Source organism: Mycobacterium sp. 4D054 (genome assembly GCF_052245755.1).
Lineage (GTDB): Bacteria > Actinomycetota > Actinomycetes > Mycobacteriales > Mycobacteriaceae > Mycobacterium.
In genome coordinates, this window is sequence record NZ_JBQQCF010000026.1 from 1 (window position 1) to 56,080 (window position 56,080).

The 56,080-nt window shown below is 68.6% G+C and carries 52 protein-coding genes and 3 pseudogenes (1 of these 55 cut by a window edge); 25 read left to right on the top strand and 30 right to left on the bottom strand.

The features are described from left to right. Positions 1 to 114 precede the first annotated feature (114 nt). The 3 genes and pseudogenes from ACTWP6_RS18585 to ACTWP6_RS18595 all read left to right on the top strand — a co-directional run. Positions 115 to 702 (top strand): annotated as a pseudogene (locus ACTWP6_RS18585) (alpha/beta fold hydrolase); the annotation flags it as partial. Between the two features lie 274 nt (positions 703 to 976). Further along, a pseudogene (locus ACTWP6_RS18590) lies at positions 977 to 1,870 on the top strand (HAD family hydrolase). Positions 1,871 to 1,883: 13 nt separating this feature from the next. Then, positions 1,884 to 2,750 (top strand): formylglycine-generating enzyme family protein, encoded by an 867-nt coding sequence (locus ACTWP6_RS18595; RefSeq protein ID WP_443188494.1) that lies wholly within the window; start codon positions 1,884 to 1,886, stop codon positions 2,748 to 2,750. 10 nt (positions 2,751 to 2,760) lie between these two features. Here the strand turns inward: ACTWP6_RS18595 and ACTWP6_RS18600 are convergent. Both ACTWP6_RS18600 and ACTWP6_RS18605 read right to left on the bottom strand, forming a co-directional pair. Then, positions 2,761 to 4,703 (bottom strand): annotated as a pseudogene (locus tag ACTWP6_RS18600) (putative bifunctional diguanylate cyclase/phosphodiesterase). A 546-nt stretch (positions 4,704 to 5,249) separates the two neighbouring features. Further along, positions 5,250 to 5,714, bottom strand: a complete 465-nt coding sequence (locus ACTWP6_RS18605; RefSeq protein WP_260754868.1) for an SRPBCC family protein — start codon at positions 5,712 to 5,714, stop codon at positions 5,250 to 5,252. Positions 5,715 to 5,810: 96 nt separating this feature from the next. Between ACTWP6_RS18605 and ACTWP6_RS18610 the strand changes: the two genes are divergently transcribed. From ACTWP6_RS18610 to ACTWP6_RS18620, 3 genes are read left to right on the top strand one after another with little or no spacing between them, the layout of a single operon-like run. Beyond that, the gene (locus tag ACTWP6_RS18610) at positions 5,811 to 6,605 is read left to right on the top strand and encodes an SDR family NAD(P)-dependent oxidoreductase (protein WP_260754869.1); all 795 of its coding nucleotides are present in this window, start codon (positions 5,811 to 5,813) and stop codon (positions 6,603 to 6,605) included. An 8-nt stretch (positions 6,606 to 6,613) separates the two neighbouring features. Continuing rightward, positions 6,614 to 7,456 (top strand): SDR family oxidoreductase, encoded by an 843-nt coding sequence (locus ACTWP6_RS18615; protein ID WP_260758249.1) that lies wholly within the window; start codon positions 6,614 to 6,616, stop codon positions 7,454 to 7,456. A 43-nt stretch (positions 7,457 to 7,499) separates the two neighbouring features. Beyond that, positions 7,500 to 8,684, top strand: coding sequence for an AI-2E family transporter (locus ACTWP6_RS18620; protein WP_260754870.1), 1,185 nt, complete (start codon positions 7,500 to 7,502; stop codon positions 8,682 to 8,684). On the opposite strand, the gene ACTWP6_RS18625 is transcribed toward ACTWP6_RS18620, so the two are convergent. Next, complete coding sequence (locus ACTWP6_RS18625) at positions 8,665 to 9,462, bottom strand: dienelactone hydrolase family protein (protein ID WP_260754871.1); 798 nt, start codon at positions 9,460 to 9,462, stop codon at positions 8,665 to 8,667. The genes ACTWP6_RS18620 and ACTWP6_RS18625 overlap by 20 nt on opposite strands. 13 nt (positions 9,463 to 9,475) lie before the next feature. Beyond that, positions 9,476 to 10,189, bottom strand: coding sequence for a DUF4245 domain-containing protein (locus ACTWP6_RS18630; RefSeq protein ID WP_260754872.1), 714 nt, complete (start codon positions 10,187 to 10,189; stop codon positions 9,476 to 9,478). A 54-nt stretch (positions 10,190 to 10,243) separates the two neighbouring features. Between ACTWP6_RS18630 and glpX the strand changes: the two genes are divergently transcribed. The 3 genes from glpX (at position 10,244) to ACTWP6_RS18645 (ending at position 13,171) form a co-directional block, all read left to right on the top strand. Beyond that, entirely contained in the window at positions 10,244 to 11,305 is a 1,062-nt protein-coding gene (glpX, locus tag ACTWP6_RS18635; protein ID WP_260754873.1) for a class II fructose-bisphosphatase, read from the top strand. A gap of 42 nt (positions 11,306 to 11,347) precedes the next feature. After that, the gene (locus ACTWP6_RS18640) at positions 11,348 to 12,775 is read left to right on the top strand and encodes a class II fumarate hydratase (protein ID WP_260754874.1); all 1,428 of its coding nucleotides are present in this window, start codon (positions 11,348 to 11,350) and stop codon (positions 12,773 to 12,775) included. A gap of 171 nt (positions 12,776 to 12,946) precedes the next feature. Beyond that, positions 12,947 to 13,171 (top strand): hypothetical protein, encoded by a 225-nt coding sequence (locus ACTWP6_RS18645; protein WP_260754875.1) that lies wholly within the window; start codon positions 12,947 to 12,949, stop codon positions 13,169 to 13,171. Positions 13,172 to 13,178: 7 nt separating this feature from the next. Here ACTWP6_RS18645 and ACTWP6_RS18650 read toward each other — a convergent pair whose 3' ends face one another. The 5 genes from ACTWP6_RS18650 to ACTWP6_RS18670 form a co-directional block, all read right to left on the bottom strand. Next, positions 13,179 to 13,964 (bottom strand): polysaccharide deacetylase family protein, encoded by a 786-nt coding sequence (locus ACTWP6_RS18650; protein ID WP_443188471.1) that lies wholly within the window; start codon positions 13,962 to 13,964, stop codon positions 13,179 to 13,181. Between the two features lie 16 nt (positions 13,965 to 13,980). Beyond that, on the bottom strand, positions 13,981 to 15,318 hold the full coding sequence (locus tag ACTWP6_RS18655; protein WP_260754877.1) for a PhoH family protein: 1,338 nt from the start codon (positions 15,316 to 15,318) through the stop codon (positions 13,981 to 13,983). 202 nt (positions 15,319 to 15,520) lie between these two features. Further along, positions 15,521 to 16,348, bottom strand: a complete 828-nt coding sequence (locus ACTWP6_RS18660; protein WP_260754878.1) for an acyl-ACP desaturase — start codon at positions 16,346 to 16,348, stop codon at positions 15,521 to 15,523. A gap of 131 nt (positions 16,349 to 16,479) precedes the next feature. Then, the gene (locus ACTWP6_RS18665; protein WP_443188472.1) at positions 16,480 to 17,943 is read right to left on the bottom strand and encodes a glycine hydroxymethyltransferase; all 1,464 of its coding nucleotides are present in this window, start codon (positions 17,941 to 17,943) and stop codon (positions 16,480 to 16,482) included. An 18-nt stretch (positions 17,944 to 17,961) separates the two neighbouring features. Beyond that, positions 17,962 to 19,179, bottom strand: coding sequence for a DUF885 domain-containing protein (locus tag ACTWP6_RS18670; protein WP_260754880.1), 1,218 nt, complete (start codon positions 19,177 to 19,179; stop codon positions 17,962 to 17,964). 31 nt (positions 19,180 to 19,210) lie between these two features. Between ACTWP6_RS18670 and coaA the strand changes: the two genes are divergently transcribed. Continuing rightward, complete coding sequence (gene coaA / locus ACTWP6_RS18675) at positions 19,211 to 20,149, top strand: type I pantothenate kinase (RefSeq protein ID WP_260754881.1); 939 nt, start codon at positions 19,211 to 19,213, stop codon at positions 20,147 to 20,149. On the opposite strand, the gene ACTWP6_RS18680 is transcribed toward coaA, so the two are convergent. From ACTWP6_RS18680 to ACTWP6_RS18700, 5 genes are all read right to left on the bottom strand, one after another. Further along, positions 20,121 to 21,632: an FAD-dependent oxidoreductase gene (locus ACTWP6_RS18680; RefSeq protein ID WP_443188473.1), complete on the bottom strand. Its 1,512-nt coding sequence runs from the start codon at positions 21,630 to 21,632 to the stop codon at positions 20,121 to 20,123. The two genes, coaA and ACTWP6_RS18680, sit on opposite strands and share 29 nt — an antisense overlap. A 68-nt stretch (positions 21,633 to 21,700) precedes the next feature. Further along, a complete protein-coding gene (locus ACTWP6_RS18685) occupies positions 21,701 to 22,111 on the bottom strand; it encodes a hypothetical protein (protein ID WP_260754882.1) in 411 nt (136 codons plus the stop codon). A 110-nt stretch (positions 22,112 to 22,221) separates the two neighbouring features. Next, positions 22,222 to 22,635 (bottom strand): hypothetical protein, encoded by a 414-nt coding sequence (locus ACTWP6_RS18690; protein WP_443188474.1) that lies wholly within the window; start codon positions 22,633 to 22,635, stop codon positions 22,222 to 22,224. Positions 22,636 to 22,723: 88 nt separating this feature from the next. Continuing rightward, on the bottom strand, positions 22,724 to 24,073 hold the full coding sequence (locus ACTWP6_RS18695; RefSeq protein WP_443188475.1) for a hypothetical protein: 1,350 nt from the start codon (positions 24,071 to 24,073) through the stop codon (positions 22,724 to 22,726). A 1-nt stretch (position 24,074) separates the two neighbouring features. Further along, the gene (locus ACTWP6_RS18700) at positions 24,075 to 24,866 is read right to left on the bottom strand and encodes a (2Z,6E)-farnesyl diphosphate synthase (RefSeq protein ID WP_443188476.1); all 792 of its coding nucleotides are present in this window, start codon (positions 24,864 to 24,866) and stop codon (positions 24,075 to 24,077) included. A 56-nt stretch (positions 24,867 to 24,922) separates the two neighbouring features. On the opposite strand from ACTWP6_RS18700, the gene trhA reads away from it, so the two are divergent. Further along, entirely contained in the window at positions 24,923 to 25,663 is a 741-nt protein-coding gene (gene trhA / locus ACTWP6_RS18705) for a PAQR family membrane homeostasis protein TrhA (RefSeq protein ID WP_443188477.1), read from the top strand. A gap of 402 nt (positions 25,664 to 26,065) precedes the next feature. Here trhA and ACTWP6_RS18710 read toward each other — a convergent pair whose 3' ends face one another. Genes ACTWP6_RS18710 through mca form a run of 4 tightly spaced genes read right to left on the bottom strand, consistent with a single transcriptional unit; the run spans position 26,066 to position 29,621 of the window. Then, positions 26,066 to 26,437 (bottom strand): nuclear transport factor 2 family protein, encoded by a 372-nt coding sequence (locus ACTWP6_RS18710; RefSeq protein ID WP_260754887.1) that lies wholly within the window; start codon positions 26,435 to 26,437, stop codon positions 26,066 to 26,068. A 10-nt stretch (positions 26,438 to 26,447) separates the two neighbouring features. After that, positions 26,448 to 28,460 (bottom strand): thioredoxin domain-containing protein, encoded by a 2,013-nt coding sequence (locus tag ACTWP6_RS18715; RefSeq protein WP_443188478.1) that lies wholly within the window; start codon positions 28,458 to 28,460, stop codon positions 26,448 to 26,450. After that, positions 28,447 to 28,752 carry a hypothetical protein gene (locus ACTWP6_RS18720; protein ID WP_260754889.1) on the bottom strand — a complete coding sequence of 102 codons (306 nt, stop codon included), beginning with the start codon at positions 28,750 to 28,752 and terminating at the stop codon, positions 28,447 to 28,449. Before ACTWP6_RS18720 ends, ACTWP6_RS18715 begins: the two co-directional genes overlap by 14 nt. Beyond that, the gene (gene mca, locus ACTWP6_RS18725) at positions 28,752 to 29,621 is read right to left on the bottom strand and encodes a mycothiol conjugate amidase Mca (protein ID WP_260754890.1); all 870 of its coding nucleotides are present in this window, start codon (positions 29,619 to 29,621) and stop codon (positions 28,752 to 28,754) included. The genes ACTWP6_RS18720 and mca overlap by 1 nt, the downstream gene beginning before the upstream one ends. 117 nt (positions 29,622 to 29,738) lie before the next feature. Here mca and ACTWP6_RS18730 point away from each other — a divergent pair, with 117 nt between their 5' ends. The 3 genes from ACTWP6_RS18730 (at position 29,739) to ACTWP6_RS18740 (ending at position 31,612) form a co-directional block, all read left to right on the top strand. Then, positions 29,739 to 30,161, top strand: a complete 423-nt coding sequence (locus tag ACTWP6_RS18730; RefSeq protein ID WP_260754891.1) for a DUF4307 domain-containing protein — start codon at positions 29,739 to 29,741, stop codon at positions 30,159 to 30,161. Positions 30,162 to 30,384: 223 nt separating this feature from the next. Further along, the gene (greA, locus tag ACTWP6_RS18735) at positions 30,385 to 30,879 is read left to right on the top strand and encodes a transcription elongation factor GreA (protein WP_260754892.1); all 495 of its coding nucleotides are present in this window, start codon (positions 30,385 to 30,387) and stop codon (positions 30,877 to 30,879) included. A 61-nt stretch (positions 30,880 to 30,940) separates the two neighbouring features. Beyond that, a complete protein-coding gene (locus ACTWP6_RS18740) occupies positions 30,941 to 31,612 on the top strand; it encodes a GOLPH3/VPS74 family protein (RefSeq protein ID WP_260754893.1) in 672 nt (223 codons plus the stop codon). Positions 31,613 to 31,639: 27 nt separating this feature from the next. On the opposite strand, the gene ACTWP6_RS18745 is transcribed toward ACTWP6_RS18740, so the two are convergent. The 5 genes from ACTWP6_RS18745 to ACTWP6_RS18765 all read right to left on the bottom strand — a co-directional run bounded on the left by ACTWP6_RS18745 (position 31,640) and on the right by ACTWP6_RS18765 (position 37,467). Next, positions 31,640 to 32,821, bottom strand: coding sequence for a cystathionine gamma-synthase (locus ACTWP6_RS18745; RefSeq protein ID WP_260754894.1), 1,182 nt, complete (start codon positions 32,819 to 32,821; stop codon positions 31,640 to 31,642). A gap of 268 nt (positions 32,822 to 33,089) precedes the next feature. Then, positions 33,090 to 33,587, bottom strand: a complete 498-nt coding sequence (locus tag ACTWP6_RS18750) for an RDD family protein (RefSeq protein WP_260754895.1) — start codon at positions 33,585 to 33,587, stop codon at positions 33,090 to 33,092. Positions 33,588 to 33,677: 90 nt separating this feature from the next. Next, the gene (locus ACTWP6_RS18755; protein ID WP_260754896.1) at positions 33,678 to 34,622 is read right to left on the bottom strand and encodes a hypothetical protein; all 945 of its coding nucleotides are present in this window, start codon (positions 34,620 to 34,622) and stop codon (positions 33,678 to 33,680) included. Between the two features lie 326 nt (positions 34,623 to 34,948). Beyond that, positions 34,949 to 36,343, bottom strand: coding sequence for a cystathionine beta-synthase (locus tag ACTWP6_RS18760; protein ID WP_260754897.1), 1,395 nt, complete (start codon positions 36,341 to 36,343; stop codon positions 34,949 to 34,951). Positions 36,344 to 36,396: 53 nt separating this feature from the next. Next, a complete protein-coding gene (locus ACTWP6_RS18765) occupies positions 36,397 to 37,467 on the bottom strand; it encodes an alpha/beta hydrolase (RefSeq protein WP_260754898.1) in 1,071 nt (356 codons plus the stop codon). Between the two features lie 192 nt (positions 37,468 to 37,659). Here ACTWP6_RS18765 and ACTWP6_RS18770 point away from each other — a divergent pair, with 192 nt between their 5' ends. From ACTWP6_RS18770 to purT, 3 genes are read left to right on the top strand one after another with little or no spacing between them, the layout of a single operon-like run. Continuing rightward, positions 37,660 to 38,646: an SGNH/GDSL hydrolase family protein gene (locus ACTWP6_RS18770; protein ID WP_260754899.1), complete on the top strand. Its 987-nt coding sequence runs from the start codon at positions 37,660 to 37,662 to the stop codon at positions 38,644 to 38,646. Positions 38,647 to 38,692: 46 nt separating this feature from the next. Continuing rightward, positions 38,693 to 39,910, top strand: coding sequence for an acetyl-CoA C-acetyltransferase (locus tag ACTWP6_RS18775; RefSeq protein WP_260754900.1), 1,218 nt, complete (start codon positions 38,693 to 38,695; stop codon positions 39,908 to 39,910). A 22-nt stretch (positions 39,911 to 39,932) separates the two neighbouring features. Further along, positions 39,933 to 41,135 (top strand): formate-dependent phosphoribosylglycinamide formyltransferase, encoded by a 1,203-nt coding sequence (purT, locus tag ACTWP6_RS18780; RefSeq protein ID WP_443188479.1) that lies wholly within the window; start codon positions 39,933 to 39,935, stop codon positions 41,133 to 41,135. Here purT and ACTWP6_RS18785 read toward each other — a convergent pair. Together ACTWP6_RS18785 and ACTWP6_RS18790 are read right to left on the bottom strand one after the other, a co-directional pair. Continuing rightward, on the bottom strand, positions 41,116 to 42,063 hold the full coding sequence (locus tag ACTWP6_RS18785) for a hypothetical protein (RefSeq protein ID WP_260754902.1): 948 nt from the start codon (positions 42,061 to 42,063) through the stop codon (positions 41,116 to 41,118). The genes purT and ACTWP6_RS18785 overlap by 20 nt on opposite strands. Before the next feature lie 213 nt (positions 42,064 to 42,276). Then, complete coding sequence (locus ACTWP6_RS18790; protein WP_260754903.1) at positions 42,277 to 43,128, bottom strand: Bax inhibitor-1/YccA family protein; 852 nt, start codon at positions 43,126 to 43,128, stop codon at positions 42,277 to 42,279. Between the two features lie 169 nt (positions 43,129 to 43,297). Here ACTWP6_RS18790 and ACTWP6_RS18795 point away from each other — a divergent pair, with 169 nt between their 5' ends. From ACTWP6_RS18795 to ACTWP6_RS18805, 3 genes are read left to right on the top strand one after another with little or no spacing between them, the layout of a single operon-like run. Continuing rightward, positions 43,298 to 44,341 (top strand): enoyl-CoA hydratase/isomerase family protein, encoded by a 1,044-nt coding sequence (locus ACTWP6_RS18795; protein ID WP_260754904.1) that lies wholly within the window; start codon positions 43,298 to 43,300, stop codon positions 44,339 to 44,341. After that, positions 44,338 to 45,111 carry an enoyl-CoA hydratase gene (locus ACTWP6_RS18800; RefSeq protein ID WP_260754905.1) on the top strand — a complete coding sequence of 258 codons (774 nt, stop codon included), beginning with the start codon at positions 44,338 to 44,340 and terminating at the stop codon, positions 45,109 to 45,111. The genes ACTWP6_RS18795 and ACTWP6_RS18800 overlap by 4 nt, the downstream gene beginning before the upstream one ends. A gap of 9 nt (positions 45,112 to 45,120) precedes the next feature. Beyond that, on the top strand, positions 45,121 to 46,833 hold the full coding sequence (locus tag ACTWP6_RS18805) for an alpha/beta hydrolase (RefSeq protein ID WP_260754906.1): 1,713 nt from the start codon (positions 45,121 to 45,123) through the stop codon (positions 46,831 to 46,833). Here the strand turns inward: ACTWP6_RS18805 and ACTWP6_RS18810 are convergent. Both ACTWP6_RS18810 and ACTWP6_RS18815 read right to left on the bottom strand, forming a co-directional pair. Beyond that, positions 46,830 to 47,198: a rhodanese-like domain-containing protein gene (locus tag ACTWP6_RS18810; RefSeq protein ID WP_260754907.1), complete on the bottom strand. Its 369-nt coding sequence runs from the start codon at positions 47,196 to 47,198 to the stop codon at positions 46,830 to 46,832. The two genes, ACTWP6_RS18805 and ACTWP6_RS18810, sit on opposite strands and share 4 nt — an antisense overlap. After that, positions 47,198 to 47,719 (bottom strand): cysteine dioxygenase, encoded by a 522-nt coding sequence (locus ACTWP6_RS18815; protein WP_260754908.1) that lies wholly within the window; start codon positions 47,717 to 47,719, stop codon positions 47,198 to 47,200. The genes ACTWP6_RS18810 and ACTWP6_RS18815 overlap by 1 nt, the downstream gene beginning before the upstream one ends. Before the next feature lie 263 nt (positions 47,720 to 47,982). On the opposite strand from ACTWP6_RS18815, the gene lpqV reads away from it, so the two are divergent. Then, positions 47,983 to 48,429 carry a lipoprotein LpqV gene (gene lpqV, locus ACTWP6_RS18820; protein WP_443188480.1) on the top strand — a complete coding sequence of 149 codons (447 nt, stop codon included), beginning with the start codon at positions 47,983 to 47,985 and terminating at the stop codon, positions 48,427 to 48,429. 78 nt (positions 48,430 to 48,507) lie between these two features. Beyond that, entirely contained in the window at positions 48,508 to 49,497 is a 990-nt protein-coding gene (locus tag ACTWP6_RS18825; RefSeq protein WP_260754910.1) for a patatin-like phospholipase family protein, read from the top strand. Here the strand turns inward: ACTWP6_RS18825 and ACTWP6_RS18830 are convergent. Further along, positions 49,486 to 50,364, bottom strand: a complete 879-nt coding sequence (locus ACTWP6_RS18830) for a patatin-like phospholipase family protein (RefSeq protein ID WP_260754911.1) — start codon at positions 50,362 to 50,364, stop codon at positions 49,486 to 49,488. The genes ACTWP6_RS18825 and ACTWP6_RS18830 overlap by 12 nt on opposite strands. Next, on the bottom strand, positions 50,364 to 51,413 hold the full coding sequence (locus ACTWP6_RS18835) for an NAD(P)H-dependent amine dehydrogenase family protein (protein ID WP_443188481.1): 1,050 nt from the start codon (positions 51,411 to 51,413) through the stop codon (positions 50,364 to 50,366). Before ACTWP6_RS18835 ends, ACTWP6_RS18830 begins: the two co-directional genes overlap by 1 nt. 170 nt (positions 51,414 to 51,583) lie before the next feature. On the opposite strand from ACTWP6_RS18835, the gene ACTWP6_RS18840 reads away from it, so the two are divergent. The 3 genes from ACTWP6_RS18840 to ACTWP6_RS18850 all read left to right on the top strand — a co-directional run bounded on the left by ACTWP6_RS18840 (position 51,584) and on the right by ACTWP6_RS18850 (position 54,945). After that, a complete protein-coding gene (locus ACTWP6_RS18840) occupies positions 51,584 to 53,230 on the top strand; it encodes a serine/threonine-protein kinase (RefSeq protein ID WP_443188482.1) in 1,647 nt (548 codons plus the stop codon). A 49-nt stretch (positions 53,231 to 53,279) separates the two neighbouring features. Then, the gene (locus ACTWP6_RS18845; RefSeq protein WP_443188483.1) at positions 53,280 to 54,467 is read left to right on the top strand and encodes a lipid-transfer protein; all 1,188 of its coding nucleotides are present in this window, start codon (positions 53,280 to 53,282) and stop codon (positions 54,465 to 54,467) included. A gap of 172 nt (positions 54,468 to 54,639) precedes the next feature. Continuing rightward, positions 54,640 to 54,945 carry a hypothetical protein gene (locus ACTWP6_RS18850; RefSeq protein WP_443188484.1) on the top strand — a complete coding sequence of 102 codons (306 nt, stop codon included), beginning with the start codon at positions 54,640 to 54,642 and terminating at the stop codon, positions 54,943 to 54,945. A gap of 132 nt (positions 54,946 to 55,077) precedes the next feature. Here the strand turns inward: ACTWP6_RS18850 and ACTWP6_RS18855 are convergent, their stop codons facing one another. Further along, positions 55,078 to 56,080 carry the 3' portion of a cation:dicarboxylate symporter family transporter gene (locus ACTWP6_RS18855; RefSeq protein ID WP_443188485.1) on the bottom strand. It continues 383 nt past the right edge of the window, so 1,003 of the gene's 1,386 nt are visible here — the last part of the coding sequence; its start codon lies off the right edge, out of view; the stop codon is at positions 55,078 to 55,080.

Genomic DNA, 56,080 nt, shown 5'->3' on the forward strand with positions numbered 1-56,080 from the left:
GGATCGTCGCCGCGCCCACCCCTCCAACTCGGCCCGCTCGTCAGTGGTCAAGACAATCTTCGCGGCATGAGGTGTCGGCACAACCCAGTCTAACAACTAGATCGCAATTAATGACTCAGGACACTAGGCCGGCGCTGCGTGGTGGTCGAGCTACGTGGGCACGGCCAAAGTGATTCTCCGGCAACCGGTTACGATTCCGTGACGCTGAGCCGTGACGTCGGCGCGGTGGTCGACGACATCACCGACGGTCCGGTGCATTTGATGACGTTCTCGCGGGGAACGCCGTACGCGCTGGTCTGGGCGCTCGCCGATTCCGCACGCGTGCGTTCGGTGTCGATCGGCGATTACGTGCCCGAGGAGATCGTGCTCACCGAGGAGATCATGCTCGGTCTGCTCGGCGGTCGCTGGCGTGGGACACCGGTGCACCAGCGCGTCGACCGCGACGCCGGAATCGCCGTGGTGCGATCGGCGCGCCCTCAGTCGTTCTGGGAACCACTGTCGGTCTGGCAGCCGCCACTGCTCGCGGTACGCGCCATGAACAGCCCCCTGATCGACGACGCGACATGGGCGCGCTACCGGGACCTTTTCCCCACTGCGACGCTGCACGAGTTCGCCGATTCACCGCACGATATCTTCCGCCCCGACCGTGGCCGGTACCCGAGGCTGGTCCGAAAACACATCGACACCGTCGACGCCCGCTGATTCCTCGCCGAAACCCCTACCCGGCCCCAGCGATCAGCCTATGGTCGACGAAGGAGTCGATCGGCGGAGGAGTCGCCATGCCGAACGGAAAACCGAACATTCTCGTCATCTGGGGCGACGACATCGGCATCACCAATCTCAGCTGCTACAGCGACGGTCTGATGGGTTACCGCACCCCGAACATCGACCGCTTCGCCGCCGAGGGCATCCGCCGGCGAGCTTCACGATCGACCAGGCGCTCGAGAAGCTGCAGGAATTCCTGGCGAAGGACTAGATGCTCGAAACCTGGAACGAGGGCCCCGCCAAGGCCGCGATCATCGCGTTCGCCGAAGACGCCGCCCGGTAGGTCGACCCGCAGGAGCGAGTCGCCGTCTTCGACAACGACGGCACCCTGTGGTGTGAGAAACCGGCATACATCCAACTGGACTTCCTGATCCGCCGGCTGGCCGCCCAGGCCGCTGCGGACCCGTCGCTGACCGCGCGTCAGCCGTACCGCGCAGCGGCCGAGGGTGATCTGGCTTGGTTCGGCGACGCGGTGAGCAGGCACTACCAGGGGGACGACTCCGATCTCAAAACCCTTGCCGCAGCGATTCTCTCGGCCAATGTGTCGATCACCGTCGAGGATCACGCGGCGCGGGTGAACGCGTTCTTCGCCGATACCCGGCATCCGACGCTCGACCGGCCGTACACCGCGTGCGGCTACGCGCCGATGATCGAGTTGCTGCGCTTCCTGGAGTCACACGGCTTCACCAACTACATCGTCTCCGGCGGCGGACGCGATTTCATGCGCGCGGTGACGGGACAGATGTACGGCATCCCGCCCGAACGCGTGATCGGCAGCTCCGTCGGGCTGATCTATCAGAACGGCAGTCTGATCACCACCTCGCAACCGGAGTTCTTCGACGACGGTCCGGTCAAGCCGGTCCGCATCTGGGCCAGGATCGGCCGACGTCCGATCTTCGCGGCGGGAAACTCCAACGGCGACATCGAGATGCTGCAGTTCACCGGCGCGGGCGCCGGCCCGTCGATGTCGGTGCTCGTGCGCCACGACGACGCCGACCGCGAATTCGACTACAGCGCGGGCGCCGAGAAGGCGCTTGACCTGGCGGGTCCGCACGGCTGGGTGGTGGCCAGCATGCGCAGCGATTGGACCAGGATCTTTGCCTGAGCCCGGTGTCGGCATGGTGTGGATCCCGGAACAGACCTGCGTGCTCGGATCCGACGCGCACTACCCCGAGGAAAGGCCCGCGCGGGCCGTCGCCGTCGCCGGGTTCTGGATCCAGCCCAAGCAGGTGACCAATGCCCAGTTCGCCGAATTCGTCGCTGCGACAGGCTATCTCACGGTCGCCGAGCGCCCGCTCAACCCTGACGACTACCCGGGCGCGCCGACGGAGAACCTGCAGCCCGGTTCGATGGTGTTCACCAGAACCGCGGGCCCGGTGAATCTGCGCCATCTCAACCTGTGGTGGACGTGGACACCGGGCGCATGCTGGCGCCACCCGGCGGGCCCGTCGTCGTCGATCGAACGGCGGGCCGACCATCCCGTGGTGCACGTCGCATTCGAGGACGCCGCAGCCTACGCCGCATGGGCAGGGCTGGGGCTGCCCACCGAGGCACAGTGGGAGACCGCGGCCCGCGGCGGGCTGTCCGGTGCGACGTACACATGGGGCGACGATCCCGAACGGCCTGGGCAGCGGCTGGCGAACTACTGGCACGGTGAGTTCCCGTGGCGGCCCGACCGCGGCTACGGGCGCACCCGCCCGGTCGGCAGTTTCCCACCGAACGGCTACGGGTTGTTCGACATGGCGGGCAACGTCTGGGAGTGGACCACCGATTGGTACTCTGACCGCCCGGGTACGCGATCCTGTTGTGAGGCAGAAAGTTACGATCCTCATCAGCCACAGTTCAAGGTGCCGCGCAGGGTCGTCAAGGGTGGTTCGTTCCTGTGCGCCGACAGCTATTGCATGCGGTATCGCCCTGCGGCGCGCAGGCCGCAGCCGGTGGACACCGGCATGAGCCACATCGGATTCCGCTGCACGGCGCGGTGACTCGGGCCGATCAGGTGAGCTGGCCGGCCAATCGGACCAGATCCGGCACGGCGGAGGCGTCGATCGGCCTGCCGAAGTAGAAGCCCTGGCCGCCATCGCAACCGCTGTCACGCAGCCACTCCGCGGTGACATAATTCTCGATACCCTCGGCCACGACCGTCATCCCCAGCCCGTGGGTGAGCTCGATGACCGCACGCACCACGGTGGCCGCCCGGTGGTCGGTGGTCACCGAAGCGATGAAGTGGCGGTCCAGTTTGATCTCGTCGATCACCAGATCCCGCAGGTAGGACAAGGCCGAGTACCCACTACGAAGTCGTCGATGGCGACCCGAATTCCATGCCCGCGAAGCTGCTGGAGCACGACGGTGACCAGGTCGAGATCCTTGATGACGAGATCCTCGGTGATTTCGACGGTCAACAGCTCGGCGTCCAGGTTCCGGTCGTGCAGCGCCTGGGCCAGCCTCTCCGGCAACCCGGTGTCGCGCAGATAGGGGGCGAACAGGTTCACCGCGACGGGCATCTGCGTGCCGGCCGCCACCCACCGCGCCGCGTCGTCGAGCACCTTGTCGATCACCAGGTCGGTCACCGGGCGCATTAGGCCGTGCTCACGGACCAGCTGCATGAAGGCACCGGGGTGCAACAACCCCAACTCCGGATGCGGCCACCGCAACAGCGCTTCGACGCCGGCGACGCGGGCGGTGCGCAGGTCCACCTTGGGCTGATAGGCAAGGTCCAGTTCGCCGTTGTCGACGGCAGCGCGCAGCTCACCCAGCAGGCGGACCCTGGCCGCGCCGCCGCCCGAGACCCGATCGGTGTCGTCGGCGGGCTGCCAGGTCGCCATGCCGACATGGAAGAAGCGGACGTGCGAGGAACGCGAGTCCTTCGCGGCGCGCACCGCAATGGCGGCGCGTTCCAGCAAGGTGTCGGGGGTGAGATCCCGGTCGTGCGGTGACGCTACGGCCACTCCGACCCGGCATCGGATCGACACTTGCTGCCCGTCGACGGTGAACGGCTCGTCGAAGGTCTCGACAGCCCAACGCAGGATCCGGCGGGAGTCGTCGACGTCGCCCTCCAGCAGCAACACGAATTCGTCGCCGCCGCGGCGGCCGACTGTGTCGCCGGGCCGCAGGCAGGCCGCGATCCGGCGGCCGGCGTGCACCAGCAGCCGGTCTGCCGCCGGATGTCCCAGGTTCTCGTTGACGAACGAGAAATCGTCGAGATCCAGCATGGCCACGACCACCACCCGGTCGTCACGGGACTGCATCGTCAACGCGTGGGTCAGCCGGTCGTGGAACAGCGCCGTGTTGGCCAAACCGGTCAAAGGATCTCGGAAGGCTTGATCGGCCACGGCGCTCAACAATTGCCGGTTCTCCCAGGCTGACACCGCTTGTCTGCAGCACACCGCGACGGCAACCATCGGAACGACGAAGGACTCCATGCCCGACATGATCAGCGGCGGGGCCACCGTCCCGGCCAACAGTAGCGGCACGTACGGCGCCCACAGCGAGGTGTTGGACGGAACCGAGACCGTCTGCGCGCGGGGCGGCGGCGTCTTGCGAGCCAGCGCAGCGGCGGCACAGACCGCCACAAGAGGCAGGGCCCAACCGATGACGAGGTAACCACCTGTCTGGTAGCTGCCCACTGCGACGGCGTAGGCGAACGCGCTGTCGGTGATCGTCATCAGCGCAAAACCCCCGGCGAGCAGTACCAGCACCGCGCGGTGCCGGACGTCGACACGGGCGAGCACCGCGACCGTCACCGCCAGGATCACGATGTCGGCCGCGGGGTAGAAGAAGGCCAGCCCCAGCGCCAATCGGTCTTCGCGGTAGGTGTCGTACACGCTCGTCAGCGCAAAGATCCAGGCCAAGAAGAACGTGCACAGCGCGATCGTGACGCCGTCGAGCGCGATGCGCAGCCTGGCCGCTTGCCGGGACCAGTGGTCCGACGGCGCCATCGCCAGCACGGCCGGGACGGCCAGCACACGCCAGGTAGAAGAAGTCCGCCGGTGACGGGAAGGGCTCGACGTGGAACACAAACTCGGAGGCGAACCAGATCATGTCCGCGAGCGCCCACGCGGCCAGCGCCGCCGCCATCATCAACCACGCGGCACGCATCCGCCCCTGCAGCGATCGAGCCGCGAGGATGGCGCACCCGGTGGTGTAGGTCGACAGCCCCAGGATGACGAGGTCGTCGATCAGCGGCGGCACCGCACCGCCTCCGTCGACCACGATCAGGATTGCCAGCCCGACCGTCATACCGATCGGAGCCGCCATGCCGCCCACGCCGAAGGCCGGACACGGCCCGCCCCCGCAGCGTTCACCCGCCTTACCACTGCTCGTTGCCCCGCTTCGTTCCGGCACGCCTACGCCGGTGTGTCACCAGACGCTAACGCAAAAACTCGTTCCGAACGCAAATTTGCTGGAGATCCGTTCCGGTCCGAGGGCCGACCGGTGCCGCTGACTACGACGGCGCGAGGACGGACCTGCGGCGGTGAGCGCCGTCAGGCATTCTCGGCGGTCTGCTTGATCGCCGCGAGCGTGGCAGGGATCCCGCTGCGGGCCGCCTCGCTGCGCGTGCGGATCTCTGCCTCGGTGGTGTCACCGAAACGTTCGTGGAATCCGCTCACCCCTTTGGGCAAGAGTTCCCACGACTCGGTGAGGAGGGTGCCGCCGTTCTCGTCGGCCATCTCGTAGCCCCAGTACACCCAGCCGTTGTTGACCTCCCAGGCGAACTTGCGGCCGGGGTCGGCGGCGACGACCGCAGACCTCGTCTCCCACGTCCGCTCCGGGGTCTCGTTGCGCCCGGTGAACCATGACCCGACCGACGGTCCGGCCCCCTCGTCCCACCAACAGGCCTTGCAGATCGGAGCCCAGTCACCCATTCGGGTGATGTCGGACACCAGCGCGTAAACCTCATCGGGTGAGGCGGCCACGAAGATCGACTCGGACATCTTCAACTCGGTCACCCGCCAGAGTCTGCCAGTCACACCATGGCTATTGCGCTTTCGGGTTCGGGGTGTGACTTTAGAACGCGTCAATTCCGTCGTCGAAAGGCCAACCGGATGAGCAACGGCAGCGTGCGGACCGCCGGTGGGGACCGCAGGGCGGTCGTCGTCGGCGGCGCGTCCGGTATCGGCTGGGCGACCGCGACGGCGCTTGCAGGCCGGGGATGCCAGGTGACGGTCGCGGACCGCAACCACGAGGCGGCCCGCGAGCGCGCCGCCGAGCTTGGCGATCCGCACGACGCGGCGTACGTCGACGTGACCGACGAGGACTCGGTGGAGCGGCTGTTCGACTGCGTCGGGCCACTCGACATCGCGGTGAACTGCGCGGGGTTCAGCAACGTCGGACTGATCACCGACATGCCCGCGGCGGACTTCCGTGCGGTCATCGACGTCTGCCTCAACGGGGCGTTCATCGTGACCAAACACGCCGGCAGGCATCTGCGCGAAGGTGGCTCGCTGGTGCAGATCAGCTCGCTCAACGGCCGCCAGCCGGCGGCCGGGATGAGCGCCTACTGCGCGGCCAAGGCTGGGCTGTCGATGCTCACCCAGGTCGCCGCCCTGGAGATGGGGCCGCGCGGCATCCGCGTCAACGCGGTCGCGCCCGGTTTCGTGCACACACCGCTGACCGCCGCCGCCGCATCGGTGCCCGGTGTGGTCGAGGACTATGTCGACAACACCGCGCTCGGCCGCGCCGGCACGCCCGAGGACATCGCGAATGCCGTTGTCTACCTGTGTGACCCGGGCTCGGCCTGGTTGACCGGCGAGGTGCTCGACATCAACGGTGGCGCTCACCTGAAGCGCTACCCCGACGTCATGGGCCACGTGATGAAGCTGGTGGAACAGTCCTCGTGAGACAGGCAGTGCGGACGCGAGGAGCAAGACACGCAGTAGTCACGGGCGGCGGGTCCGGGATCGGTGCCGCGCTGTGCCGGGCCCTCGATCGGGCCGGGGACCACGTCGTGTGCACCGACATCGATCTCGCGGCGGCCGAGGCGGTGGTGTCGACACTGAGCCCGCGGGCCCGGGCGGTAGGCCTGGACGTCACCGGCGCCGCCGCGGTGCAGGCCGTCGTCGACGAGGTGGTGGCGCGGGAGGGCCGACTGGACCTGATGTTCAACAACGCCGGCATCGTGTGGGGCGGCGACACCGAGCTGCTGACCCTGGACCAGTGGAACGCGATCATCGACGTGAACCTGCGCGGCGTCGTGCACGGGGTGGCGGGGGCGTACCCGCAGATGCTTCGTCAGGGCCACGGACACATCATCAACACCGCGTCGATGGCCGGCCTGGCCGCTGCCGGCCAGGTGACCAGCTATGTGGCGACCAAACACGCCGTCGTCGGCCTCTCGATGGCGCTGCGATCAGAGGCGGTGCCGCGCGGGGTGGGTGTGCTGGTGGTCTGCCCCGCCGCCGTGGAGACCCCGATCCTGGACAAGGGCGCCGTGGGCGGGTTCGTGGGCCGCGACTACTTCCTGCAGGCCCAGGGAGGCAAAGCCTACGACGCCGACCGGTTGGCGTGCGACACGCTGCGCGCGATCGACCGCAACAAGGCCATCCTCGTCAAACCAGCTGCCGCACAAGCTCAATGGTGGTTCGCCCGGCTGGCCCCAGCCGTGATGAACCGGTTCGCGATGAAATTCGTCAGCCGGCAGCGCTCCCGGCAGGTGGGGAGATACCCGTCCCGTACCACCGACAGCGGATAGGGTTGCGTTCGGCATCCGAACGGGCGGGGTCGGGAGGGCGTGCATGAGAAACGAGTTCACCCTCACCCAGAAGCGCGCGCTGGCGGTGCTGACGGTGGTGGCGGTGGCGTTCGGCGTGTACTTCCTGCGCAGCTATGTGCTGCTCATCGCGGTATCGGCGGTGTTGGCCTACCTGTTCACGCCGCTGTTCAACTGGCTGCGTGGCCGGATGAGACCGGCCGCTGCGGCGACGCTGACTCTGCTGGCCGCGATCGCGACCGTGGCGCTGCCGCTGGCGGGTGTCGCCTTCCTGGCCTTCCTGCAGATCAGCCAGATGGTGACGAGCATCGGGCACTGGGTCGAGCAGACCGACTTCACCGCGCTGGCCCAGCGACTGCTGGATTCGGCCAACGAACTGCTGGCCCGTGTCCCCTTCGTGAACACCAGGCTGACACCGGACTCGGTGCGTGACGCGCTTGCCACTGTCGGTCAGAAGGGCGGCGAGTTCGCACTGGATATCGCCCGCGAGTCGGTCGGCGGGATCGTCGCCACGGTCACCGGGCTGATCATCTTCATCTATGTGTTCCTGGCACTGCTGACCAACGGCACCAAGGTGCTCGATCTGTTCCGCGACCTCAACCCGTTGGGAGAGCAGGTCTCCGACATCTACCTGGACAAGATCGGGGCGATGGTATCGGCAACGGTCAAGGGGCAGTTCATCATCGCCGTCTGTCAGGGTGTCGCCGGAGCGATCTCGGTGTACGTCGCGGGCCTCCACGACGGCTTCTTCATGTTCGTGATCTTCCTGACCGTGCTGTCGTTCATCCCACTGGGCAGCGGCATCGTGACGATCCCGCTGGGCATCGGCATGGCCATCTTCGGCAATCCGGCGGGCGGCCTGTTCGTCATCATCTTCCACATCGTCGTGACCACGAACATCGACAACGTGCTGCGTCCGTTCCTGGTGCCCAGGAGCGCGCATCTGCATCCGGCGCTGATGCTGCTCTCGGTGTTCGCCGGCCTGCAGATGTTCGGCTTCATCGGCATCGTGCTGGGACCGGTGCTGATGATCGCCATCGTGACGACGATCAGCGTGCACCGGGTGGTGTACAAGGGCGCGCCGATGGAGTCCATCACCGGCACCGACGCAGACCGGTCCGATGACGACGCGGCCCGGCAGACCCCGTGGTGGCGCAGGCTGCTGCCGGGGAAACCGAAATCGGCTCCGGTTAAGTCAGCCGCTCCTTGAGGAATTGGACGACGCGCTTGCGCGCCTCGTAGGCGGGATGACCGTCGCGTTCCACCACCTGATCGGTGAGCACCGAGTGCGCCGCACGGCCGATGCCGTCGGGGTTGCCCCGCTTGGAGCTGATCTCGATGACCTCGAACGCGTCCCCGAGCCGGGACTTGAGAGTGCGCAAGCGCGCCGCCGGCGCCATCGGGTCCTCGCTGAAGCGCAAGCCCAGCGCGCACAATCCCTCGTCGGCGGCGCGACGCTCGATGACCTTGAGTTCGGCCTCCGACACACCGGGGTCGCGGCGCCGGCTCGGGGTCAGCGGCAGCGGTAGCGACGGCTGGCTCATCACCGGCGCGAGCACGGCGTCGTCGACCGCGGCGGCCAGGGCGAATCCGCCCGTGAAGCACTGACCGATCACCCCGACGCCTTTCCCCGGCGTCTGTGCGTTCAGTTCCCGCGCGAGCGCGCGCAGGTAGTGCGCCACCGGACGGTCGGCGTTGGTGGCGAACGCCGCGAACTCCTTGGCGATGCACCCCTTCACCAGCACGGGCAGCGCCCCCGGACTCAGTGCCGGCTTGCCCGGCGTGCCGAACAGCGACGGCGCCCACACCGTGAAGCCGTTGTCCACCAGATGATTCCCTAGGGCGAGCACCCCCGGGTGCAGTCCGGGCATCTCCGGGATGAGCACGACGCCGGGGCCCTCTCCCTTGCGGTACACGTCATAGCTGAGGCCGGCCGCGGTGAACGGCTCGGCGGTCCATCCGCGCAGATCTGCCTCTGGTCCGCTCATGGCTTCTCCTGGGTTACGCGACCGGCAGCGGCGCCTGGGATTGCGTCGCCGCGGCCAGCGTACGGTACTCGTCGGTACCCGCGGCGCCGCTCACGGCGAGTTGCGCGGGCCCGGTCGGTCCGCGGACCTGCGCGGTCCACACCGGCTCGTTGGGTTTGCCGTCGCTCTCCCCGCCCTCGTAGACCACCCACCGGACTCCGTCGACGTCCTGAACGCCGGTCGGCACCAGCTCGGGGCTGAACGACGCGACGAGCTTGTCCTCGTCGGCGTTGCTCTGGGTGACACCGAGGTACATCCCGCTCGGGGTCAGGTAGCCGACGACAGCGCCGACCGCGCGGACGGACTGACCGGTGACCGGGTCGGTGCGGCCGCCCTCGATTCCCTTGCGGCTGCCCGAATTGGCCTGCCAACCGTCGGGCAGCTGCGGCACCCGGATCGGGATGCCGAGCGCGTCGGCGTCGGCCCGCAGGGCGGCGGCCGCGTCGTAGTCGGGCGCCGGCCCCGGGCCGGGACCGGTCGGGGCGAACGAGCACATGCCCAGCAGGCCGGCCAGTACCAGGCAGGCGACCACCAGCGGGGCCATCGACCAGAACATGTCGCGGCCGTCCTGCAGCAGCCGCGACTTGGCGGGCGGCGCCACCGGCGTGACGACATAGTCGACAGGGCGCTGGCCTGCGGTGCCGGGTTCACCGGTGACCTCGTGGCCCGGCTCGGGCGGCATCGTCATGGCTGCCAGTATCCCAGCTCCCAATTGTGAACCCGCTAATGGGACAATCTGCCCATGACTTCACCGGATGCTCATCGCGCAAGCGGCTCATCGACCTCTCGGCGTGAAGCCCCGGACCGAAATCTCGCCCTTGAGCTCGTGCGGGTGACCGAGGCCGGCGCGATGGCGGCGGGCCGCTGGGTCGGCCGCGGCGACAAGGAAGGCGGCGACGGCGCGGCCGTCGACGCGATGCGTCAGTTGGTGAACTCCGTGTCGATGCGCGGCGTGGTCGTCATCGGCGAGGGAGAGAAAGACAACGCGCCGATGCTCTACAACGGCGAGGAAGTCGGCAACGGCGACGGGCCCGACTGCGACTTCGCCGTCGACCCGGTCGACGGCACCACGCTGATGAGCAAGGGGATGCCCAACGCCATCTCGGTCCTCGCGGTCGCTGAACGCGGCGCGATGTTCGACCCGTCGGCGGTGTTCTACATGAACAAGATCGCCGCCGGGCCCGACGTCGCCGACTTCATCGACATCACGTCCCCGATCGCGGCGAACATCCAGCGCATCGCCAAGGTCCGCAAGGCATCGGTCTCCGACATCACCGTGTGCATCCTGGACCGCCCCCGCCACACCAAGCTGATGGCCGAGGTGCGTGAGGCAGGCGCCCGCATTCGGCTGATCTCCGACGGTGATGTCGCCGGCGCCATCTCGGCGTGCCGGCCCGACTCGGGCACCGACCTGCTGGTCGGTATCGGCGGCACCCCCGAGGGCATCATCACCGCCGCGGCCATCCGGTGTATGGGCGGCGAGATCCAGGCCACGCTGGCGCCCACCGACGACGCGGAGCGCCAGAAGGCCGTCGACCGGGGCTACGACCTGGACCGGGTGCTGACGACCACCGACCTGGTGTCCGGTGAGAACGTGTTCTTCTGCGCCACCGGCGTCACCGACGGTGATCTGCTCAAGGGTGTGCGGTTCTTCGGGGGCGGCTGCACCACCCAGTCGATCGTGATGCGGTCGAAGTCGGGCACCGTCCGCATGATCGAGGCCTATCACCGGCTCTCCAAACTCAACGAGTACTCCGCAGTGAACTTCACCGGCGACAAGACCGCCGCCTATCCGTTGCCGTAACCCGTAACCATCCCGCCTATCACAAGACGAACAGGGAGCCGCATGGCCGACAACAGCGCCGTTGACAACCAGGCCGAGTACCGCATCGAGCACGACACCATGGGCGAGGTCCGGGTGCCCAAGAACGCGCTGTGGCGCGCCCAGACCCAGCGTGCGGTGGAGAACTTCCCGATCTCGTTCCGGCCGCTGGAGCGCACCCAGATCCGCGCGCTGGGTCTGCTCAAGGGCGCCTGCGCTCAGGTGAACAAGGACCTCGGCCTGCTGGCCGCGGAGAAGGCCGACGCGATCATCGCCGCCGCGGCCGAGATCGCCGACGGCCGCCACGACGACCAATTCCCGATCGACGTGTTCCAGACCGGGTCGGGCACCAGCTCGAACATGAACACCAACGAGGTGATCGCAAGTATCGCCGCGGGCTTCGATCCTCCTGTCACGGTGCACCCGAACGACGACGTCAACATGTCGCAGAGCTCCAATGACACCTTCCCCACCGCCACTCACATCGCAGCCACCGAAGCCGCTGTGCGCCATCTGATCCCGGCTCTGGAGGTGCTGCACGAGTCGCTGGAGGCCAAGGCCCGGCAGTGGCGCACCACGGTGAAGTCCGGTCGCACCCACCTGATGGACGCGGTGCCGGTGACCCTGGGCCAGGAGTTCGGCGGCTACGCCCGCCAGATCCAGGCCGGCATCGAGAGGGTCAAGGCGACCCTGCCGCGACTCGGCGAGCTGGCGATCGGCGGCACGGCCGTCGGCACCGGGCTGAACGCGCCGGACGACTTCGGGGCCAGGGTGGTCGAGGTGCTCGTCGACCAGACCGGCATCGCCGAATTGCGTCCGGCGGTCGACAATTTCGAGGCCCAGGCCGCGCGCGACGGACTCGTCGAGGCGTCGGGCGCGCTGAAGACAATCGCGGTGTCGCTGACCAAGATCGCCAACGACATCCGGTGGATGGGTTCCGGCCCGCTGACCGGCCTGGGCGAGCTGCAGCTGCCCGATCTGCAGCCGGGCAGCTCGATCATGCCGGGCAAGGTCAACCCCGTCATCCCCGAGGCCGTCACCCAGGTGGCCGCGCAGGTCATCGGCAACGACGCGGCTGTCACCGTCGGCGGGCTGTCGGGCGCCTTCGAGCTCAACGTCTACATCCCGATGATGGCCCGCAATGTGCTGGAGTCGTTCACGCTGCTGTCGAACGTGTCGAAGCTGTTCGCCACCAAGTGCATCGACGGCCTGGTGGCCAACGAGGACCGCCTGCGTGAGCTGGCGGAATCGTCGCCGTCGATCGTGACGCCGCTGAATTCCGCGATCGGCTACGAGGAGGCGGCCAAGGTCGCCAAGCAGGCGCTGGCGGAGAAGAAGACGATCCGGCAGACGGTCATCGACCGCGGCCTGATCGGTGAGAAGCTCTCCGAAGAGGAGCTCGACCGACGGCTGGACGTGCTGGCAATGGCCAAGGTGCGCGACGAGCGCTAGCGCGAGGAGCCAACAGCAGAGGTCGGGCGCCAGTACTGATTCCTGCCCCCGAGATCTGCCAATCGCCTGACGAATCGTCAAGACCGGCACAAGATTAGGGGGCATCGGACTCGCTGCCGGCGCCTGGACGTGGCGGCGGGTCGCTCCCCCAGGCAGGAATCAGGAGGTGCGGTGTCCGCTTATCCCGACCCCGCAATCGCATCGTCCCCAAGCACTCTGGTCACGACGGCCACCAGCCAGCCCGCGCTGCGCACCGGCGCCGTCGTGCTGGGTCTGGCCTCGCTGGTCGACCTGTCGAGGGCCAAACGCAGCCGGGGTGGCGCGGATCGCGTGCTGGCGATGTCGGGGGCGGCCGCGGCGGGCTGGTTCCTGGTCGAGGGGTGCAAGCAGCGCTGACGCGGGCTCAGCGCCCGGGCTCGGTCAGATCGAAGGCCGGCGGACCGTTCGCGCGCCCGCCGTACAGGCTCCCGGGCGCCCGTGGGCCGAGCAGCTGCGAGACCGTCACCAGGTGGTAGCCGTTGGCGGTGAGCACCGGCAGGAACTCGGCCATCAGCTCGACCGTCGACGCGAACGTATCGTGCAGCAGCACCACCGATCCCGGGCGGATGTGGCTCATCAGGAGTCGGCGGGTGGCCGCGGTGTCGGCGGCGTGCTGCCAGTCGTGGGGCACGACGTCCCAGTTGACCGCGGCCAGGCCCTGCCGTCGCGCCTCGGCGAGCACCGTGTCGTCGATCGCGCCGAAACCGGTCCGCGCGAGTGTCGGGGTCTGACCCGTCGCGGCCTGGATCGCCGCGGTGGCCCAGCGCAGCTGCGCGGCGATCTCCTCCGGGGGCAGCGTCGTCATGTCCGGGTGCTGCCACGTGTGATTGCCGATCTCCATTCCGGCTTCGGCGATGCGGCGGGCCGCGGCCGGGTCGGCGGCCACCTTGTCGCCGATCAGGAAGAACGTCGCGCGAGCGTCGTTGTCCCGCAGTATCTGAAGAAGGCGGTCGGTGAAGGGGCCCGGGCCGTCGTCGAACGTCAGTGCCACGCACTTGACGCGTGCGCAGTCCGCCGTGGACGCGGCGGCGGGAGCAGCGACGGGGCCGGCCAGACCACCCGTCACCAGCGCCGCCACCACCGCGACGAAGCGGAACCGGCGCGCGAAGGCACGCTGGGTGCCGCGTTGCGCGCCGGATCCACTCGTCACGGTCGGAACGGTCGGGTCACGGCAGGGCGCCCGGGCTGATCTCCTCCAGCATCTCGGTCACCAGGGCCGCGATCGGCGACCGCTCGCTGCGCAGCAGGGTGATGTGGGCGAACAGCGGATGACCTTTGAGCTTCTCGATCACCGCGGCGACCCCGTCGTGCCGACCGACGCGCAGGTTGTCCCGTTGCGCCACATCGTGGGTCAGGACGACCCGCGACCCGGCGCCGAGCCGTGAGAGCACGGTCAGCAGCACGTTGCGCTCCAGCGACTGGGCTTCGTCGACGATCACGAAGGAGTCGTGCAGCGAGCGCCCGCGGATATGGGTCAGCGGCAGTACCTCGAGCATGCCGCGGGACAGCACTTCCTCCAGCACGGCCGGGCTGGCGAGGCCTTCGAGGGTGTCGAAGACGGCCTGGGCCCAGGGACCCATCTTCTCGCTCTCGCTGCCGGGCAGATACCCCAGGTCCTGTCCGCCGACGGCGTAGAGCGGGCGGAACACCACGACCTTGCGCTGGGTGCGCCGCTCCAACACGGCTTCCAGGCCCGCGCACAGCGCCAGGGCCGACTTGCCGGTGCCGGCTTTTCCGCCGAGCGAGACGATGCCGACCGATTCGTCGAGCAGAAGATCGAGGGCGACGCGCTGCTCGGCGGACCTTCCCCGGAGGCCGAACACCTCGCGATCACCTCGTACCAACTGCACCAACTTGTCGGCGTTGACGCGCCCGAGTGCGTGAGAGTTGCTGCCCAGCAGGCGGATTCCGGTGTGGCACGGCAGGTCTCGGGTGACTTCGAGATCGACCTCGCCGTCGGCGAACAGCGCGTCGATGTCCTCGCCGGCCACCTCCACCTCGGTCATGCCGGTCCACCCGGAGGTCACCACGTCCTGGGCGTGGTATTCGTCGGCGAGCAGGCCGACCGCGCCGGCCTTCACGCGCAGCGGGATGTCCTTGCTGACCAGCGTGACGCGCTTGCCCTCGGCGGCGAGGTTGGCGGCCACGGTGAGGATCCGGGCGTCGTTGCTGTCGTTGCGAAAGCCGGCCGGCAGCACCGTGGGATCGCTGTGGTTCAGCTCGACGTGCAACGTACCGCCTTCTGTCCCAACGGGAATGGGCTCGTCGAGGCGGCCGTGTTCCAGGCGTAGGTCGTCGAACATGCGCAAGGCCTGTCGGGCGAACCAACCCAACTCGTGGTGGTGACGTTTGGCTTCCAGCTCGCTGATGACGACCAGCGGGACCACCACTTCGTGTTCGGCGAACCTTGTGAAGGCCCAGGGATCGGACAGCAACACGGAGGTGTCGAGCACGTAGGTCCGGAGTTCGGATGGCCGGTCCGGACGGGTGAGCGAATCAGTCACGTAGCGCTCCTCGAGGCTGCGCGAGTTCCTGCGGCCCCACACGAACTTCTCGGTGGACACACAAGCGGTCTCAGGACCGGGGCCGGCCCTCTCAATCGGGACCGCCCGGACAGCAGAGCATGTCGCTAGCCATCGGAATCGACGCTACTCCCGCTGCAGCAACCACGCCTTGCAGGCGCGCCGGGACTGCGCGTCGCGTGCGTTAAGAGCTGATGAACTGCGCGAGTTGCGGATCGTCGGCCACGCCCCACGCGGTGATGCGGTCGGAGATGACCTTGCGCAGGTCGTCGCGATCGAAGATGTCCGCCTCGGCGACCGTGGCCACCTTGTCCTGGTAGGCGTCGATGTCGCCGCCGACGACGTCGAGACCGGCGGCGCGGCGCGCGATGGCCGCAACGGTCTCGTCGCGCGTGTAGGTCAGGCAGTGGGCGACGAGGTTGGCGAAGAACTCCTCGTGCCGCTCTTCGTCCTTGGCGATCCGGCCGACGAGCGCCTTGAGCACCGGCTCGTCGATCCGCTGCTCCAGGTTGCGGCAGAACACCGCGTGCGCGCGCTCCCACAGCGCCATGAACGCCAGCGTCTCGACCTGGGTGTAGGTGTCGGCGCGGTAGCCCTTCATCACGTGCTGGACGCGGACGTCCTCGTTGGCGGCCGGGTCGACCTCGCGGGTGACCACCAGGTAGTTGCGCAGCGCGACCGCGTGCAGGTGCTCCTCGGCGGTCCAGCGGCCCATCCAGCGGCCCCATTTGTCCTCGAGGATGAAGTGTTCGACGAGCTCGCGGTGGTAGCCGGCGAGGTTGTCCTTGGTGATCAGCAGAATTTCGAGGGCGTCGGTGACGTGCTTGGGCAAGCTCACGTCCGACGGTTCCCAATCCCGCCCGCCGAGGAAGGCGAAGTTCTCCCCCTGGTCGAAGGGCACATAGTCGTGGGCGAACCAGACGTCCTCGGTGTCGAGGTGGCGCCGCAACTCCTGCAGCACCACGGGCTCGAGTTCGAGAGTCAGCGCATTAGCGACAGGTTTCTGTGCCATGCGGTTACAGTAACCCAATTCTGTGGGGATCGTAAAATTCTTGACCCCCGACACTCCGCCGAAATCGCATTCCACGCGGCCTGTCGCGCCCGAGGGCCGCGTGGAATGCGATTTCGGCGTGCATCAGAGCGTCAGAGGGTGAGCCCTGGGTAGAGCGGGTTTGCGTCGAGCAACTCGGCCGAGGCGGCGCGCACCCGCTCGGCGGTGCCGTCGGCCAGGATGTACTTGGCCTTCGACGGACCATTCGGCCCGGCGGCGGGCTGGGTATTGCTCAGCACCTCCACCACCAGTTCGGCGACGCGGTCGAAGTCGTCGGCGCCGAAGCCTCGGGTGGTCAGCGCGGGTGAGCCGAAGCGGATGCCGCTGGTGTACCAGGCGCCGTTCGGATCGGCCGGGACCGCGTTGCGGTTGGTGACGATGCCGGCGTCCACCAGCGCCGATTCGGCCTGCCGCCCGGTGAGCCCGAACGACGTCACATCCAGCAGCACCAGATGGTTGTCGGTGCCGCCGGTCACGAGCCCGGCGTCCCGCTTGAGCAGGCCGTCGGCCAGCGCCTGGGCGTTGTCGGCGACGGCCTGGGCGTACTCGCGGAACTCCGGCCGCCGGGCCTCGGCCAGCGCGACGGCCTTGGCCGCCATCACGTGCGACAGCGGGCCGCCGAGCACCATCGGGCAGCCCTTGTCCACGGCGGGCGCGTACTCCTCGGTGGCCAGCACCAGGCCGCCGCGCGGGCCGCGCAGCGACTTGTGCGTGGTGGTGGTCACGACGTGCGCGTGCGGAACCGGGTCCTCGTCGCCGGTGAACACCTTGCCCGCCACCAGGCCGGCGAAGTGCGCCATGTCCACCAGCAGCGTGGCGCCGACCTCGTCGGCGATCTCGCGCATCTTCGCGAAGTTGATCCGGCGCGGGTAGGCCGAGTAGCCCGCGACCAGCACCAGCGGCTTGAACTCGCGGGCAGCAGCGGCGACGGCGCCGTAGTCGATGAAGCCGGTGGTCGGGTCCGTCCCGTACTGGCGCTGATGGAACATCTTGCCGGAGATGTTGGGCCGGAACCCGTGCGTGAGATGCCCGCCGGTGTCCAGCGACATGCCCAGCAGGCGCTGGTTGCCGAGTTTGGCCCGCAGCTTCTCCCAGTCCGCCTCGGACAGGTCGTTGACGTGCTTGGCGCCCAGCTCGGCGAGGCCGGGGGCCTCGACACGGGTGGCCAGGATCGCCCAGTACGCGACCAGGTTGGCGTCGATGCCGGAGTGCGGCTGGGCGTAGGCATACTGCGCGCCGAACAGCTCGCGGGCGTGCTCGGCGGCCAGCGCCTCGACGGTGTCGACGTTCTGGCAGGCCGCATAGAACCGGTGCCCGACGGTGCCTTCGGCGTACTTGTCGGAGAACCACGTGCCCATGGTCAGCAGGACCGCCGGAGACGCGTAGTTCTCGCTGGCGATGAGTTTGAGCGAATCCCGTTGATCGGCAAGCTCTTTACGGGTGGCGTCGGCGATGCGCGGCTCGACGGACTCGATCACCCGCAGCGCGGCGCGGTAGGCCTCGCTGGCGGTGTCGGCGTACTCGGCACCCAGACCTGACGGGGACGAAGAAGTCATGGCAGAAAGCCTAAACGTTCAGGCGGCGCGCAACGACGACGGGATCAGCGGCTCGTCCAGCAGCGTGCGGAACCGCTCGGTCAGACCGACACCGTCGGGCCGCGCGTCGAGCCATTCCCGCAGCAGCCGGTACCCCTCGACGTAGGTGCTGGTGTAGGCCCGCCACAGCGGCGAGGACAGGAACCGCAGCATCTGCCGGGCCCGTTCGTCGTTGACCAGCAGCCACCGCTTCAGGAAGTCGACGACGTCGTCGACGTCGCGGTGTTCGTCGTGCAGCATCAGCGCCGCGTCCTGCCGCACGTCGGCCAGCGCGGCCGTCGCCTCCGAGATCGCCGCCGCGCGCTCGCCGTCGAACCGCATACCCAGGTCGGCATAGATGTCGGACGCCCAGCTTCCCCACTGCGGTCCGACCGCCGCGTACAGCGCCAGGTCGGCCAGCCCCTCTGCCATCAGGCACTGCGGGGTGTTGACCAGGAAGATCGTCTGCTCGGCTTGATTTCGACCGGCCACCAGCCGTTCTTCTTTGCGGCAGTGCTCGGTGTGGTGACCGGGGTAGGACTCGTGGGCCACCAGCCGCGGCAGGTTCGACATCTGCTGCTTGAGGTCGGCGTTGACCGCCACCGTGGACTGGTAGTCGCCTTTGTAGTAGTTGAACCCCGACCACGGTTTGTCGGTCACCACCTCGTAGGTGATGGTCTCGCGCGCCGGCAGCGGAAACGTGGCCCTCACCCGGTCCCGCAGGGCGCTGGAGAACGCATGGATGGCCTCCTCCAGGCGGGCCGGCGGGATCTCCTCGGCCGCCCGGTAGGCCTGGATGCGCTCAGCCAGCGGGCCGCTCCCGCCCAGCGCCTCGTCGAGCGCGGCGTGCGCCTGCCGGTACCTGTCCGGATCGCCCTTGCTGATCCGGACGTCGAAGTACGCCTCCACCTCGTCGACGAACCCGACCTGCTCGCCGGCGAACTTGCGTCCCGCGCAGGCCAGGGCGCGCAGGTGGGAGCCGACGAACGCTGCCCGGTCGTCGTCCAGGCCGGCGGGCAGTTCGGTCAGCAACCGCTCGGCCTGACGGGCCAGGTCAGCAGGGTCGGGCCGCGGCTCGGATTCCACCATCCGCTTCAGGGCGGGGTCGCCGGTGAACGAGTCGACATAGCCTTCCTCGACCCGGTCGAAGCGCAGCCCGAGCAACAGGTATTCGGTGACCAAGGATGCTGAAGCCCCAGAATCGATACCTACGTCCATGGCTCCCCAACCTAACTGCAAGACTGTGGCCATGGCGCGGCTGAGCGAACCCAGCCCTTACGTGGAGTTCGACCGGACCCAGTGGCGGGCGCTGCGTATGTCGACACCGCTGAAGCTGACCGAGGATGAACTGGTCCGGCTGCGGGGTCTCGGCGAGAAGATCGACCTGCTCGAGGTCGAAGAGGTCTATCTGCCCCTGGCGCGATTGATCCACCTGCAGGTGGCGGCCCGGCAAGCGCTCTTCGCGACGACGGCGGAGTTCCTCGGGGAGCCGCAACAGAACCCGGACCGGCCGGTGCCGTTCGTGATCGGCGTGGCCGGCAGCGTGGCGGTCGGCAAATCCACCACCGCCCGTGTGCTGCAGGCACTCCTGGCACGCTGGGAGCACCACCCGCGCGTGGACCTGGTCACCACCGACGGGTTCCTGTACTCCAACGCCGAGCTGAGCAGACGGAACCTGATGCACCGCAAGGGTTTCCCCGAAAGCTACGACCGCAGGGGGCTGATGAGGTTCGTCACCGCGGTCAAGTCGGGTTCCGACGCGGCGTGCGCGCCGGTGTACTCACATCTTCTCTACGACATCGTGCCGGGCGAGAAGCAGATCATCGAACATCCGGACATCCTGATTCTGGAAGGCCTCAACGTCCTGCAGACCGGGCCGGCGCTGATGGTGTCGGACCTGTTCGACTTCTCCGTCTATGTCGACGCGCGCATCGAGGACATCGAGAACTGGTACATCTCCCGGTTCCTGTCGATGCGGGAAGGCGCGTTCGCCGACCCGGCCTCACACTTCCACCACTACTCCACGCTGACCGACGAGCAGGCCGTGTTCGCCGCCCGTGACATCTGGCATTCGATCAACCGTCCCAACCTGATCGAGAACATCCTGCCGACCCGCCCGCGCGCCACCCTGGTGCTACGCAAGGACTCCGATCACTCCATCAACCGGCTGCGGCTTCGGAAGTTGTAGCGCGCGCGGCGGGTCCTAGGCCGTCCAGAGGCCCGCAGCGCACGCCGCACCGCTCCCGCACGGTGTCGAGGACCTCACGCAGGTGGGCCCGTTCGCGTCGGTGGGTCAGCACGAAGCGCAGCGCGCCGGCAGTGCGGCGCGGCCACGGATACCAGCGGTCGAAGTCCAGGCCGCATTCGCCGAAGACCTTCGACGGCATCACATCGGCCATCAGACCCAGGTTGTACTGCGCCAGCGCGAACATCGCATACGGCAGCACCGCCTTGTGCCGGTTCATCATCTCCTGCAGGTCGAATTCGTAGAGCGGCACGTCGCGCACCTTGTCCAGGAACATCAGGTGGGTCATGAAATAACCCATGAACGACGACAGATGCATTGTGGCCGAACGCGTTTGGATGGACAGCACAGCACCGTCCGCGGACGTGTAGGGCTCGTAAGGGTAGTCCCCGTTGTCCAGATAGCCGGTGCAGTTGACGATCCAGCTGCCGTTGTCGACGGGCCTGGACGCACCGCTGCGCAGGACCAACTCCGCGGCGCCGTTGCGGTCGACGACGTCGTCGAAATGGTCCATCACCACCTCGTGGATGCCGCCGGCGATGGTCTTGTTCTCCGCCTCGGACAGCACCCCGAGCAGAAAGTTGTTCGTGTACGGGGTCATCCACGTGCCATAGGTGGTGCGGAACCAGTCGGCGACCTCTTGCTCGTTGGTGCCGTCGAACCGCCGGCACATGTCCACGGCCATGCTGCTCAGCAGCGTGCTGCCGACCCACCGCCGCCGTCCGGACGGAAAGAACTTGTCCCGGCTGGCGAAAAAGGTGCCGGAGCCGGCCACCAGGTTGATCTCCCGGCCGGGGCAGTTCGTGATGAGCGTGTGCGCGGTGTCCATCGCGGTCTTGCCACCGCCGATGATGTACACCGGACTGCTGCTGGAGCCGATGTCACCGGTGCGCACATCGCAGGTGTCCGGCGACACCGACCGCACCCGCCTGCTCGACACGGGCAGCGGGTCGTTGGGCGTCACCCGGATGCCGTAGGCCTTGATCAGCCGCTCGGCCTGGATCACCCGGGTGCCTCCGTCAGGGGTACGGCAGGTGATCCGGACTCCGCCGGCGAACGGTTCGTCGGACCGGTACTCCCAGCCGTAGCGCTCGTCGACCGTCACCCGTTTCCTGATCTCGTCAAGACAGTGGTTCAGGTGAGCGAGGACCTCGTCCTTGGCGGGCAGGTACGACGGCTCCCGGCCCAGCGTCCAGGCGATGTTGCCCGCGGTGAACATCGGATGGGGCTGGTGCAGCCGCACATAGGAGTAGGTGTCGACCCACATGCCACCGGCGCTGGGGCGGCGGTCGATGAGGACGATCTTCTGGTCGCGGCCCAGATAGCGACTCGCGGCGAACATCGCATTGAGCCCGGCGATCCCGGCGCCGACGACGCAGAGGTCGCACGTGTCCGCCGAGGTGGTGTGATCTGCGGTGACGGACACGGCGACCTCCCTCTGACCGACGTGTTCTCAGTGTGAGCGCGCGGCGCGGCGACGGTGTAGGTGGTCGACTACCTGTCTTTGATCTGGCGTAGTCCGGCGTATTGGACGGCCCCTATCACGGCTGTGTAGGCGGCGCCGCCGAGCAGCATCGCCATGCCCCAGCCGGTCACCGGCCATAGGTCGGCGAACGCCGTCGCGGTGAACCCGACCGTGAAGAGCGCGTTGGCGGTGATCGTCGCGATCGCGCCCGGACGGACGCGCCGCACACCCGCGAGCCGGTAGACGACCACGCCGTAGACGAGGAAGAAGATCCCGAGTGCGTATTCGACGGCCACCGGTATGCCGGTCAGCGCCGACAGCCAGCCGGCGGCCGCGACGAACGGCACACCGGTCACGCCGACGAGTACGGCGTCCAGGCGCATCGCGAAACGGAGCAGCCCGTCCCGGGCGGTGGTGGTGGAGGCGGTCAGTGCGGTCATCGTGCAGTCCTTCCTCTAGGTGCTGCGAGTCGCTGCAGCGGGGACCGGTTCCGGAGCCGACGCCACGACCTCTTGTGACGGCGACTCCGGACCCGGAGTTCGGGTCCGGGTCACGCCAGCCGGCGCAACCCGAGGTATTGCAGAACGGCAAGGCCGACGGTGGCGGCGGTGAACGCGGCCGCCGAGGCCATGCCGAAGGCCGTCAGCGGCAACCAGCCCGCCGCCAGCACCACGACGGTCGCCAGGGTGAACGCAGCGTTGCCGGCGACCACGCCCATCCCGACGCGCCGAATGTCGCGTAGACCGGCCGCGCCGTACAACAGCACGCCGTAACCGACGAGGGCCGCGCCGGCCACCCACTCGGCTGTCGGGGACAGCCCGGACAACCGGGACAGCGCGTCGGCGGCCATCGCGACGAACAGGCCGACGCCGCCGCACAGGGTGGCGTCGGCGCGTAACGCGAAGCGCAGCAGCTGCGCATCGGAACGGTGTGCCGGGCGGTGCCGGGTGGTGATGGCGGTCATGGCTCACAGCGTCCGTGGCGGCCGCTGCCAGGTCGATACCACATGCTGCCAGTTACTGCCAACCGCAGGTCGCAGCCCTGCGCCGACGCTAGTGGGCGGCGACGAGGTTGCTGCGCAGGTCGGTGGCGATGACGCGCGCGGCAGCGTTCTGCCAGTTGTGCAGCGAGCGCTGGGGCACCTCGGTGACGAACCACTGCCAGGCCTGCCGGGCGAGCGGATCGAGCCCGGCGGCCGTCGCGTTCTGCGCGTAGGCACGGACGCCGACCACGTACGGGAAATACAGCGAGTTGTAGTGCCGCCACTGCTCGCTGGTGCCGAAATCCCCGCCGTTGCGCGGCTTGAGCGCGGCGATCCGCTCGGCCAGCAGCGCCCGCAGCTCGTTGGCCCGTTCCAGCGGCTGATCGGGTGCGCCGCGCCGGGCCAACCGCTCGTCGATGACCGGCAGCGCGGTCAGCGGACTGGCGACGAGCTTGGATAGGTCGCCGTAGTGGCCGAGCGCGCGGCGGGTGACCCGCACGAAGGTGTCCTCATCCATGCCGTCGAGCGGGCTGGCCGAGCGCAATGGCAGCGCCGATTCGGTGTTGCGCAACGCCGCGCGGTCGGCGCGCAGATCCGGCGAACGCGAGAACGCGAGCCGGTCCAGTAGTCCGGCCAGCGGATCGGCCAGCACGTTGATCGCGATCGCCACCCCCAGGCTGGTGAACAACAGCACCGTCAGCGTCGTCGACCGGCCGGCCACCGCCAGCGCGATCAGCACCTGACCACCGAAGAGCACCGCGACGGCCGTGGTGCCCACGAAGGAGCGCAGCATGTCCCGGCGCAGCGCGTGGCCCTCGTCGAACGCGTCACCGATCGCGACGGCGATGCCGAGCAGCGCGACGTCGAACCCGGTGGACGCCAATGCCAGCCAGCTCGGCACCAGCCCGAGCGGGATCACCAGGATCGCGTTGCCCAACGCGAAGAACAGCGTCGCGACGACGACGAAACCCACGACGGGGCCGGGCTGGGCGCGACGCAGCACGGCGCGCACCATCGCGGCGACCGACGGCACCGACACCGCGGCGAACAACACCCAGTGTCCGAGGCGCAGCGGGCCTTGCACGTCGCCGGCCATCGCCGCCCCCAGGAACGCCACGGTGGCCACACCCGTGACGAGGGCGACCTCGCCGGCCCGGCTGCGCCAGGTGTCGCGGGGCCGGGACAGTTCCAGCAGCACCGCGAACCACGCGATGCCGGGCACCGCGACCAGATAGATCTCGACCCGGCTCAGCGCCGCGGAGTCGCTCACCACCCGGACGGCGTCCAGCGCCACCACCGACGCGAAGCTGGCCAGGCCGACGGCCGCCAGCACGAGCACGGTCTTGCGCGGGTCCCGCGCGAGCAGATACAGCCCCAGCCACCAACTCAGTGCGAACACGAGCGCGGACAGGGCGAGCATGTCAGCGTCCGTATCTGCGGTGGCGTGCCGTGTAGTCGCGCAGCGCGCGCAGGAAATCCACCCGCCGGAACTCCGGCCAGTACGCCTCGGTGAACCACATCTCCGAATAGGCGCTCTGCCACAACAGGAATCCGGACAGTCGCTGCTCCCCCGAGGTGCGGATCACCAGATCGGGGTCGGGCTGTCCCGAGGTGTACAGGTTCTCCGAGATGCCCTCGGCCGTCACCGCCTCGATCAGCTGTTCGCCGGTGGCGCCGTTGGCCAGTTCCTTGCTCAGCAGTGCGCGGACCGCGTCGACGATCTCCTGCCGGCCGCCGTAACCGACGGCGACGTTGACGTGGAAGTCACCGCCGTTCCCGTCGGTCGAGGCCACCGCCTCGCGCAGCCGGCGCGCCGGCTCCTCCCCGATCAACTCCAGATCCCCGACGGTGCGCACGGTCCAGCGGTTGGCCGGGGCGCAGATCTCCTCGACCACCTCGGTGATGATCTCGATCAGCGCCGCCAGTTCGTCGTCGTCGCGCTGCAGGTTCTCGGTCGAGAGCAGGTACACCGTCGCCAGTTCGATGCCGGCCTCCTGGCACCAGCGCAGCATCTCGGCGATCTTGCCCGCCCCCGCGCGATAGCCGAAACTGACGTCGTCGTGGCCCAACTCACGTGCCCAGCGGCGATTTCCGTCACACAGCACGGCGATATGGCGGGGCAGTTCCGAGCGTGATGCCGTGAGCCCCTGGCGCAGGCGCATCTCGTAGAGCCGGTACATCGGTTCTTTGAGGCGCCGCGGAATGAGGTCCACGATCAACCAGACTACTGTGACGCGAGGAAGCTCCTGAGCCACTCAGCGGAGGTGAGATGCCGACATCGCTCGAACCGTGGTACTTCGCCGAATCGCCGCGGGAACCTCGGGAAGCCGAGGACTTTCCCGAAGCCGTCGCCGGCGGCGTCGCGCAGTTCCTGGGCAAGCCCAGGCTGCGGGGCTGGATTCACGTGTACTCGGCGGTGATCGCGGTGATCTGCGGCGCGACACTGGTCGCCGTGTCGTGGTCGCTGCAGTCCACCCGCGCCGGCATCGCGACGCTGATCTACACGCTGACCATCGTCGCGATGTTCACCGTCAGTGGGGTCTATCACCGGGTGAACTGGACGTCGGTGACGGCGCGCAAGTGGATGAAGCGCGCCGACCATTCGATGATTTTCCTGTTCATCGCCGGCAGCTACACGCCGTTCGCGCTACTGGCGCTGCCCGAGAACGACGGTCTGGTGCTGTTGTGGATCGTGTGGAGCGGCGCGCTGGCCGGCGTCGCGCTGAAGATGCTGTGGCCGTCCTCGCCGCGCTGGCTCGGGGTACCGCTGTACATCCTGCTGGGGTGGGTCGCGGTCTGGTTCATCGGTCCGATCATGCACGGCGCCGGGGTGGCGGCGGTGGTGCTGCTGATCGTCGGCGGCGCGCTCTACAGCGTTGGTGGTGTGCTGTACGCGCTCAAGTGGCCCAACCCGTGGCCCAGGACGTTCGGGCACCACGAGTTCTTCCACGCGTGCACCGCTGTCGCGGCGATCTGCCACTACATCGCGATGTGGTTCGCCGTCTTCTGATCTCCCTATGGGCGCGTGCGTCTATGGGCGCGACCATGTCACCTGGCGAGCGTGCGTCACCTGGCGCGAGCGTGCGTGTCAGCGGGCGACACGCCGCGGCAACCCTATACTTTGCGCACGCTCACCACTACGTAGCCGGGGGGTCCCGACGAGCGCGGCCGCAGTCGAAGGCAAAGCTCCGCCGTCTGCTGCGCGCAGAGAGGCGACGCCGTGGCGGCACTCCGGGACAGCGGCGACCGGCGAAGGACGGCCGGACCATGGCATTCCCCGACGATCGCACTCCCGGATGTGGCACTCCCGGACGATCGCACTCCCGGACGACGGACGAGCGTGCGCAAAATCCGGTTCTGGCCCGGCGTGTCCACCTCAGACACGCACGCTCGCGCTGAAAAGGCTGGCGCGCTAGAGCTGCGTGACGTCCTGCGGGCCCCAGTAGGCCTTCATCGACGTGATCTGGCCGTCGCCGTTGAACGTCATCACCTCGATGGGCTCGATCCGCATCGCGCCGCCCACGGTGATCGCGAACACGAACGCCGCCTCGTGCCCGCCGGCGCGGAAGTTCAGCAGTTCGGTGGTGATCTGGCCGCCGGCCTCGATGGACTTGTAGAAGCCGGCGATGGCCTGCCGGCCGATGTGCACCTCACCACCGCCCACGGGGTCTTCGAGGGTGGCGTCCTCGGCGTAGAGCGCAGCGACGTCGGTGGCGGTGCCGCCGGCGACGGTGTCGAGATAGCGCTGGACGAAACCCTGTAAGACATCCGGCTCGAAACTCATGAGCGGCAGGCTACACGGACGGCCCGAGCGCGGCGGCGAGATCCTCGACCGTGGTGACGGGCATATCGCAGACCCGGCCGCGGCACACGTACGCGGCGTCCGCGTCGCCGACCCGGGGCCGGGCGCGCAGCAGCTCGGATGAATCCACCTCGCCGCCGATCACGACCGCTCCGCCCGGCGCCAGCCTGCGCGCCGCCGCCAGCAGCGCCGAATCCGCGCCGCCGGCCACCGCGACCTGGATCGGACCGCGCACGGCGGCCTCGGACACCGCCAGCCAGTGCCCCGCCGAACGCGGAGCGCGCTCCAGCAGCACGGTCGCGGCGGCCAGGGTGGCCTCGGCCGCCGCCGAGTACCGCTGCGCGGCGGGTTCGGCCGCCAGATGCGCGGCCAGCTGCAGAGCCTCGGCCATCAGCGATGCGCCTGAGGGCGTGGCACCGTCGAGCGGGTCCGACGGTCGCAGCACCAATTGCTCGGCGTCGTCGGCGACGTCGAACCAGCGGCCGGGGACCTCCGGGTCTGCGAAGTGCTCCAGCGCGAGATCGAGCAGTCGGCACCCGTGATGCAGCCACTCCGGCTCCGCGGTGGCCTGGTGCAGTGTCAGCAGACCGGTGGCCAGCGCGGCGTGATCCTCGAGCACCGCCACACTGTCGCCGACGACGCCGCCGAGGCTGGAGCGCCGCAACCGGCCCTCGACCACATGCAGGGCGAGTAGCCGCCGGGCGCTTTCGGCTGCGGCGTCGAGGTATTCGGGCCGGGCGCCGGCGAACGACGCCTCGGCCAGCGCGGTGATCGCCAACCCGTTCCAGGCCGTCACCACCTTGTCGTCGCGCGCCGGTTGCGGCCTGAGGCGCCGCGCGGCGCGCAGTGCCGTGCGCACCCGCTCGAAGCGATCCGGGTCGTCCGGGTCGGTGTGCAGCTGCAGCACCGAGGTGCCCGCGTCGAAGGTCCCTTCCTCGGTCACCCCGAAAAGCGCTGCCGCCCAACGCCCGTCACCCTCGCCGAGCACTTCCGTGAGTTCGTCCGAGGTCCACACGTAGGTCAGCCCCTCGACCCCGGCGGCGTCGGCGTCCAGTGAGGAGACGAACATCTCACCGTCGCGCAGGTCGTCGAGCAGGAACCGCGCTGTCTCGTGAAGAACCTTGTGCGCCAAAGGATTCGCGGTCCGGCGTGCCCAGTGCGCGTACACCCGCAGCAGCTGGGCGTTGTCGTAGAGCATCTTCTCGAAGTGCGGCACCACCCACGCCGCGTCGACGCTGTACCGGGCGAAGCCCCCGCCCAGCTGGTCATAGATGCCGCCGCGCGCCATCGCCTCACAGGTCCGCACCACCGGGGCCAGGGACGATCCGGTGCGTTCGTGGTGACGCAGCAGCGCTTCCAGCAACGCCGACGGAGGAAACTTCGGGGCGCGCCCGGGACCGTTGGCGAACCCACCGTCGACGGTGTCCTCGTCGCGCAGCACCGCCTCCACCGCGCCGTCGCACACCTGGGCCGCGACAGCCGGGCCGCCGCCCGGCAGGCCGGAGGCCATCGACCGCAGCTCGGCGGCGATCCTGTCCGACGTCTCCTCCACCTCGGCGCGGCGGGTGCGCCAGGTCTCGGTGACCGCGGCCAGCAGTTGCAGGAAGGTGCCCTTCGGGTAGTAGGTGCCGCAGAAGAACGGTCTGCCGTCAGGGGTCAGAAAGCACGTCATCGGCCAGCCGCCCTGACCGGTCAGGGCCACGGTGGCGTTCATGTACACCGCGTCCAGGTCGGGACGCTCCTCGCGGTCGACCTTGATGCAGACGAAGTTCTCGTTGGCGGCCGCTGCGACTTCGGCGTCGGCGAAGGACTCGTGAGCCATCACATGGCACCAGTGGCAGGCCGCGTATCCGATCGACAGCAGGACGGGCACGTCGCGTTCGGCAGCCCATGCCAGCGCGTCCGGCGTCCACTGCTGCCAGTGCACCGGGTTGTCGGCGTGCTGCCTCAGATACGGGCTCGTGGCCCGCGATAGGGAATTTCTCGAGCCGTCAGCTCGAGCCACGTTCCGTCCCGTCGGCCGGATTCTCGGTGGCCAGGTCGGGGTCGGCGCCGATCTCGCCGACCGGGGCGGCACCGCCTTCGACACCGTCGGACTCGGCGGTGTCGAAGGATTTCGGCAGTTTGCGCAGATGCCGGTTCATCGACCACACCAGCCCGAATACCGCGATCAGCAACAGGATCACGATGATCAGCCCGAACGGGCTAGCCTTGCCGAAATCAGGCCCGGTCTGGCGGGGACCGTCTTCCTGGGCCACCGTCAACAGCTCCAGGCCCAGAGTCAGGACGTCGTTCATCAGCGTTCCTCGATCCCGGAGAACAGGTCGGTCTCGGGCAGCACCACCGGCACCCTCGACCTGGCCAGTTCGAATTCCTCCGTCGGCCACAGCCGCTGCTGCCATTCCATCGGCGTGGTGAAGAAGAAGCTGTTGGGGTCGATCTGCGTCGCGTGCGCCAGCAACGCGTCGTCACGCTGAGCGAAGTACTTCGAGCACTCGATCCGCGTGGTCACCCGCTTGGCGAGCAGGTCCTCCTCCGGGTCCCAGCTCTCCAGCCACTTGCTGAACGGACCTTCCTTGCCGTGCTTGGCGAACTCGTCCTGCAGGATCTGCATGCGCTGCCGCAGGAAGCCGTGGTTGTAGTACAGCTTGGACACGCTCCACGGTTCGCCGGCATCCGGGTACAGCAGGTGGTCGGCGGCGGCCTCGTAGGCCGCGACGGAGACCTGGTGGCATTTGATGTGATCGGGGTGCGGGTAGCCGCCGTTCTCGTCGTACGTCGTCATCACGTGCGGCTTGAACTCCCGGATCACCTTCACCAACTCCCGGGTCGGTATCTCCAGCGGCTCCAGCGCGAAACAACCCTCGGGCAACGGCGGCAGCGGGTCGCCCTCCGGCAGCCCCGAGTCGACGAACCCGAGCCAGTGATGCTCGACCCCGAGGATCTGCGCGGCCCTGGCCATCTCGTCGCGGCGGATCTCCGGCATCCGGCCGTGGACCTCGGGTAGGTCCATCGCCGGATTCAGGATGTCGCCGCGCTCCCCGCCGGTCAGCGTCACGACCATCACGCGAACGCCCTCATCGACGTAACGCGCCATCGTCGCGGCACCCTTGCTGGACTCGTCGTCCGGGTGCGCGTGCACGGCCATCAACCGCAGTTCGCTCAACCTCGTCCTTATCAGCTGTTTTTCTGCTTGCCCACTCACGCTTCAGTTCAACCACGGGAGTGGCCCTATAGTTCCAGGTCTAGTAGACCCATCCGACCGACGGGCATGCAAAACGAGATGATCGACCGCCCTACCGAGCGCTACGGACAACAGCGGCTCAGCCGGCGCGCGCGCCGCCGGATCGCCATCGGACTGACCGTCCTGGTGGTGTTGACCGGCATCGTCATCGCCATGGTGGCGTTCAGCCGCTTCGGTTCCAGCGAGGTCAAGGGCGAACTCGCCGGCTACCGGGTGGTAGACCCGCACACCGTCGACGTCACCGTCAGCGTCACCCGCGACGACCCGTCGCGCCCGGTGGTGTGCATCGTGCGCGCCCGATCCTACGACGGCGACGAGACGGGGCGGCGCGAGGTGCTCGTGCCGCCGTCCGCGGACGTGACGGTGCAGGTCACCACCACGGTGAAGGCGAGCAGGCCGGCCGTCATCGGCGACGTCTACGGGTGTGGAATCGACGTCCCCGGGTATCTGGTCGGTGGCTGAGAACCGTCTGCACGCCCAACGGTCGTCGACAAAATTCTGAAGTTCGCCCGATCCGACGGTGCTATGCTGGGCCGATACACGGTTCCTGCTGGGGCCGTGTATTGCTGCATTTGGGAGCTCAGATCCGACGCTGCCGATGCCGGCGATACACGCACGAGTCACCCGGCGCCGTGCCAGACATCGAACGCGACAAGCGCGGAAGCAACAACGACAGGAGCAGGACATGACCGACACTCAGGTCACCTGGCTGACCGAAGAGTCCTACGACCGCCTCAAGGCGGAGCTGGACCAGCTGATCGCCAACCGTCCCGTCATCGCCGCCGAGATCAACGACCGCCGCGAAGAAGGAGACCTCCGGGAGAACGGTGGCTACCACGCCGCCCGGGAGCAGCAGGGCCAGGAAGAGGCCCGCATCCGCCAGCTGCAGGAGCTGCTCAACAACGCCAAGGTCGGCGAGGCCCCGAAGCAGTCCGGCATCGCACTGCCCGGCTCGGTGGTCAAGGTGTACTACGACGACGACGAGAACGACACCGAGACGTTCCTGATCGGTACCCGGGAGCAGGGCGTCAGCGACGGCAAGCTCGAGGTGTACTCCCCCAACTCCCCGCTCGGCGGCGCGCTGATCGACGCCAAGGTCGGCGAGTCGCGCACCTACACCGTGCCCAGCGGCAACACCGTCAAGGTGACGCTGGTCAGCGCCGAGCCGTATCACGGCTGACCGGAGCGGGGCGGCCTGCGGCTGATCCGCGGCCTCGCCGCGCCGCGTTAGTCTCCGACGCATGGCGCAGATCGCAGAGGACCTGTTCCTGCTGCTTGTCGACAACGCGTCCGCGCAACCGGCTCTGGACAGCCCGCGCCGTGAGCGTGCGCTCGCGGCCGCGATGCTGCTCGACCTGGCACACGCATGCCGGGCGCGTCCGGCGGTGGCCGGCGAACCGGTTCCGGCGGGCCGACTGGTGGCGCTCGACGCCGCCGGTCCGCTGGACCCGCTGACGGCCGCGGCGTTCGAGCTGCTGCGCGCCAAACCCCTGACGCCGGGCCAGGCCGTCAAGAAGCTGAGCAGAGACAGCGAGAACCTCGTCGCCGGGCAGCTGGAACGCGGCGGGCAGATCCGTCGAATCCCTCACTCGGGCAAGCTGTTCGGTCGTACCTACGCGTACCCGCTGACCCATCGCGGCCGCGCGGACGCAGCCCGCGCGGCGCTGATGGCCGCGCTGTTCGAACGGCGGCCGCCGGCACCGGCGACGGCCGCGGTCATCACCGTGCTGCACACCGTCGACGGGCTCGGCGCGCTGCTGAGCCTCAACGACCGCGGTTGGCGCTGGGTGCATGCCCGCGCCGGGGAGATCGCGCTTGGCAGCTGGGTCGACGAGTCACCGACCGGGCTGCCCGAGGTGAACCTCGCCGTCACGGCGTCCGCGGTCCGCCAAGCGCTGACCCAACTCGTCTAGTCGTACGACGTCCAGCTGTAGCGGAAGCTAACCGAGGGAGCCGAGCGCCTGCTCGACGTCACCGAGCAGGTCGGCGGTGTCTTCAATTCCGACGGACAGGCGCACCAGGTCGTCGGGCACCTCCAGCTGAGAACCGGCGGTCGACGCGTGGGTCATCGCGCCCGGATACTCGATCAGCGACTCCACCCCGCCGAGCGACTCGGCGAGGATGAAGATCTCGGTGCGGGCGCAGAAGTCACGGGCGGCCTGGGGGCCGCCGCGCAGCCGCACCGACACCATCCCGCCGAATCCGCTCATCTGGCGGGCGGCGACATCGTGATTGTGGTGGCTGGGCAGGCCCGGGTAGAGCACCGTCGTGATGGCGGGGTGCCCGTCGAGGAATTCGGCGATCGCGGCGGCGTTCGCGCTGTGCTTCTGCATCCGCAGCGGGAGTGTCTTGAGCCCGCGGATGGTCAGGTAGGCATCGAACGGTCCGGGCACCGCACCCGCGCCGTTCTGCAGGAACGCGAACGCGTCGTCGAGTGCCTCGTCGTTGGTCAGCAGCGCTCCCCCGACGACGTCGGAGTGCCCGCCGATGTACTTGGTCGTCGAGTGCAGCACGATGTCGGCGCCGAGCGACAGCGGCTGCTGCAGCGCCGGCGACGCGAACGTGTTGTCGACCAGCACCTTCGCCCCCGTCGCCGCGCCCACCTCGGCGATGCCGGCGATGTCGGCGATCGACAGCAGCGGGTTGGTCGGCGTCTCGACCCAGATCAGCTTGGTGCGGTCGGTGACGGCCGCGCGCACCCGGTCGAGATCCGACAAAGCCACCGCGGTGTAGCTGATGCCCCACAGGCTGAACACCTTGTCGATCAGCCGGAAGGTGCCGCCGTAGGCGTCGTCGGGGATCACCAGGTGGTCGCCGGGACGCAGCACCGCGCGCAGTACGCAGTCGGTGGCGGCCATGCCAGAGCTGAACGCGCGTCCGTAGGACGCGCCCTCCATCGCCGCGAGCGCCCCTTCCAGCACCGAGCGGGTCGGGTTGCCGGTGCGGGCGTATTCGAAGCCGCCGCGCAGCCCGCCGACCCCATCCTGGGCGAAGGTCGAGCTGGCGTAGATCGGCGGGTTGACCACGCCGGTGGCCGGGTCGGGCCGGTAACCGGCGTGAATGGCCTTGGTGGCCGGCCCGTAAGCCCGGTAATGATCGGCCGCGCTGCGCTGCTCACTCATGACTGCCAAGGCTAGCTGTGTACAACGTGGGCATGTCTGCCCACCAGTCATCGCCGACGACCGCCACGCCGGATTTCGGCTCCAATCCCGGGGGTATGCTTCGCCCGGCGCAGTCGGCGCGGCACGGCACTGTCTGCAGACGACACTGGACTACGTCGGCACCCGCGCGGTATTCGACGGGCCGCACTCGAGTGATCAACCGAGCCAGGCAAAGATCGCCCGCGAATGCCGAACCCTTTTGGGGGCCAACGGGAGCCCCTCACCGGCGTCAGCGCCTTCCGGTGGCCACGCATACGGTCCCGACGAGTTTGTCGGCCAGGGTCTGCCTCCTGGCATCCCACAGCGGGAACAGAAAGCCGAGAAAGCAGGCGGCCGCGTCGACCACATGCACCAGCTGCCGTAACAGCGAGGCGCTGAATCCGATTGGCTGCCAAGTCTTCTCGTCGACCACGCGGAAGCGCAGCACCGACTTGCCCAGGCTGGTGCCGGTGGAGCCCTGGCGGACACCGTAGTTCCACAGCAGGTAGGCCGCCGACAGCACGAACATCAGCGCTGCCAGTACGCCGGTCGCCGTCGTGGTGACCGACGCGCACGCGACGCCACCGTTGTCGAAGGTGACACAGTCCATCGCGGTGCTGCTGATCGCGACGGCCTCCCAGATTCCCCACCCGAGGCAGAGCGGGATCACGTCGATGACCGTGGCCGCCACCCGCGCCGTCCACGTCGCGTAGGCCCGGCGCCCAAGGCCCGGCGCAGTTCGGTTCACGACCCCATCATCCCCGGGCCGCACTGCGGCACAACGAGATGTCGGCGTGTCCGCGTCAGGCGGACACGCCGACATCGGCCAGGTCAGGAGTTACGGGATGGCGGGCGCGACGTAGCCACCGTTGAGGGTGCGGTAGGTGTACACCAGCAGCAGGGCGGCCAGCGGTGCCGCCACGAGCAGGCCCACACCGCACAGCAGCGCGCCGACCAGGACCACCGCGATGCTGGTGAGCCAGATCAAGAACACCGGACCGACGTTGTTCTTGGCGGTCTCGAAGCTCGACTTGATCGCGTCCATCGGTGACAGGTTGCGGTCGAGCACCGCGATGGTGGTGAACATCAGCAGGAAGCTGGCGATCACGCCCGGCACGATGCACAGGAAGAACCCGATGGTGGTGATGACGCCGACGATCAGTCCGGCGATGATCACGTTGCCGATATTGCGCGGCCGGAAGAACGACCCCACCGTGACCTGCTGACCGTTGGCGATGTCGAAGATACCGCCCAGGAACGCCGATTGGATGGCGGCTCCGACGATCAACGACAGGAACCAACCGACGATCGACACCAGGATGCCGGCGACACCGGTGGTGGCATACGAGAACGACAGGCCGCTGTCGTCGGCGACATAGCTGGTGTCTCCGGGCGACACCAGCATCTGCACGATGCTGATGATGCTCTGCAGCGCGATGATCACGACGGCGAAGACCAGCGTCGCGACGATCAGCGGGATGGCGTTCTTGCTGAACTTGTTCCACGCCCAGTTGAACGCCTCACCGACGGTGAGTGACGGCCGAGCCGCCGGCGGGAATCCGCCCTCCGGTCCGAAGCCGCCGCTGGGCATCCCCGGTGGCGGAGGGGGTGGGTAGCTGCCCTGGGCGTGCGTCGGGGGCGGGAAACCGCCGCCGGGCGGCGGCCCGAAACCGCTGCCGGGCGGCGGCGGAGGTGGCGACTGGTAGCCCCCGGGCGGCGGCGGTGGCGGGTAACCGCCCGGTGGCGGTGGCGGATAGCCGCCGGGCGGCGGATTCTCTGTCATCGATTTCTCCTGATCTCGGTTGCGAACGAAGCGCGAACCGTCCCCTTCATCTTGTGTGCCACGACATCACTGTCGAAGTTCGAATCGCGATGAGCCTGAGGCCTTCTCGCCGACTCCGGCTGGAAGGTAGCCGACGGGGCAGGCGTGATCAACAGCTTTCCTGCTCCGGGGGCGTCCCCCAGGCGGACCGGCGGCGGACCCGGTGAACACGTGGCGAACGATGGTCGGTCGATCATGGACGCCCTTCCGCTCGCACGTGGCTGGACAAGCGTGCTCACATTACCTGAGCAGGGCGGCCGAACAGCGGTTTCTCGCGCGACCGTGCGTCAGCCGCGTGCGCTGCCCTCCGACAGGTAACCGAGGAGGTCGTGACGGGTGAGCACGCCGACGGGCTTGCCCTCTTCCACCACCATCACCGCGTCGCACTCGCGCAGGTTCTTCGCCGCGGTGCTGACCAGTTCGCCGGCGCCGATCAGCGGCAGCGGCGGGCTCATGTGCTCGGCGACCGCGTCGGCGAGTTTGGCGCGGCCCTCGAACACCGCGGAAAGCAACTCGCGTTCGGACACGCTGCCGGCGACCTCGCCGGCCATCACCGGAGGTTCCGCGCCCACCACCGGCATCTGGGACACCCCATACTCGCGCAGGATGCCGATGGCGTCGCGCACCGTCTCGGACGGGTGGGTGTGCACCAGATCGGGCAGGTTCCCGGACTTGCCGCGCAGGACATCGCCGACAGTGGACTCCTCGACGGACCCGTCGAGCCGACTGCGCAGGAATCCGTAGGAGGACATCCAGTTGTCGTCGAAGATCTTGGACAGGTAGCCGCGGCCGCCGTCGGGCAACAGGACCACCACGAGCGAGTCAGGGCCCTCGCGTTCGGCGACCTTGACCGCGGCCACCGCCGCCATTCCGCACGACCCGCCGACGAGCAGCGCCTCTTCGCGGGCCAGCCGCCTGGTCATGTCGAACGAGTCGGCATCGGAGACGGCGATGATCTCGTCGGGAACCGTCGGGTCGTAGGCCGACGGCCAGAAATCCTCGCCGACACCCTCGACCAGATACGGCCGCCCGGTGCCGCCGGAGTACACCGACCCCTCGGGGTCCACGCCGACGACCTTGACCCGTCCGCCGGAAACCTCCTTGAGGTAGCGGCCGGCTCCGGTGATGGTGCCTCCGGTGCCGACCCCGGCGACGAAGTGGGTGATCTTGCCCTCGGTGTCGGCCCAGATCTCCGGGCCCGTCGTCTCGTAGTGGCTCTCCGGCCCCATCGGGTTGGAGTACTGGTCGGGCTTCCACGCACCGTCGATCTCCCGGACCAGCCGGTCCGAGACGCTGTAGTAGCTGGCCGGGTCGTCGGGTGCGACGGCGGTCGGGCACACCACGACCTCCGCCCCGTAGGCGCGCAACACGTTGCGCTTGTCCTCGCTGACCTTGTCGGGGCATACGAAGACGCACTTGTACCCCCGCTGCTGGGCGACCAGGGCCAGCCCCACCCCGGTGTTGCCGGAGGTCGGTTCGACGATGGTGCCGCCCGGTTTGAGCTCACCGCTGGCCTCGGCGGCGTCGATCATCTTGACCGCGATGCGGTCCTTGGAGCTGCCGCCCGGGTTCAGGTACTCGACCTTGGCCGCGACCATGCCCGCGCCAGGCGGCACGACCGAGGTTAGCTCTACCAGAGGAGTGTTACCGACGAGGTCACTGATGTGCCGGGCGATGCGCATGCGTCCATCGTCCCAGGCCCGTCACCGCGCAGCCAGGCGGCCTCCGGCCGGTGCTACCAGGTGGCCTCGCGAATGTACTCACCGATTTGCCGAAGCGAGCGTTTGGCCTCGGGCACCGTGGGCGCGCCCAGCTGGAACACGTGCATCTGCCCCGGCCAGACGCGTACCTCGACGGGCACTCCGGAGGCGGCGAGCAGCCGGGCGGCCTTGCGCGCGTCGCTGAGCAGGACCTCGGACCCCGACACGTGGATCAAGGTGCGCGGCAGGCCGGGTTCGATGTGGTCGAGCGGCTCGTACACCTCTTCCGGCCGGCCGTCGACGATCCGGCGTTCGGCGGCCGCTTCGATGAGCTCGACCAGCGCGTGGAACGCCTTCGGCGGGAACATCGCGTCCGTGCGGGCGTTCGGGTGGTCGGCGCGGGCCTCGTTGTCGATCTCGAACAGCGGGGACATCGTCACGACGGCCGCCGGCGTCTCGCCGACGAAGCCGTTGGTGCCCTCGGCCTGCAGCCGCTCGGCCAGCGACAGCGCGAGATAACCCCCGGCCGAGTCCCCGGCCAGCACGATCTGGTCGGGCTCGTAGCCGAGGTCGCGCAGCCAGCGGTAACCGTCGTAGCAGTCGTCGAGCGCCGTGCCGACCGAGTGCTTCGGGATCATCCGGTAGTTGACCACCAGAACGGGCGCATCGGCGTACCTCGACAGCGCGGTCACCAGGCGCCCGTGGGTGTTCACCCCGCAGGTCAGGAACGCTCCGCCGTGCAGGTAGAGAATCACCGAGCGATTACCGTCGGCGGGCAGCACCCCGGCGGCGCGGACCAGCTGGGCGTTGCAGTGCGGCAGGCCGATGGTGGCGCGCACGGTGCCCGGCGCCGGCTTGAGTACGCGAGCGGCGAAATCGACCAGGCCCCAGGGCCACGGCAGCTTGGGCGCGTAACTGCCCACCGTCAGGAACGGCCTGATGGTGGCCATGGCGGCCAGCCCCATGAGCCGTCCGGCGATGCTCGGACCGTCTTCGACCACCTCGACGGGAGCTCCGTCAGAGACCGGGAAGCGGCGCGGCTTCTGCCCTCGTGCTGCCCTGATGCCCAGCGGGGATGAGCTGGGAATCTTGCTCGGTGCCGTCATCGCCACCACTTCCTACGACGTTGTAGTCCGGGATAAGCCAAGTTATTCAGACGAGCTCGTAACTTAGCTTGACACCTGTAACCACTATCACAATGGGTTAAACGCAGATGGTGTCGGAGTCGATACCGCACTGTGATGGCTCTTCCGCTTAACGAGCCGGGTAGCCGCGCATTTCCGCTCTAAACTTGCGGAGTGGGCATCCTCCGTCGTGCTCCGCGCGGTCGTACACCGCGTCGTTCCACGGTCGCGCTGGCGGCCGCAGCAACGCTGGCGTCCACCGGCACCGCCTACGTCGGGGCCCGCAACCTCCTTAGCGGACAGGCCGATCAGGCGCGCCGCGTCATCCCGAAGGCGTGGGACATCCCGCCCCGCGCCGACGGCGTGTACTCCCCCGGCGGCGGCCCGGTCGAACCTTGGCACCGTGGTGTCCCGTTCGACCTGCACCTGATGATCTTCGGCGACTCGACGGCCACCGGGTACGGCTGCCAGGCCGCCGACGAGGTGCCGGGCGTATTGCTGGCGCGGGGGCTGGCCGCCGAGTCGGGCAAGCGCATCCGGCTGAGCACCAAGGCCATCGTCGGCGCGACGTCGAAAGGGCTGTCGGGGCAAATCGACGCGATGTACGTCGCCGGGCCGCCACCCGATGCGGCCGTGATCATGATCGGCGCCAACGACATCACCAAACCCAACGGCATCGGCCCGTCGGCGCGCCGCCTGGGCCGGGCTGTGCAGCGGCTGCGCGCCAGCGACGCGGTCGTCGTCGTGGGCACCTGCCCGGACTTCGGTGTCATCACCGCGATCCCGCAGCCGTTGCGGTTCGTCGCCCGCAACCAGGGGTTGCGTCTGGCGCGCGCCCAGGCGGCCGCGGTACGTGCCTGCGGCGGGGTGCCGGTGCCGTTCAGCGATCTGCTGGCCCCGGACTTCTACCGGACTCCGGAGCTGCTGTTCTCGCCGGACATGTTCCATCCGTCCGCGGCGGGATACGAGCTGGCCGCGATGCAACTGCTGCCCGCGCTGTGCAACGCGTTGGGAGAGTTCGTCACCGGCATGCCCGCCGCGCCGGCGCTGGAATCGCGCGCGGGCGACGACGGCTCGCTGCTCGCGCGCCTCGGCGGGCTCAGCCGGCTGTGGCGACGCTCGACCGGGGTGCCCGCGCCGATCGTCGCGCCCGCGGGCTAGGTTTCTTGCAACACGTTCCACCCGGTTCGAACCTGAGGAGCCCGTCATGCCCGAAGCCGTCATCGTCGCCACCGCCCGTTCCCCGATCGGCCGGGCCAACAAGGGTTCGCTGGTCTCGATGCGGCCCGACGACCTCGCCGCGCAGATGGTCAAGGCCGTGCTCGACAAGGTGCCCGCGCTGGACCCGCGCGACATCGACGACCTGATGATGGGCTGCGCGCAGCCCGCCGGTGAGGCCGGCTACAACATCGCCCGCGCGGTGGCGGTCGAACTCGGCTACGACTTCCTGCCCGGCACCACCGTCAACCGCTACTGCTCGTCGTCGCTGCAGACCACGCGCATGGCGTTCCACGCGATCAAGGCCGGCGAGGGGCACGCGTTCATCTCGGCCGGGGTGGAGACGGTGTCGCGGTTCGGCAAGGGCGCCGCCGACGGTGCGCCGGATTCGAAGAACCCGGTCTTCGCCGATGCGCAGGCCCGCTCCGAGCAGGCGGCCGCCGGCGCGACGGAGTGGCGCGACCCGCGCGAGGACGGCCTGCTGCCCGACGTCTACATCGCGATGGGTCAGACCGCCGAGAACGTCGCGGCGTTCACCGGCATCAGCCGCGAGGATCAGGACCACTGGGGCGTGCGTTCGCAGAACCGCGCCGAGGAGGCCATCAACAGCGGCTTCTTCGAGCGCGAGATCGTGCCTGTCACGCTGCCCGACGGCACCGTGGTGTCGAAGGACGACGGCCCCCGCGCCGGCACCACCTACGACAAGATCAGCCAGCTCAAGCCGGTGTTCCGGCCCAACGGCACGATCACCGCGGGCAACGCGTGTCCGTTGAACGACGGCGCCGCGGCGGTGGTGATCATGAGCGACACCAAGGCCAAGGAGCTGGGCCTGACCCCGCTGGCGCGGATCGTGTCGACGGGCGTGTCGGGGCTGTCGCCGGAGATCATGGGCCTGGGTCCGATCGAGGCCGTCAAGAAGGCGCTGGCCAACGCGAAGATGAGCATCTCCGACATCGACCTGTACGAGATCAACGAGGCGTTCGCGGTGCAGGTGCTGGGGTCGGCGCGTGAACTGGGCATGGACGAGGACAAGCTCAATGTGTCCGGCGGTGCGATCGCGCTGGGCCACCCGTTCGGCATGACCGGCGCCCGCATCACCGCCACGCTGCTGAACAACCTGGCCACCCACGACAAGACGTTCGGCATCGAGACGATGTGCGTCGGCGGCGGCCAGGGCATGGCGATGGTCGTGGAGCGGCTCAGCTAGCTCGCCATAGAATGCCGTTCCGATGACCACCATCGGAACGCCGCTGTCACCGCGCGCCACCAGAGTCATGTTGTTGGGTTCGGGGGAGCTGGGCCGCGAGGTCCTGATCGCGTTGCAGCGGCTCGGCGTCGAGACCATCGCCGTCGACCGCTACCCGAACGCGCCCGGCCACCAGGTCGCTCACCATGCCCGCACCATCACCATGACCGACCCTGGTCAGTTGCGTGCGCTGATCGAGGACGAGCGCCCCGACCTGGTGGTGCCGGAGATCGAGGCGATTGCCACGCCGGTGCTCGAAGAGCTTGAGGTCGAGGGCGTGGTGACGGTGATCCCGACGGCGCGCGCGGCCCGGCTGACCATGGACCGCGAGGGAATCCGGCGGCTGGCCGCCGAAACCCTCGGCGTGCCGACCAGCCCGTATCGGTTCTGCGATTCGCTGGAGGAACTGCACGCCGCCATCGAGGGTCATATCGGGTATCCATGTGTGGTCAAGCCGGTGATGAGCAGTTCCGGCAAGGGGCAGAGCAAGATTGACGGACCCGAGGGCGTCGCGGCGGCCTGGGAGTACGCAATGTCCGGCAGCCGCGTCAGCAACACCCGGATCATCGTCGAGGGCTTCATCGATTTCGACTACGAGATCACGCTGTTGACGGTGCGCGCCCGCGGTGCTGACGGCGAGATCGAGACCCGGTTCTGCGAGCCGATCGGACACCGGCAGGTCAGCGGTGACTACGTCGAGAGCTGGCAGCCGCACCCGATGTCGGCGACCGCGCTGGAACGCGCGCAGCAGATCGCCGGGGCGGTGACCGGGGATCTGGGCGGACAGGGCATCTTCGGCGTGGAGTTGTTCGTCAAGGGTGACCAGGTGTGGTTCAGCGAGGTCAGCCCGCGCCCGCACGACACCGGAATGGTGACGATGGTGACGCAGTGGCAGAACGAGTTCGAGCTGCACGCCCGGGCCATCCTGGGCCTGTCGGTGGACACCGCGCTGAGGACGGCGGGCGCCAGCGCGGTCATTTACGGCGGAGTGGACGCCGAGGGCGTCGTCTTCGACGGCGTGGACGCGGCGCTGCAGGTGCCGCACACCGAGCTTCGACTGTTCGGCAAGCCGGAGAGCTTCGCCAACCGGCGGATGGGTGTCGCCTTGGCGTACGCCGACGACGTCGACACCGCGCGGCGCAACGCCGCCGAAGCGGCGGACCGCGTCAAGCCACGGGTCCCGTAGACCGCCAGTTCTGCCCCGACTCCCGCACCCACGTCGGCCCCGACAGTGCGCTCAGATCGCAATCTCGTGAAAGTTCTCGCGCTGCGCGCACTCTCGCGTCGTAGGCGCGCCGGACCCGGCGAAGAACGTCGTCTGCGTGGGCGGCTTTGACCACCCGGACCCGCGTCCACTCGAGTTCGTCGAGGTCCTCGGCGCGCAGGATGTCGTGGGCGAACTGCATCGGGTCGACGCGGTGTTGGTCTCCGTCGTACTCGACAGCCAACTTCAGGTTCTCCCAACCCATGTCGAGGTAGTAGCGCCGTCTGCCGTCGGCGCTGATCACCGGAATCTGCGTGGTCGGGCGTGGGAATCCGCCGCGGATCAGCAGAAGACGTAACCAGGTCTCCCGGGGAGACTGCGCCCCAGGATCGTGGAGGTCGAGCGCGGCCGCCAGTTGTCGCATGCCTCGCTTGCCGGCATGGCGTTCCCTGGCCCACCGCAACAGTTCACCGGCGTCGAACGGGGTTGCATTGCCCAATGCGTCGAGCCTCGCCACCGCAGTATCGAGCGGTCCCCGGCGGCCCAGGTCGAATGCCGTCCGCTGCACCGTCGTCACCGGCAGTCCCCCACGGCGGGTGCTCTCGTCAGGGTGCAGGTCGTGCTTGTGGGTCCTGATGCCGCGCGGCGCCCGCCCGTTCGACCAGACCAGCTCGATGGGCTGCCCGTCCTCGAGGTAGCGCGCCCCGTGTAATGCCGCGGCGGTGAGACCCGCGAGAACGCCACCGCGATGCGACCACAGCCACGCAGCCTTCGCCCGGTGGTGGACGCTCAACTCGATACCGGGCCGGGTGTACACGTCGGGATACAGCGCGACGTATCGGCTGCGCAGCACATGCTTTCCGACCAGCCCGGCGGCCACCGCTTCGCTACCGATGAACGGCACCTGCATGCGTCGAGCCTCGCGTACCGGCGATGCGTCGCACACCCCCAATCTGCGTCCTGTGGAAAGGCGGCCTCCTGCGGGCAGCGAGAGAGCGCTCAGACCGCGAAATATGGTGATTCGACGCGCTGAGCGCACTCTGGCGGCGGGTAGCCGTGCCGCGGGGCCCGGGCACGAAAAAGGGCGCCCGCACGCGGCGGACGCCCTTCTCGTGTCGGACTGCTAGTCCTGATTGAAGTAGCTGAGCAGACGCAGGATCTCCAGGTACAGCCAGACCAGGGTGACGGTCAGGCCGAGGGCGATGCCCCACGCCGCCTTCTCCGGCGCGCCGGCACGAACCATCTGGTCGGCGGAGTCGAAGTCGATCAGGAAGCTGAACGCGGCCAGGCCGATGCACAGCAGCGAGAAGCCGATGGCCAGGGCGCCGCCGTCGCGCAGGCCGAGGCCCGCGCCACCACCGACGCCGAACACGGCCAGCACCAGGTTGAGCAGCATCAGCGCGACGACGCCGAACAGACCCGCCACGATCATCCGGGTGAACTTCGGGGTGACGCGGATGGCGCCGGTCTTGTAGACGACAAGCATGCCGAAGAACACGCCGAGGGTGCCGACGATCGCCTGCGCGATCATTCCGGCGCCACCGACAGAGGCGATGTTGGCGATGACGAAGGACACCGCACCGAGGAACAGGCCCTCCAGCGCCGCGTAGCTCAGCACGATGGCCGGGTTGTCCTGCTTGCGGCCGAAGGTCGCGACCAGCACGAGGGCGAGGCCACCGAGCGCACCCACCAGGGTGAACGGCATGGCCAGGCCGACGTTGCCGCTGACGAGGAAGTACGACACGACCGCGACGGCCGTCAGCACACCCAGCGTCATGCCGGTCTTCATGACGACGTCATCGATGGTCAGCGCCCGCGAGACACCCGCCTGCTGCTGCTCCGGGTACTGCGTGACGTACGGATCGGCGTGTACCGCCTGCGCACCGTAGCCGGCGGCTCCGGTACCGAATTGCGCATAGCCGCCCTGCTGCCCCTTGGGCAGTGTGCGGAACACCGGGTTGCTGCTTTCGCGCACCGTCGTGTCCTTCCTGTCTCGATGTCGTGTATCAGACCTGTGACGATCACTGGTTCAACGTGTGAGGTTCCCGGGCAGTTCCCGCCGCGGTGGCGGATTTTTCCCAGGGCCTTCACAGGAACCTTACCCGGGCAGAGCGTGACCAGGGCGACGATCTAGATTGCATTCCGTGGACGAAAACGAGGATGTCCTAGTAACTGCCGACCGCGGGGTCGGCCGAATCACGCTCAACCGGCCCAAGGCGATCAACTCGCTGACCCATCCGATGGTCGGCGCCATCGCACGGGCGTTGAAGAGCTGGGAGACCGACGACGCGATCGACGCCGTCGTGGTGACCGGCGCCGGCGACCGCGGCCTGTGCGCCGGCGGTGACGTCGTGGCGATCTATCACGACGCCAGATCCGGCGGCCGTGCGTCGCGCGAGTTCTGGCAGGACGAATACCTGCTCAACGCCTACATCGGGCGCTACCCGAAGCCCTATGTCGCGATCATGAACGGCATCACGATGGGCGGCGGAGTCGGCATCAGCGCGCACGGCAGCGTCCGGGTCGTCACCGAGACCACCAAGATGGCGATGCCCGAGGTGGGCATCGGGTTCATCCCTGACGTCGGCGGCACCCACATCCTGTCCCGCACCCCGGGTCTGCTCGGCGTCCATGCGGCGCTCACCGGGGCGTCGTTCTCCGGCGCCGACGCGATCGCAATGGGTTTCGCCGACCACTTCGTGCCGCAGGACCGGCTCGCCGCGTTCGTCGACGCGATCGCGTCCGGCGGTGTCGACGAGGCGGTCGCCGCATTCGCCCAGGAGCCACCCGCGAGCGAGCTGCTCACCCAGCGCGAGTGGATCGACCGGTGCTATGCCGCTGAGACGGTCGCCGACATCGTCGCCGCGCTGCGCGAGCACGGCGGTGCCGCGGCCGATGCCGCCGACCTGATCGCCTCCCGCTCCCCGATCGCCGCGTCGGTCGCGCTGGAAGCGGTCCGTCGGGCCGCGAAGCTGGACACTCTCGAAGATGTGCTGCGCCAGGAGTTCCGGACCTCGGTGGCGTCCTTGCGATCGCATGACCTCGTCGAGGGCATCCGCGCGCAGCTGATCGACAAGGACCGCAACCCGAAGTGGTCGCCGGCCTCCCTGTCCGAGGTGACGGCAGCCGACATCGAGGCATACTTCGCATCTGCCGATCCCGACATCAACTTCGAGGAGCAGTCATGACCTTTGAGACCATCCTGGTCGACCGTGACGACCGGGTAGCGACGATCACGCTCAACCGGCCCAAGGCACTCAATGCCCTCAACACCCAGGTGATGTACGAGGTCACCACCGCCGCAGCCGAACTCGACGCGGAGCCGGGTGTCGGCGCCATCATCCTCACCGGCAACGAGAAGGCCTTCGCCGCCGGCGCGGACATCAAGGAGATGGCCGGCCTGTCCTTCGCCGACGTCTTCTCGTCCGACTTCTTCGCCGGCTGGGACAGGTTCGCCGCGACGCGCACCCCGACCATCGCCGCGGTGGCCGGATACGCGCTCGGCGGCGGCTGCGAGCTGGCGATGATGTGCGACATCCTGATCGCCGCCGACACCGCGAAATTCGGGCAGCCCGAGATCAAGCTCGGCGTGCTGCCCGGCATGGGCGGGTCACAGCGACTGACCCGGGCGATCGGCAAGGCCAAGGCGATGGACCTGATCCTGACCGGCCGCAACATGGGCGCCGAAGAAGCCGAGCGCGCCGGGCTGGTGTCGCGGGTGGTTCCGGCCGACACGCTGCTCGAGGAGGCCAAGGCGGTGGCCCAGACCATCGCGGGCATGTCGCTGTCGGCGTCGCGGATGGCCAAGGAGGCGGTCAACCGCGCGTTCGAGACCACGCTGAGCGAGGGCCTGCTCTATGAGCGCAGGCTGTTCCATTCGGCGTTCGCCACCGAGGATCAGACCGAGGGCATGAACGCGTTCACCGAGAAGCGGCCGCCGAACTTCACTCATCGGTAAAGTCCATGCGTGACCGATACCGGTGAAGCCGCCGCCGCGGTGATCGACGAGACGCCGGCGCGCGAACATCCGTCGACCACACGGCGCGGGTGGTGGGTCCGCCGCTACACCTGGACCGGTACCGCAGTCGGTTTCGTCTTCCTCTGGTTGTCGCTGACACCGTCGCTGTTGCCGCGCGGTCCGCTGTTCCAGGGACTGGTCAGCGGCGGCGCGGGCGCGATCGGCTACGGGCTCGGGGTGTTCGCGGTGTGGCTGGTGCGGTTCATGGGCTCCAAGGACTCCAGCCCGCCGGCGCCCCGGCGGGCGTGGCCGGTGCTCGTCGTCATCGGCGTGATCGGCTTGGTCGTCATGGTCATCCAGTTCCACGACTGGCAGGACGACGTCCGTGACCTGATGGGTGTCCCGCGCCTGACGTTCTGGGATTACCCTCTGGCCGCGGTGATCTCGGTCGTGACGCTGTTCGTACTCGTCGAGATCGGGCAGCTGATCGGCCGTTTCGTGCGCTTTCTGTACCGTCAGCTCACGCGCGTCGCCCCGCCGCGGGTGGCGGCCGTCGTCGCGGTCGCGCTGCTGCTGGCATTGACGGTCGCGCTGCTCAACGGGGTGGTGGTCCGGTTCGCGATGAGCACGATCAACAAAACCTTCGCCGCGGTCAACGACGAGACCGACCCCGACTTCGCGGCGCCCACCTCGGATCTGCGGTCCGGCGGACCGCAGTCGCTGGTGAGTTGGGAGTCGCTGGGACATCAGGGCCGGATCTTCATCTCCGGCGGACCGTCGGTCGAGGAGCTGACCGAGTTCAACGGCAGCCCGGCGACCGAACCGATCCGCGCCTACGCGGGACTGAACTCCGCCGACGGCATCAAGGAGACCGCGGCGCTGGCGGCCCGCGAACTGCAGCGCACCGGCGGCCTGGACCGCGCGGTGGTCGCGGTGGCCACCACGACCGGCACCGGCTGGATCAACGAGGCCGAAGCCTCCGCGCTGGAGTACATGTACAACGGTGACACTGCGATCGTGTCGATGCAGTACTCGTTTCTGCCCAGTTGGTTGTCGTTCCTGGTGGACAAGGAGAACGCCCGCCAGGCCGGTCAGGCTCTGTTCGAGGCGGTCGACGCGCTGATCCGCGAGATGCCCGAGGCACAGCGCCCGAAGCTGGTGGTGTTCGGCGAGAGCCTGGGCTCGTTCGGCGGTGAAGCGCCGTTCCTGGCGTTGAACAACCTGATCGCCCGCACCGACGGGGCGCTGTTCAGCGGGCCGACCTTCAACAACACCATCTGGACCGACCTGACCCACAATCGCGATCCCGGCTCACCCCAGTGGCTTCCCGTGTACGACAAGGGCGCCAACGTGCGGTTCGTCGCCGAGGCCCGGGACCTGCAGCGACCGCACGACCCGTGGGAGCAGCCGAGAGTGGTCTATCTGCAGCATGCGTCCGATCCGATCGCGTGGTGGAATCCCGACCTGCTGTTCGCCCGGCCGGACTGGTTGCACGAGCGGCGCGGCTACGACGTCTCCCCCGAGATGGAGTGGATCCCGGTCGTGACGTTCCTCCAGGTCAGCGCCGACATGGCGGTCGCGGTGAACGTCCCGGACGGGCACGGTCACGTCTACGTCCGCAATGTCGCGGACGCGTGGGCGTCGATCATGCTGCCGCCGGGATGGACCCAGGCCAAGACCGAGAAACTGCGCGGACTCCTCAGGAGCGACGAGAATTCTTAGCGCAGAACGTTTTTGAGTGCGTGGTAGCCGCCGATGACGTCGGTGGCGCGATGCAGTCCCAATTCCTGCAACGACGCTGCTGCCAGGCTGGAGGTGTAGCCCTCCGAGCACAGCACCACCCACTCGACGTCGTCGTCGACGGCTTGGGTAATCCGCGCGTCACTGGTCGGGTCACACCGCCACTCCAGCACGTTGCGTTCGATCACCAGCGCCTGCGGCACCTCACCCTCGGCGGCACGCTGGGCCGCCGGCCGGATGTCGACCAGGACCGCGCCCCGGGCCAGAGCGGTGGGCACCTCACCGGCCGGCATGCGGGTGAGTCTGGCCCTGGCGTCGGCGAGGACGGCATCGATTCGGCTGGCCATCAGTCGCCCTCCGGCTGGTCGGTGAGCTCGGTCCGGTTGCGGCGCAACGTGTTCTGTTCAGTGACCTCGTAGTAGGACATCGCGGTCAACGGCGGCGAGTACGCGTGCACGCTCAACGTCGGGCCGGCCGGCGCGGCACCGCCGGCGGGCGCGGTCTCGCGAGCCCACACCACGTCATGCACCCAGCCCAGCGGGAACGCCGCCTGATCACCGGCCCGCAACCGTCGCTGACGCAAAGTCACACCGTCCCAACGGGTTTCGCTCAGCACGCCGGACACGACGGTCAGCGCGCCGAGCGAGCCGCCGTGGTCGTGCAGTTCGGTGGAGCGGTTCGGCACCCAGCTGATCAGCCACACGTCGAGTTCGTCGGTGCCGTGCAACCGGGTGAACCAGCGCTCCCCGGCGGGCAGACCGGCTTCGGGCAGCAGGCGATCGTAGTCGCCGCTGAGAACGTCGTCGGCGAAGCGGTCGGTGACGTGCAGCAGGTCGGCAGGACGCAGACGGGTAGGGGCCAGGATCATGGGGGGACTCCAGGAGGAACGACGGACGGATGCGAGGGGTCGGCGACTAGGCCTGACAACACTCCTGAATCCGCGTCACGTCGATCACGGCGGCCAGTCTGGCACAGCTCACTCACCGGCCGCCAGCGCCAGGGTTTAACTTCACCGTGAATCTAGGAAGCGGCAGGTCACCGCCCCGACTGAAACCGCTGTCCCGGCGCGGCTTCCGGCCGGCTTTCGGCCCTTTGCTGTCACCGGGCGCCACGTTGCATAGATTTGGCGGGATGAGCAGGAACCGTCTGTGGCGCACAGGCGCCGTCGCGGCGGCCGTGATCCTGTCCGGCTGCTCGTCTGAACCCGGACCCCCACCGGATACCACCGCGCTGTCCTCGGCCCCGCCCTCGTCGACCCGCGCGGAGGGGCCTCCCGCCCCCCCTGTGCCGTCGGCCGGCGGAGTCGGTGTGTCCCCCGGCGGGGTGACGACCGCTGTCGCCGCCCCGGCGGAATCCACCGAGGACGACTACTTCCAGGCGTGCCGGGCCGCCCGGACGTGGATGGATCGGCAGGGCGGTGACCCCCACACGCAGATCGAGCCCTACCTGAAGACCGTGCAGGATGCGGAGTCCGTGGGTCCCGGGACGTTCGACCGGAAGTGGTCGGAACTGACACCCGGCCAGCAGTCGGCGGTGATCGTCGCGGTCGAAGCGGCTGCCGACGCGCTCTGCGGCTGACGCCCGGCGCGATCCGGGTCGGCGATGTCACCGAGTCCCCGCGACACGGCCGGACCCGATCCGGCGCAGAATTGTCGGATGCGGGTCGCACTGGCTCTGGGTAGCGGCGGTGCACGCGGCTACGCCCACATCGGCGTCATCAACGAGTTGCACGAACGCGGTCACGAGGTGGTCGGCATCGCCGGCTCGTCGATGGGCGCCCTGGTCGGTGGTCTGCAGGCGGCGGGCAAGCTCGACGAGTTCACGACGTGGGCGAGCTCGCTGACCCAGCGCGCGGTGCTGCGCCTGCTCGATCCGTCGATCACGTCGGCGGGCGTCCTGCGGGCGGAGAAGATCCTCGACGCCGTCCGCGAGATCCTCGGCGACGTCACGATCGAGGAGCTGCCGATCCCGTTCACGTCCGTGGCCACCGATCTGATCACCGGGAAATCGGTGTGGATGCAGCGCGGTTCGGTCGAGGACGCCATCCGCGCGTCGATCGCCATCCCCGGCCTGATCACCCCGCACGTGCTCGACGGCCGGCTGCTGGCCGACGGCGGCATCCTCGACCCACTCCCGATGGCGCCGGTGGCCGCCATCGCCGCGGACATCACCCTCGCGGTCAGCATCTCCGGCGAGGATCCCGAGGCCAGTCGCCGCGACCGCGACGCCCGGTCACCGTCGGGTGACTGGTTGAACCGGATGTGGCGCAGCTCGTCGTCGCTGCTGGACACCAGGGCGGCGCGGTCGCTGCTGGAGACCCCGACCGGGCGCGCGGTGCTCGGCCGGTTCGTGGCCGGGGACGACGAACCGGTGGACGGGGAGAAGGACCTCGGCGAACCGATCGCACCGGTGATCCCGAAGCTGGGCAGCTTCGAGGTGATGAACCGGGTGATCGACATCGCGCAGGCCGCCCTGGCCCGCCACACACTGGCCGCCTACCCGCCCGACCTGTTGATCGAGGTGCCCCGCACGGTGTGCCGCAGCCTGGATTTCCACCGCGCCACCGAGGTCATCGAGATCGGGCAGGAGCTGGCGGCCACGGCGCTCGACACGATCGAACAGCGTTCCTCAGGCTCAGGCACCTAGGAATTCGGCAACCCGGCCGGCTTCCCGCCGCCCCTGCGCGCGACCGGCCCGCGCCGCGGGCGCACGGCAGGCCGGGTCAAGCGGGTTGGCCCCGAACGCGGCCAGTGACTGCTCGTCGGCGAACACCGCCAGTGTCGCGCCGGGAAACGCGTCGATCTCGGCGACGGTGCCGGTACCCCACGGCGACGGACTGTCGGCGCGGGAGGGCACCAACACCACCGCGGCCCCGCAGTCCTGTGCGGCGGACATGTTGACCGTGCTTCCGACCCCGCCGTCCATGTAGCGACGGTCCCCGATCGTCACCGGTGGCCAGACGCCCGGCACCGCGCAACTGGCCGCGACGGCGTCGACCAGGCCGACGCCGGAGTCTGCGTCGAACACCACCAACTCGCCGGTGGCGATGTCGATCGCGGTGACCCGCATCGCGCGTGCCGGCCATCGCCGGGTCGGCAGCCGGTGTTCGATCACGGCGCGGCGCACCGCTTCTGCGACGGTGTCGGTGTCCGCGGCCACGGCGCCGATCCTGCGCAGTTTCTGTTCTCTGGTGGCACCCGGGGTCGTCATCGCGGTCAGGAACAGGTCGGTGATCGTGTCGATCGAGACGCCGGGGTGGATCTCGCGGGCACCGTGCTCGTCGGAGAGCTGACGGTCGAACAGATCCTGCAGCGGCAGGCCGCTCCCGAGCTGGGCGACGACCGTCGAGCCTGCCGAGGTGCCGACCAGGACGTCGGCGTCGAGCAGCTTCTTGCCCGCGGCGGGTGCCTCCTCGCAGATTCCGAGCAGCACGCCGGTTTCCCAGGCGATGCCGGCCAATCCGCCGCCGGCGAGTACCAGCGCACGTGTGGAGTCGGCCGCCGAGTCACTCATCATCGCAGGTTTCTCGCCGCCTTCCCGCTGACCAGCGGCAGATCCAGGTACGTCGCGATCCCGGGCGGCGCCGCGCACACCGCCGGCACCGAGTTGACGCAGTGCGCGGCCGTGCCGACCACGCCGTATTCCGGCCCCTCACCGCCGATCTCGGACTGAAAGCCCTTGACAGACACCGTGAAATCCGGGTTCCCCCGCACCTCGATCTCGTAGCGCTGCCCTTCGGGGCCGAAAAACCATGCCGGATCCAGGTTCTCCTCACCCATCAGCCAGTTGACCGTCACACGCACCACGGGTTCGCCGTCGACGAGTGCCTCCCAGTGAAATCGGCGGCCTGCCACCTGGCCGGGCTCGATCGCACCCATCGGCGAGTCAATCGGCGCGGTGGCGACCGCGATCTCTTGCGTCGCACGGATTCTGGGATCGGCGGCGAAACCCAGTTGGTCCACGCACATCCGCACCGCCTGGATGAACCCGGTGTCGAGCATCTTCTGCATCGGGCCGGTCAGCGCCTTGTCCGGGGTCTCGCCGAAGCCCATCACGTGGCGCAGCACATCCGGGGCCTCGTAGCTGCGCAGATCCGAGAACTCCTCCGCGCGTACGAAACTCACCCCGGTGGACATGGCCGAGAGCATCAACGGGAACTTCTCGCTGATGCCGCCGGGCGCGATCCCGGTGCCGTGCAGCGTCGCGTTACCCGCCAGCGCGGCCTCCCGTATCGCCGCGCCGCTGCGTGCGCTCGGATACAGCCAGCCCACCGGGGTGACGACGTTCTTGCCGGACCGCAGCAGCGCGGCGACCTCGTCGGGGTCGGCCATCAGCGGCGAGTAGATGACCGCGTCGGCCTCCGCCGCCAGGATGTCTTCGGCACTGTCGGTCGCGAGTACCCCGATCGGGTCGACGCCGGCGATCTCGCCGGCGTCGCGACCCGCCTTCGCCGGTGAGTGCACCCAGCACCCGACCAGCTCCAACTCGGGATGTTCCAGCACGCCTCTGATTGCCGCGACGCCGACACCGCCGGTGGCCCACTGCACGACCCGCAGCGCCATCTCGTCTCCTCTCCGGAGCCTCGGAAAAACTAGAACGCGTTCTATTCACCACTACACCAGATCGCCGACGGAGGTGGCTGGAAATCGGCAACCCGGCCCGTTGGCACTGTGCAGCGGGACCGGCCGCACTAATCTGTGTTCGCCGGTCGAACAACCTCGAAGGAGCCGTGATGACCGATCCGCAGCAGGGTTCCCGCGTCGGCTCCCAGGTTGGCCCCTACCGGTTGCGGCGGCTGCTGGGCAGGGGCGGCATGGGCGAGGTCTACGAGGCCGAGGACACGGTCAGAGACCGCGTCGTCGCGCTGAAGCTGTTACCGGAGGCGGTCTCTCACGATCCGGTGTTCCGGGCCCGGCTGCAGCGCGAGGCGCACGCCGCGGGCCGGTTGCAGGAACCGCACGTGGTGCCGATCCACGATTACGGCGAGATCGACGGACTGCTGTTCGTTGACATGAGGCTGATCGATGGCACCGATCTGCGCAAGATCCTCAAAGAGCAGGGGCCGATGGCGCCCGCGCGGGCCACGGCGATCGTGCGCCAGATCGCGTCGGCGCTCGATGCGGCGCACCAGAACGGCATCCTGCACCGCGACGTCAAGCCGGAGAACATCCTGCTCAACCGCGACGATTTCGCCTACCTGGTCGATTTCGGCATCGCCAACGCCGCCACCGACGAAGCGCTCACCCAGCTGGGTACCGCGGTGGGCACGTACGCCTACATGGCTCCCGAGCGATTCACCAACGGCGCCGTCGACCACCGCGCCGACGTGTACGCGCTGACCTGCGTGCTGCACGAATGCCTGACGGGGGCACAGCCGTTCCAGGGGGACAGCGTCAGCGTGGTGATCGCCGCGCACCTCAACGAACCGGTGCCGCGGCCGAGTGCGCTGCGGCCCGGGGTTCCGGCCGGCCTGGACCACGTCATCGCCCGCGGCATGGCCAAGCGGCCCGAGGACCGTTACGCCTCGGCCGGCGAGATGGCCAGGGCCGCGGCCGACGCGGCGGCCGGTGTGCCGGAGGACCAGGCGGCGACGATGATGGCGCCGCTGCCGTACCCCGGGGCGCCGACGCCTCCCCCGCCACCGCCCCCGCAGCCACCGGCCGGGGTGTCCGGCTTCGCGACTGCGCCGCCGCCTGCCGGTCCGCCGCCCGGTTGGGCACAGCAGTCGCCGCCGTCGTCGCCCGGTGGCGGTTCGAAGGGGCCGATGGTCGCGTTTGTGGCCGCGGGAGTGGTGATCCTGCTGACACTGGCCGCACTCGGCATCTGGCTGGCGGTGCGGCCCGACGATTCGACGAACTCGGTGGCGTCGCAGACCAGTTCGTCGGCCGCACCGACGACGTCGTCGCGGGAACCGACCCGGCGGACCAGGACGAGCACCACCCCGCCCCCGGCGTCGGCCTCCTACGACCAGCAGTTGATGGGCCTGCTCTCCGGCGGCCACGACAGCTCCAACTGTCAACCGGTGACTCCGCCCGCCGCGGGCACGGTGGCGACGGTGGACTGCACGCAGGCGATCACTCCCGGCGGTCCGGCGTTCACCCGCTATTCGCTGTTCGGCGACAAGAACACCCTCGACGCCGCGTTCCGGGAGGCGGTCAACGTGAACTCCGAGCTGCTGCAGTGCCCGGGCAGCGGCGTCGAGTCCCCCACCACGTGGCACTACACCGACACCCCGGATCAGGTGGTGGGCCAGATCGCCTGCGGCACCTACAACGACAACGCCGACATCGTGTGGACCAAGGACGAGGATCTGCTGCTGGCCGATGCGCAGGGACCGGATCTGGAGGATTTGCACGACTGGTGGCTGGAGTTCGGATAACCCGGGCTAACGTGCTGCAGGAGACCACAACCGCAGCGAAGGGATCGATATGAGCCGGGTTTTTGTCGTCGGCGTGGGAATGACGAAGTTCGAGAAACCCGGGCGACGCGAGGGTTGGGACTATCCCGACATGGCGCGGGAGTCCGGAACCAAGGCGCTGCAGGACGCCGGCATCGAGTACAGCGAAGTCCAGCAGGGCTATGTGGGCTACTGCTCCGGTGATTCCACCTCGGGCCAGCGGGCGCTCTACGAGCTGGGCATGACCGGCATCCCGATCGTCAACGTCAACAACAACTGCTCCACCGGATCGACCGCGCTCTACCTGGCGGCCGCCGCGATCCGCGGCGGGCTGGCCGACTGCGTGCTGGCGCTCGGATTCGAGAAGATGCAGCCGGGCTCGCTGGGCGGCGGTGCCGAGGACCGGGAATCCCCGATGAAGCGACACATCCTGGCGCTCAACGAGATCGACGCCATGCAGTTCCCCGTCGCACCGTGGATGTTCGGTGCGGCGGGGCGTGAGCACATGAAGAAGTACGGCACCACCGCAGAGCATTTCGCCAAGATCGGTTACAAGAACCACAAGCATTCGGTGAACAACCCGTACGCACAGTTCCAGGATGAGTACACCCTCGACGACATCCTGGCCGCGAAGATGATCTCCGATCCGCTGACCAAGCTGCAGTGCTCACCGACCTCGGACGGGTCCGCGGCGGTGGTGCTTGCCGGCGAGGACTATGTCGCCGAGCACGATCTGGCCGGGCAGGCCGTCGAGATCGTCGGTCAGGCGATGACCACCGATTTCGCGTCGACGTTCGACGGCAGCGCGGCCAACATCATCGGATACGACATGAATGTCAAAGCCGCGCAACAGGTTTATCAGCAGTCCGGACTGGGGCCGGAGGACTTCCAGGTGATCGAGTTGCACGACTGCTTCTCGGCCAACGAACTGCTGCTGTACGAGGCGCTGGGCCTGTGCGGGCCCGGTGAGGCGCCGAAGCTGATCGACGACGAGGACACCACCTACGGGGGCCGCTGGGTGGTCAACCCGTCGGGCGGGTTGATCTCCAAGGGCCACCCGCTCGGGGCGACGGGCCTGGCCCAGTGCAGCGAGCTGACCTGGCAGTTGCGCGGCACCGCCGACAAGCGTCAGGTCGACGGCGTCACCGCCGCGCTGCAGCACAACATCGGGCTGGGCGGCGCAGCGGTCGTCACGGCCTACCAGCGGGCCGAGCGGTAGGGCCGGCCCCTTCCGCGAGCGGGGCCCCACGGCGAGAAGACACAAACTCGCATCTTCCGGGCAGCGTCCATGCGAGTATGCGTCTGGTCGCGGTCAGGGGTGAACCATTCGGGTGCGCGCTTCGTGTCACCATCGGGAGGCCATGCAGGGCGCCTCCGATGGAGGTCCGGCCATGCGCTGGTGGTGGATCGTGGCGGCAATGCCCGCGATGCTGGGTGCGCCGGTGGCGCCGGCGGCCGCGCAGCAACAGAACGCGTTCGACGTGATCGAGCAGTGGGAGTCGGCGGGCTACCAGGTCAACATCGACCGGATCGGCAGTGCGCCGATCGGCGACTGCGTGGTGATCGGGGTGCGTAATCCTCAGCAGGTCACCCAACCGGTGCTCGTCATCGGCGGCCGCGACGACGATGACGGCCTCGATGTGGTCGACGTCGTGGTGCACCGGTCGATCTCGGTGTCCCTGGACTGCACGGGCTGAGGCCAGTCGGCGAGCAGACGCAAACTCGCACGATTTCCGGTGATTTCGTGTGAGTTTGTGTCTGCTCGCGGGTCCGGGTGCACGGAAAAGCCCGGCCGGCAACAGGACCGACCGGGCTTTCCTACCCGTGACCTACACCGTCGCAGGGACTCTCTCCTGCGGCGGCTCCGCGACACGGGAGCCGTGATCGGAATCCAGCATCGTCAGCTCGTCGAACGGATCCTCGCCTGCCAATACCGAATTCACCTTGCCCTTGTCGATCGTGTGCGTCCACGAACCGACCAGCAGGGTGGCGACCGCGTTGCCGGAGAAGTTGGTCAGCGCCCGCGCCTCGGACATGAACCGGTCGATGCCGACGATGAGCCCGACACCGTCGAGCAGGTCCGGCCGGTGCGCCTGCAGGCCACCGGCCAGCGTGGCCAGCCCGGCGCCGGTCACCCCGGCCGCCCCCTTGGACGCGACGATCATGAAGACCAGCAGCCCGATCTGCTCCGGCAGAGACAGCGGGTCGCCCAGCGCCCCGGCGATGAACAGCGACGCCATCGTCAGGTAGATCGCGGTGCCATCCAAGTTGAACGAATAGCCGGTCGGCACAACCACACCCACGGTCGAGCGGTCCACACCGAGGTGTTCCATCTTGGCGATCAGGCGCGGCAGCGCGGACTCCGACGACGACGTCGACACGATCAGCAGGTACTCGCGGGCCAGGTAGCGGACCAGCTTGAAGATCGACACCCCGGACACCACCCGCAGCAGTGCCCCGAGCACACCGAACACGAAGATCGCGCAGGTCAGATAGAAGCCGAGCATCAACGCCATCAACTGCCCGACGGCCGCCCAGCCGGTCTGACCGACCACGTTCGCGATCGCGCCGAACGCGCCGATCGGCGCCAGCCACAGGATCATCACCAGCACCTTGAATACGAGCTTCTGCAGGTGCTCGATGCCGCGCAGGATCGGCTCACCGGCCGACCCCAGGCCCTGCAGCGCGAAGCCCACCAGCAGCGCGACGAACAACGCCTGCAGCACGCTGCCCTCGGTCAGCGACGAGAACATCGACGTCGGGATGATGCCCTGAACGAAGTCCATCAGCCCACCGGCCTCATGGCCCTTGTCGGCCAGCTCGGCGCCCTTG

Excerpts from the sequence above, each read along its gene's own strand:
- ACTWP6_RS18610 (WP_260754869.1), top strand. The coding sequence starts at position 5,811 with ATGAGCAACGGCAGCGTGCGGACCGCCGGTGGGGACCGCAGGGCGGTC.
- ACTWP6_RS18840 (WP_443188482.1), top strand. The coding sequence starts at position 51,584 with ATGACCGATCCGCAGCAGGGTTCCCGCGTCGGCTCCCAGGTTGGCCCC.
- ACTWP6_RS18755 (WP_260754896.1), bottom strand. The coding sequence starts at position 34,622 with ATGACAGAGAATCCGCCGCCCGGCGGCTATCCGCCACCGCCACCGGGC.
- ACTWP6_RS18830 (WP_260754911.1), bottom strand. The coding sequence starts at position 50,364 with ATGAGTGACTCGGCGGCCGACTCCACACGTGCGCTGGTACTCGCCGGC.
- ACTWP6_RS18595 (WP_443188494.1), top strand. The coding sequence starts at position 1,884 with ATGGTGTGGATCCCGGAACAGACCTGCGTGCTCGGATCCGACGCGCAC.
- ACTWP6_RS18825 (WP_260754910.1), top strand. The coding sequence starts at position 48,508 with ATGCGGGTCGCACTGGCTCTGGGTAGCGGCGGTGCACGCGGCTACGCC.
- ACTWP6_RS18800 (WP_260754905.1), top strand. The coding sequence starts at position 44,338 with ATGACCTTTGAGACCATCCTGGTCGACCGTGACGACCGGGTAGCGACG.
- glpX (WP_260754873.1), top strand. The coding sequence starts at position 10,244 with ATGACTTCACCGGATGCTCATCGCGCAAGCGGCTCATCGACCTCTCGG.
- ACTWP6_RS18695 (WP_443188475.1), bottom strand. The coding sequence starts at position 24,073 with ATGCTCGCCCTGTCCGCGCTCGTGTTCGCACTGAGTTGGTGGCTGGGG.
- ACTWP6_RS18710 (WP_260754887.1), bottom strand. The coding sequence starts at position 26,437 with ATGAGTTTCGAGCCGGATGTCTTACAGGGTTTCGTCCAGCGCTATCTC.
- ACTWP6_RS18665 (WP_443188472.1), bottom strand. The coding sequence starts at position 17,943 with ATGACTTCTTCGTCCCCGTCAGGTCTGGGTGCCGAGTACGCCGACACC.
- ACTWP6_RS18690 (WP_443188474.1), bottom strand. The coding sequence starts at position 22,635 with ATGACCGCCATCACCACCCGGCACCGCCCGGCACACCGTTCCGATGCG.
- ACTWP6_RS18740 (WP_260754893.1), top strand. The coding sequence starts at position 30,941 with ATGGCGCAGATCGCAGAGGACCTGTTCCTGCTGCTTGTCGACAACGCG.
- ACTWP6_RS18850 (WP_443188484.1), top strand. The coding sequence starts at position 54,640 with ATGCGCTGGTGGTGGATCGTGGCGGCAATGCCCGCGATGCTGGGTGCG.
- ACTWP6_RS18835 (WP_443188481.1), bottom strand. The coding sequence starts at position 51,413 with ATGGCGCTGCGGGTCGTGCAGTGGGCCACCGGCGGTGTCGGCGTCGCG.
- ACTWP6_RS18810 (WP_260754907.1), bottom strand. The coding sequence starts at position 47,198 with ATGGCCAGCCGAATCGATGCCGTCCTCGCCGACGCCAGGGCCAGACTC.
- greA (WP_260754892.1), top strand. The coding sequence starts at position 30,385 with ATGACCGACACTCAGGTCACCTGGCTGACCGAAGAGTCCTACGACCGC.
- ACTWP6_RS18775 (WP_260754900.1), top strand. The coding sequence starts at position 38,693 with ATGCCCGAAGCCGTCATCGTCGCCACCGCCCGTTCCCCGATCGGCCGG.
- ACTWP6_RS18765 (WP_260754898.1), bottom strand. The coding sequence starts at position 37,467 with ATGACGGCACCGAGCAAGATTCCCAGCTCATCCCCGCTGGGCATCAGG.
- ACTWP6_RS18815 (WP_260754908.1), bottom strand. The coding sequence starts at position 47,719 with ATGATCCTGGCCCCTACCCGTCTGCGTCCTGCCGACCTGCTGCACGTC.
- ACTWP6_RS18760 (WP_260754897.1), bottom strand. The coding sequence starts at position 36,343 with ATGCGCATCGCCCGGCACATCAGTGACCTCGTCGGTAACACTCCTCTG.
- ACTWP6_RS18640 (WP_260754874.1), top strand. The coding sequence starts at position 11,348 with ATGGCCGACAACAGCGCCGTTGACAACCAGGCCGAGTACCGCATCGAG.
- lpqV (WP_443188480.1), top strand. The coding sequence starts at position 47,983 with ATGAGCAGGAACCGTCTGTGGCGCACAGGCGCCGTCGCGGCGGCCGTG.
- ACTWP6_RS18845 (WP_443188483.1), top strand. The coding sequence starts at position 53,280 with ATGAGCCGGGTTTTTGTCGTCGGCGTGGGAATGACGAAGTTCGAGAAA.
- ACTWP6_RS18625 (WP_260754871.1), bottom strand. The coding sequence starts at position 9,462 with ATGAGCGGACCAGAGGCAGATCTGCGCGGATGGACCGCCGAGCCGTTC.
- trhA (WP_443188477.1), top strand. The coding sequence starts at position 24,923 with ATGCCGACATCGCTCGAACCGTGGTACTTCGCCGAATCGCCGCGGGAA.
- ACTWP6_RS18620 (WP_260754870.1), top strand. The coding sequence starts at position 7,500 with ATGAGAAACGAGTTCACCCTCACCCAGAAGCGCGCGCTGGCGGTGCTG.
- coaA (WP_260754881.1), top strand. The coding sequence starts at position 19,211 with ATGGCGCGGCTGAGCGAACCCAGCCCTTACGTGGAGTTCGACCGGACC.
- ACTWP6_RS18630 (WP_260754872.1), bottom strand. The coding sequence starts at position 10,189 with ATGACGATGCCGCCCGAGCCGGGCCACGAGGTCACCGGTGAACCCGGC.
- ACTWP6_RS18730 (WP_260754891.1), top strand. The coding sequence starts at position 29,739 with ATGATCGACCGCCCTACCGAGCGCTACGGACAACAGCGGCTCAGCCGG.
- ACTWP6_RS18785 (WP_260754902.1), bottom strand. The coding sequence starts at position 42,063 with ATGCAGGTGCCGTTCATCGGTAGCGAAGCGGTGGCCGCCGGGCTGGTC.
- ACTWP6_RS18745 (WP_260754894.1), bottom strand. The coding sequence starts at position 32,821 with ATGAGTGAGCAGCGCAGCGCGGCCGATCATTACCGGGCTTACGGGCCG.
- purT (WP_443188479.1), top strand. The coding sequence starts at position 39,933 with ATGACCACCATCGGAACGCCGCTGTCACCGCGCGCCACCAGAGTCATG.
- ACTWP6_RS18685 (WP_260754882.1), bottom strand. The coding sequence starts at position 22,111 with ATGACCGCACTGACCGCCTCCACCACCACCGCCCGGGACGGGCTGCTC.
- ACTWP6_RS18720 (WP_260754889.1), bottom strand. The coding sequence starts at position 28,752 with ATGAACGACGTCCTGACTCTGGGCCTGGAGCTGTTGACGGTGGCCCAG.
- ACTWP6_RS18660 (WP_260754878.1), bottom strand. The coding sequence starts at position 16,348 with ATGGCACAGAAACCTGTCGCTAATGCGCTGACTCTCGAACTCGAGCCC.
- ACTWP6_RS18670 (WP_260754880.1), bottom strand. The coding sequence starts at position 19,179 with ATGGACGTAGGTATCGATTCTGGGGCTTCAGCATCCTTGGTCACCGAA.